At 42.3% G+C, this 57671-nt stretch carries 53 protein-coding genes and 1 tRNA gene (2 of these 54 running past the window's edge); 25 read left to right on the top strand and 29 right to left on the bottom strand.

Going from position 1 to position 57671, the window contains the following annotated elements; genetic code table 11:
- The 4 genes in view from Q7J63_RS07755 to Q7J63_RS07770 are tightly spaced (at most 7 nt apart) and all read right to left on the bottom strand, a layout consistent with a single transcriptional unit that may run on beyond the window.
- Window positions 1-1195: the 5' portion of a penicillin-binding protein 2 gene (locus Q7J63_RS07755; protein WP_019596225.1), read on the bottom strand. Its footprint begins 605 nt before the window's first position; only the first 1195 of its 1800 coding nucleotides appear in the window; it begins with the start codon at window positions 1193-1195; the stop codon falls past the left edge of the window.
- Window positions 1195-1716 carry a rod shape-determining protein MreD gene (locus Q7J63_RS07760; protein WP_304885184.1) on the bottom strand — a complete coding sequence of 174 codons (522 nt, stop codon included), beginning with the start codon at window positions 1714-1716 and terminating at the stop codon, window positions 1195-1197. The genes Q7J63_RS07755 and Q7J63_RS07760 overlap by 1 nt, the downstream gene beginning before the upstream one ends.
- Entirely contained in the window at window positions 1706-2542 is an 837-nt protein-coding gene (mreC, locus tag Q7J63_RS07765; RefSeq protein ID WP_019596223.1) for a rod shape-determining protein MreC, read from the bottom strand. Before mreC ends, Q7J63_RS07760 begins: the two co-directional genes overlap by 11 nt.
- 7 nt (window positions 2543-2549) lie before the next feature.
- Entirely contained in the window at window positions 2550-3578 is a 1029-nt protein-coding gene (locus tag Q7J63_RS07770) for a rod shape-determining protein (protein ID WP_026333451.1), read from the bottom strand.
- A 427-nt stretch (window positions 3579-4005) separates the two neighbouring features.
- Between Q7J63_RS07770 and rimP the strand changes: the two genes are divergently transcribed.
- The 9 genes from rimP to Q7J63_RS07815 all read left to right on the top strand — a co-directional run bounded on the left by rimP (window position 4006) and on the right by Q7J63_RS07815 (window position 15283).
- Window positions 4006-4476: a ribosome maturation factor RimP gene (rimP, locus tag Q7J63_RS07775; RefSeq protein WP_019596221.1), complete on the top strand. Its 471-nt coding sequence runs from the start codon at window positions 4006-4008 to the stop codon at window positions 4474-4476.
- 5 nt (window positions 4477-4481) lie between these two features.
- Entirely contained in the window at window positions 4482-5729 is a 1248-nt protein-coding gene (nusA, locus tag Q7J63_RS07780; protein WP_019596220.1) for a transcription termination factor NusA, read from the top strand.
- Between the two features lie 67 nt (window positions 5730-5796).
- Window positions 5797-8901 (top strand): translation initiation factor IF-2, encoded by a 3105-nt coding sequence (gene infB / locus Q7J63_RS07785; RefSeq protein ID WP_304885188.1) that lies wholly within the window; start codon window positions 5797-5799, stop codon window positions 8899-8901.
- Window positions 8902-9163: 262 nt separating this feature from the next.
- Entirely contained in the window at window positions 9164-9421 is a 258-nt protein-coding gene (locus Q7J63_RS07790) for a hypothetical protein (protein WP_304885190.1), read from the top strand.
- A gap of 291 nt (window positions 9422-9712) precedes the next feature.
- Window positions 9713-10282, top strand: coding sequence for a hypothetical protein (locus Q7J63_RS07795; protein ID WP_304885192.1), 570 nt, complete (start codon window positions 9713-9715; stop codon window positions 10280-10282).
- 247 nt (window positions 10283-10529) lie between these two features.
- Window positions 10530-11450, top strand: coding sequence for a transporter (locus Q7J63_RS07800; RefSeq protein WP_304885194.1), 921 nt, complete (start codon window positions 10530-10532; stop codon window positions 11448-11450).
- Window positions 11451-11465: 15 nt separating this feature from the next.
- On the top strand, window positions 11466-13007 hold the full coding sequence (locus Q7J63_RS07805; RefSeq protein WP_304885196.1) for a phosphatase PAP2 family protein: 1542 nt from the start codon (window positions 11466-11468) through the stop codon (window positions 13005-13007).
- On the top strand, window positions 13008-14174 hold the full coding sequence (locus tag Q7J63_RS07810) for a DUF3179 domain-containing (seleno)protein (protein ID WP_304885198.1): 1167 nt from the start codon (window positions 13008-13010) through the stop codon (window positions 14172-14174).
- Window positions 14171-15283, top strand: coding sequence for a hypothetical protein (locus tag Q7J63_RS07815; RefSeq protein WP_304885200.1), 1113 nt, complete (start codon window positions 14171-14173; stop codon window positions 15281-15283). Before Q7J63_RS07810 ends, Q7J63_RS07815 begins: the two co-directional genes overlap by 4 nt.
- A 41-nt stretch (window positions 15284-15324) precedes the next feature.
- Here the strand turns inward: Q7J63_RS07815 and Q7J63_RS07820 are convergent, their stop codons facing one another.
- A complete protein-coding gene (locus Q7J63_RS07820) occupies window positions 15325-16959 on the bottom strand; it encodes a carbon starvation protein A (RefSeq protein WP_304885202.1) in 1635 nt (544 codons plus the stop codon).
- Window positions 16960-17254: 295 nt separating this feature from the next.
- Between Q7J63_RS07820 and accD the strand changes: the two genes are divergently transcribed.
- From accD to Q7J63_RS07855, 7 genes are all read left to right on the top strand, one after another.
- A complete protein-coding gene (gene accD, locus Q7J63_RS07825; protein ID WP_026333447.1) occupies window positions 17255-18097 on the top strand; it encodes an acetyl-CoA carboxylase, carboxyltransferase subunit beta in 843 nt (280 codons plus the stop codon).
- A gap of 142 nt (window positions 18098-18239) precedes the next feature.
- Window positions 18240-19544 (top strand): NADH:ubiquinone reductase (Na(+)-transporting) subunit F, encoded by a 1305-nt coding sequence (gene nqrF, locus Q7J63_RS07830; RefSeq protein ID WP_304885204.1) that lies wholly within the window; start codon window positions 18240-18242, stop codon window positions 19542-19544.
- Between the two features lie 88 nt (window positions 19545-19632).
- Window positions 19633-20784 carry a formimidoylglutamase gene (locus Q7J63_RS07835; protein ID WP_019596209.1) on the top strand — a complete coding sequence of 384 codons (1152 nt, stop codon included), beginning with the start codon at window positions 19633-19635 and terminating at the stop codon, window positions 20782-20784.
- Window positions 20785-21015, top strand: coding sequence for a cytochrome b5 domain-containing protein (locus Q7J63_RS07840; RefSeq protein WP_019596208.1), 231 nt, complete (start codon window positions 20785-20787; stop codon window positions 21013-21015). It begins immediately after the preceding gene.
- A gap of 1 nt (window position 21016) precedes the next feature.
- The gene (locus Q7J63_RS07845; RefSeq protein ID WP_019596207.1) at window positions 21017-21859 is read left to right on the top strand and encodes an N-acetylglucosamine kinase-like protein; all 843 of its coding nucleotides are present in this window, start codon (window positions 21017-21019) and stop codon (window positions 21857-21859) included.
- Window positions 21856-22662: an N-acetylmuramic acid 6-phosphate etherase gene (murQ, locus tag Q7J63_RS07850; RefSeq protein ID WP_304885207.1), complete on the top strand. Its 807-nt coding sequence runs from the start codon at window positions 21856-21858 to the stop codon at window positions 22660-22662. The genes Q7J63_RS07845 and murQ overlap by 4 nt, the downstream gene beginning before the upstream one ends.
- A gap of 865 nt (window positions 22663-23527) precedes the next feature.
- Entirely contained in the window at window positions 23528-24778 is a 1251-nt protein-coding gene (locus Q7J63_RS07855) for a pseudouridine synthase (RefSeq protein WP_370691884.1), read from the top strand.
- Window positions 24779-25018: 240 nt separating this feature from the next.
- On the opposite strand, the gene Q7J63_RS07860 is transcribed toward Q7J63_RS07855, so the two are convergent.
- The 6 genes from Q7J63_RS07860 to Q7J63_RS07885 all read right to left on the bottom strand — a co-directional run bounded on the left by Q7J63_RS07860 (window position 25019) and on the right by Q7J63_RS07885 (window position 28527).
- Complete coding sequence (locus tag Q7J63_RS07860) at window positions 25019-25609, bottom strand: hypothetical protein (RefSeq protein ID WP_304885211.1); 591 nt, start codon at window positions 25607-25609, stop codon at window positions 25019-25021.
- Between the two features lie 433 nt (window positions 25610-26042).
- Window positions 26043-26525, bottom strand: coding sequence for a DUF4252 domain-containing protein (locus tag Q7J63_RS07865; RefSeq protein ID WP_304885212.1), 483 nt, complete (start codon window positions 26523-26525; stop codon window positions 26043-26045).
- Window positions 26526-26563: 38 nt separating this feature from the next.
- Window positions 26564-27097 carry a DUF4252 domain-containing protein gene (locus Q7J63_RS07870; protein WP_304885214.1) on the bottom strand — a complete coding sequence of 178 codons (534 nt, stop codon included), beginning with the start codon at window positions 27095-27097 and terminating at the stop codon, window positions 26564-26566.
- 2 nt (window positions 27098-27099) lie between these two features.
- Complete coding sequence (locus tag Q7J63_RS07875; RefSeq protein ID WP_304885215.1) at window positions 27100-27531, bottom strand: hypothetical protein; 432 nt, start codon at window positions 27529-27531, stop codon at window positions 27100-27102.
- Window positions 27521-28009 carry an RNA polymerase sigma factor gene (locus Q7J63_RS07880; protein ID WP_304885217.1) on the bottom strand — a complete coding sequence of 163 codons (489 nt, stop codon included), beginning with the start codon at window positions 28007-28009 and terminating at the stop codon, window positions 27521-27523. Before Q7J63_RS07880 ends, Q7J63_RS07875 begins: the two co-directional genes overlap by 11 nt.
- Window positions 28010-28454: 445 nt before the next feature.
- A tRNA-Phe gene (locus Q7J63_RS07885) sits at window positions 28455-28527 on the bottom strand.
- 102 nt (window positions 28528-28629) lie between these two features.
- Between Q7J63_RS07885 and Q7J63_RS07890 the strand changes: the two genes are divergently transcribed.
- From Q7J63_RS07890 to Q7J63_RS07905, 4 genes are all read left to right on the top strand, one after another.
- Window positions 28630-29964 (top strand): 4Fe-4S dicluster domain-containing protein, encoded by a 1335-nt coding sequence (locus tag Q7J63_RS07890; RefSeq protein ID WP_304885219.1) that lies wholly within the window; start codon window positions 28630-28632, stop codon window positions 29962-29964.
- Between the two features lie 79 nt (window positions 29965-30043).
- On the top strand, window positions 30044-30838 hold the full coding sequence (locus tag Q7J63_RS07895) for a (Fe-S)-binding protein (protein ID WP_019596198.1): 795 nt from the start codon (window positions 30044-30046) through the stop codon (window positions 30836-30838).
- Window positions 30839-31030: 192 nt separating this feature from the next.
- Entirely contained in the window at window positions 31031-31525 is a 495-nt protein-coding gene (locus tag Q7J63_RS07900) for a hypothetical protein (RefSeq protein WP_304885222.1), read from the top strand.
- An 81-nt stretch (window positions 31526-31606) separates the two neighbouring features.
- On the top strand, window positions 31607-33502 hold the full coding sequence (locus tag Q7J63_RS07905; protein ID WP_370691876.1) for an OmpA family protein: 1896 nt from the start codon (window positions 31607-31609) through the stop codon (window positions 33500-33502).
- A 443-nt stretch (window positions 33503-33945) separates the two neighbouring features.
- Here Q7J63_RS07905 and Q7J63_RS07910 read toward each other — a convergent pair whose 3' ends face one another.
- From Q7J63_RS07910 to Q7J63_RS07930, 5 genes are all read right to left on the bottom strand, one after another.
- Window positions 33946-34548 carry a DUF2179 domain-containing protein gene (locus Q7J63_RS07910; RefSeq protein WP_019596194.1) on the bottom strand — a complete coding sequence of 201 codons (603 nt, stop codon included), beginning with the start codon at window positions 34546-34548 and terminating at the stop codon, window positions 33946-33948.
- A 145-nt stretch (window positions 34549-34693) separates the two neighbouring features.
- Window positions 34694-35896: an MFS transporter gene (locus tag Q7J63_RS07915; RefSeq protein ID WP_019596193.1), complete on the bottom strand. Its 1203-nt coding sequence runs from the start codon at window positions 35894-35896 to the stop codon at window positions 34694-34696.
- A gap of 219 nt (window positions 35897-36115) precedes the next feature.
- Entirely contained in the window at window positions 36116-37150 is a 1035-nt protein-coding gene (gene hemH / locus Q7J63_RS07920; RefSeq protein WP_019596192.1) for a ferrochelatase, read from the bottom strand.
- Between the two features lie 119 nt (window positions 37151-37269).
- Complete coding sequence (locus Q7J63_RS07925) at window positions 37270-38511, bottom strand: cation:proton antiporter (RefSeq protein ID WP_022582387.1); 1242 nt, start codon at window positions 38509-38511, stop codon at window positions 37270-37272.
- Window positions 38512-39351 (bottom strand): universal stress protein, encoded by an 840-nt coding sequence (locus Q7J63_RS07930; RefSeq protein WP_304885230.1) that lies wholly within the window; start codon window positions 39349-39351, stop codon window positions 38512-38514. It abuts the gene before it with no gap.
- A 251-nt stretch (window positions 39352-39602) separates the two neighbouring features.
- Here Q7J63_RS07930 and Q7J63_RS07935 point away from each other — a divergent pair, with 251 nt between their 5' ends.
- Together Q7J63_RS07935 and Q7J63_RS07940 are read left to right on the top strand one after the other, a co-directional pair.
- Entirely contained in the window at window positions 39603-41219 is a 1617-nt protein-coding gene (locus tag Q7J63_RS07935) for a M14 family metallopeptidase (protein WP_304885232.1), read from the top strand.
- 12 nt (window positions 41220-41231) lie between these two features.
- A complete protein-coding gene (locus Q7J63_RS07940; RefSeq protein ID WP_304885234.1) occupies window positions 41232-42971 on the top strand; it encodes a M14 family metallopeptidase in 1740 nt (579 codons plus the stop codon).
- Between the two features lie 633 nt (window positions 42972-43604).
- Here the strand turns inward: Q7J63_RS07940 and trxA are convergent.
- From trxA to Q7J63_RS07995, 11 genes are all read right to left on the bottom strand, one after another.
- Window positions 43605-43910: a thioredoxin gene (gene trxA, locus Q7J63_RS07945; protein ID WP_019596186.1), complete on the bottom strand. Its 306-nt coding sequence runs from the start codon at window positions 43908-43910 to the stop codon at window positions 43605-43607.
- A gap of 289 nt (window positions 43911-44199) precedes the next feature.
- Window positions 44200-44742 (bottom strand): OmpH family outer membrane protein, encoded by a 543-nt coding sequence (locus Q7J63_RS07950; protein WP_304885237.1) that lies wholly within the window; start codon window positions 44740-44742, stop codon window positions 44200-44202.
- Between the two features lie 17 nt (window positions 44743-44759).
- Entirely contained in the window at window positions 44760-45296 is a 537-nt protein-coding gene (locus Q7J63_RS07955) for an OmpH family outer membrane protein (protein ID WP_019596184.1), read from the bottom strand.
- Complete coding sequence (locus Q7J63_RS07960; RefSeq protein ID WP_304885239.1) at window positions 45296-47995, bottom strand: outer membrane protein assembly factor; 2700 nt, start codon at window positions 47993-47995, stop codon at window positions 45296-45298. Before Q7J63_RS07960 ends, Q7J63_RS07955 begins: the two co-directional genes overlap by 1 nt.
- A 1-nt stretch (window position 47996) precedes the next feature.
- Window positions 47997-48734 carry an isoprenyl transferase gene (locus Q7J63_RS07965; RefSeq protein WP_019596182.1) on the bottom strand — a complete coding sequence of 246 codons (738 nt, stop codon included), beginning with the start codon at window positions 48732-48734 and terminating at the stop codon, window positions 47997-47999.
- A gap of 84 nt (window positions 48735-48818) precedes the next feature.
- Window positions 48819-49571 carry a DUF6089 family protein gene (locus tag Q7J63_RS07970; RefSeq protein WP_304885242.1) on the bottom strand — a complete coding sequence of 251 codons (753 nt, stop codon included), beginning with the start codon at window positions 49569-49571 and terminating at the stop codon, window positions 48819-48821.
- Between the two features lie 177 nt (window positions 49572-49748).
- Window positions 49749-50624, bottom strand: a complete 876-nt coding sequence (locus Q7J63_RS07975; protein ID WP_304885244.1) for an NAD kinase — start codon at window positions 50622-50624, stop codon at window positions 49749-49751.
- 11 nt (window positions 50625-50635) lie between these two features.
- The gene (locus tag Q7J63_RS07980) at window positions 50636-51301 is read right to left on the bottom strand and encodes a CBS domain-containing protein (protein WP_304885246.1); all 666 of its coding nucleotides are present in this window, start codon (window positions 51299-51301) and stop codon (window positions 50636-50638) included.
- Window positions 51302-51684: 383 nt separating this feature from the next.
- Window positions 51685-52269, bottom strand: a complete 585-nt coding sequence (locus Q7J63_RS07985; protein ID WP_304885248.1) for an aminodeoxychorismate/anthranilate synthase component II — start codon at window positions 52267-52269, stop codon at window positions 51685-51687.
- Window positions 52253-52798 carry a CvpA family protein gene (locus tag Q7J63_RS07990; protein ID WP_304885250.1) on the bottom strand — a complete coding sequence of 182 codons (546 nt, stop codon included), beginning with the start codon at window positions 52796-52798 and terminating at the stop codon, window positions 52253-52255. The genes Q7J63_RS07985 and Q7J63_RS07990 overlap by 17 nt, the downstream gene beginning before the upstream one ends.
- A 9-nt stretch (window positions 52799-52807) precedes the next feature.
- Window positions 52808-53257 carry a GatB/YqeY domain-containing protein gene (locus Q7J63_RS07995; protein ID WP_019596176.1) on the bottom strand — a complete coding sequence of 150 codons (450 nt, stop codon included), beginning with the start codon at window positions 53255-53257 and terminating at the stop codon, window positions 52808-52810.
- A gap of 61 nt (window positions 53258-53318) precedes the next feature.
- Here Q7J63_RS07995 and Q7J63_RS08000 point away from each other — a divergent pair, with 61 nt between their 5' ends.
- From Q7J63_RS08000 to Q7J63_RS08010, 3 genes are all read left to right on the top strand, one after another.
- On the top strand, window positions 53319-54032 hold the full coding sequence (locus Q7J63_RS08000; protein WP_304885252.1) for a pyridoxine 5'-phosphate synthase: 714 nt from the start codon (window positions 53319-53321) through the stop codon (window positions 54030-54032).
- Window positions 54033-54201: 169 nt separating this feature from the next.
- Complete coding sequence (locus Q7J63_RS08005) at window positions 54202-54963, top strand: alpha/beta fold hydrolase (protein ID WP_304885254.1); 762 nt, start codon at window positions 54202-54204, stop codon at window positions 54961-54963.
- Between the two features lie 158 nt (window positions 54964-55121).
- Window positions 55122-55847, top strand: coding sequence for an SAM-dependent methyltransferase (locus Q7J63_RS08010; protein WP_019596173.1), 726 nt, complete (start codon window positions 55122-55124; stop codon window positions 55845-55847).
- A gap of 79 nt (window positions 55848-55926) precedes the next feature.
- Here Q7J63_RS08010 and Q7J63_RS08015 read toward each other — a convergent pair whose 3' ends face one another.
- On the bottom strand, window positions 55927-57324 hold the full coding sequence (locus tag Q7J63_RS08015; RefSeq protein WP_304885256.1) for a transporter substrate-binding domain-containing protein: 1398 nt from the start codon (window positions 57322-57324) through the stop codon (window positions 55927-55929).
- Between the two features lie 159 nt (window positions 57325-57483).
- Window positions 57484-57671 carry the 3' portion of a TolC family protein gene (locus Q7J63_RS08020; RefSeq protein ID WP_019596171.1) on the bottom strand. It continues 1156 nt past the right edge of the window, so the window shows 188 of its 1344 coding nt (coding positions 1157-1344); its start codon lies off the right edge, out of view — the gene reads right to left on this strand; its stop codon occupies window positions 57484-57486.

Raw genomic sequence — 57671 nt, forward strand, 5'->3', positions numbered from 1 at the left:
ATCCAAATTTCATCACGGATTCCCTCCATTCATTCAGGCCAATTTCAGTGTCCTTGAAAGTGTTGCTTGACACTTCCCTGTTGATGATTGCCCTAAATGCTTGGTGATAATAGGGATTGCAGGAATTCCGAATAGCCCCAAAAAGATCCACTGGACTTGGATGGTTGTGACAGGCTACAAGCGATCTGTTGCATGCGAAAGTAGTATTGACATTCAAAATCCCGGATTGAAGTCCGACAAGCGACTGTACAATCTTGAAGATCGATCCCGGAGGATACATGGCCATGATCGGTCTATTGAAAAGGGGCCTCGTATCGTCTTTGTTGAGCAACATGTAATTGGTACTAAACTGCGCACCCGTCAGCACGTTTGGATCATAACTTGGAGCAGAGATCATGGAAAGGATTTCGCCAGTCTTCGGCTCTATCGCAACCACTGAACCCCTTTTTCCAGCCATTAGCATTTCGCCGTATTGTTGGAGAAGAAGGTCAATGGAAGAAGTCACGTTTTTCCCCGCAACGGAAGCAGTATCGTATTCCCCGTTTTTAAAGGGGCCTTTGTCCACACCCCGAACATTCACCATTTTGTATTTGACACCCTTTACACCACGGAGTTCCTTTTCATAAAAGCCCTCCATACCACTCAACCCCACATAATCACCCTGTCGATAATACTTTACAGTATCTCGCCCCAATTGATTCCCACTGATTTCTCCAATATAACCCAGTGTATTGGCCGAACTCGCCTGTGGATACGACCTCACTGATCGGGACATGACAAAGAGTCCTGGATAGTCAATCAAATAATCTTGGATCCTCGCAAAATCCGTGGTGGAAATCTGCTTGATGAGTGTAGAAGGTTTTACCGAGGAGTATTTTCTGGCAGCTGTATAGGTTTCAATCAAATGCTCTTTGCTGACCCTAAAAATCTCGCAAAACCTCGCAGTATCGCGTACCTGAAATTCCTTCGGAATGATCATCAGGTCAAAAATCGGATTGTTATAGACCATAATCTTGCCCGTTCTATCATAGACAAGTCCACGATAGGGATGATCAACGACTCTTTGAATGGCATTTCTTTCAGCCCTTTTCAAAAAACTGTCATCGGCGACTTGAATTAAAAATAGTTTGGTCAATAATACCAATCCAACCAGTACTACTACTACGATGATGGTTAACGGCCTTTGGTCATTCATTAAATTCCTCTCCTTCTTCTGTAGAACAACAGCTGAACAATAATACTCATTATAAACACAAAAATAGCACTTGCAACTATTTTTTGAACAACAAACAGGAACAAACCAGTTCCTAAATTATCAATATAAAAAAAGAAAATGTGGTGCAGCAAAACCAACGGAATACTGTACGTAAAGAACCATCCGAAGCCCATATTCAGTACCGATGGCTGTAAATCGTCATCGTATCCTCCCCTTGGCGTGATCATTTTGATCCAGCGTCTCCTGACAAAAGCAACGGCAAGGATGCTTGCTGTATGAACGCCCAAAGTGTCATAAAAAAGGTCGATTCCCATCCCCAGCACAAAAGCAATGATCAAGGTAGGAACGGTCTTGATCTCTATTGGGAGCAGCAGGATGTACAGCACATAAAGGAAACAAAATGCGGTCCCAAAAAGCACAAGGTTCTTCAACACCAGTATCTGCAACAACAGAAAAACAATGAAGCTTACAATCAATAAAAAAATCCTGCTATTGTTCATTTTTTATTCCGGTAGTTTGATAAAGGGAATCCAACTCAACCACTTTATAATTGTCAACTAGATAAACATAAGAAATGCGGGTGAAATCAGTAGTCAGCTCAATCGTGATGTCAAGATAATTCGTGTCTGTACCCTGTTTGACTTCCAAAACGGTCCCTATGGAAATCCCCTCTGGAAATACCGCATTGTACCCAGAGGTCACGACTTGATCCCCAACTTTGATGTCTACGTGTCTGGGAATATAGAGCAATTTGGCTTTTTTAGAATCCAAACCGTCCCACTTCGTGGACCCAAACACCTCGGTCGACTTAATTTTTGAGGAAATCAATAAATCCGTGTGCAAAAGAGAAATGACAGTCGCAAAATTTTCGGAAACCCCTTTCACCCTGCCCACGACACCTTCCTCATTGAACACTCCCATTCCCTCTTTCAATCCCTGGAGTGCACCTTTGTTCAGTGTAATGAAATTTTGGGAAAGCCTGATGGAATTGTTGATCACTTTTGCTCCCTTAAACTGGATGTCCCCGAATAAGGCGGAATCAAGGGGAATGAAAACACTGTCCGGTGGATTTTTGAACTTTTGCAATTCTGCGAGCAATTCGGCATTTTTTTCCATCAGATTCCTGTTTACGGAAGTCAATGCAAAATAATCCATCACACCACTTCTATATCCAAGAATTGTCCCGCTCAGCTGATTAGAGCTATTAAAAAACACCGACCCTTGCTGGGAATTAAAAGAGACGATTAACCAAATGGCAACCGCCTCCAAAAATATAAATAAAAGAAGGGCTCTTATGCTATAAAGAAATAGTAAAATGCGCTGCATTTAATCATTAGGTCATCAAAACGGTTCTGAAATTGGCAATGTTCTTCAAGGCTGTGCCTGTACCCCTTACCACTGCCCTTAACGGATCTTCAGCGATATGGATTGGAAGTTTGGTTTTTTGGTGAAGCCTTTTGTCAAGACCTTTCAACAAAGCGCCTCCACCTGTAAGGTGAATTCCATTGTCATAAATATCAGCAGACAATTCTGGTGGTGCGATCTCCAAAGCCTTTAGAACAGCTTCCTCAATTTTGGAAACAGATTTGTCCAAGGCAAAGGCAATTTCTGAATAAGAGACCTTGATGACTTTAGGAATACCGGTCATGAGATCACGACCTCTTATTTCATAATCATCCGGAGCATCGTCCAATTCCGTCAATGCCGACCCGATCGCAATCTTAACTTTCTCTGCAGAACGCTCGCCGATCAACAAATTGTGCTGTCTTCTCATGTAATCCAGGATATCTTTGGTAAAGGTATCACCAGCCACCCTAATGGATTGATCTGCCACGATTCCCGAAAGTGCAATCAGCGCAATTTCAGTAGTTCCTCCTCCGATATCCACAATCATGGATCCCATTGGTTTTTCAATATCTATCCCGATACCGATGGCTGCGGCGATAGGTTCGTATATCATGTACACCTCTTTGGCTCCTGCATGTTCTGCAGAATCCCTTACGGCTCTTTTCTCAACTTCGGTAATTCCCGATGGAATACAGATCACCATTCTATGTGATTGTGGAAACATCCCTTTTTTATGACCTGGGATCATTTTGATGAGGCCACGGATCATTTGTTCCGCTGCAAAGAAATCCGCAATCACCCCATCCTTCAAAGGACGAATGGTTTTGATGTTTTCATGCGTTTTTTCGTGCATATTCATCGCATCCCTTCCCACCGCAAGCACCCTATTGGTGGTCCTGTCGATAGCAATGATAGAAGGCTCATCTACCACTATTTTATCTTTATGTATAATCAGCGTATTCGCTGTGCCTAAGTCGATAGCAATGTCACTGGAGAAAAAATCGAATAATCCCATTATGTTTTTTGATTGATTTGATTTTTGAAGACCGTTCAAAGTTCGCATACCCTATGCAGAACATGAAACGCGGGTTGGCAAAATTATTACCTTAATCCCGATTTATAATAAGAAAGCGTTTTTTTTTTAAAAGTATCTTTTCAATTGGCGTGAAAGCTCAAAATGGCACTGTTTTCGGAAATATTTTCCAAGTCCGTTAATGGTGTTTTTTTTGACCATAACAAATGTAACAATCCCTGTACCAAATGCTAAGCCCTCTTTAAAAAGTAGCTTATAGGTAGATAACAGCTTTATTTAAAAGCGCTTAAAATCAAAGGATTCCCAAGGTTGTTTTTTTTATGGAAAATATTTTATTAAATTTGCAAAGTATTAACCGAGTAAATAGAGGGGACATCAAGTCCCCTCTTTCATTATGGAAATTTGAAAAATGAGCTTGAAACAGACTATTGAGGAAATTGTAGAAAAGCACCTGCCGGATGAAACACATTTCGTTGTAGATGTTCAAGTGATAGAAAAGGGCCCGAAACCACAGGTTAAAATCCTAATTGATGCCGATGGTGGTTTGAATATTGACACTTGTGCGCTGCTTAGCCGCCATGTTGGGGAAGAAATCGAAGCAAAGGAATTGCTTTCGGATGCATACATTCTGGAAGTTTCCTCACCGGGACTAGACTTTCCGTTGAGTTCCAAAAGGCAATACATGAAAAATATTGGCCGAAACCTAAAAATATCATTGCTAGACGGCACTGAAGTAGAGGGTGAATTAATAAGTGTGGATCAGTCTGCGATTCAGATAGGAGTAAAGAAAAAACCAAAAGGTGAAAAAGCCAAAGAGGAAGAAGTCTCCATCGCACTGGACCAAATCAAGAAATCAATCATATTAGTCTCTTTTAAGTAAAAAAAATGGATGCTAAAATTCTTATAGAATCATTTGCAGAGTTTGCAAGATCAAAAAATGTAGATCGTCCAACCATGATCCGCATTCTGGAAGATGTCTTCAGAGCGATGATTCGCAAAAAATTCGAGACCGATGAAAACTTTGATGTTACCATCAATGCCGACAAAGGAGATCTTGAAATTTTGAGGATCCGTGAAATTGTCGACGACAATTCCGAGGATATTTGGGATTTTGACAAAATAAGCATCAGCGATGCCCGTAAAATCGAGCCCGATTTTGAAGTTGGTGAAGAAGTCTACGAAAAAATAGAATTGGAAGAATTTGGAAGAAGAGCTGTTACGATGGCGCGACAAACCCTGATTCAGAAAATCAAAGATCTTGAAAAGGATCTCCTTTTCAACCAATACGAAGAGCTGGTTGGTGAAATAATCTCTGCCGAAGTCTATCAGATTTTGGGTAGGGAAGTACTCTTGATGGATTCTGAAGGAAATGAATTGATCCTTCCAAAGACGGAACAGATCCCGAAAGATCGTTTTAGAAAAGGGGATTCTGCCCGGGCCATTGTCCACAAAGTGGAGATGCTCAATGGGAATCCAAGGATCATCTTGTCCAGAACTTCCCCAATGTTTTTGGAAAGACTCTTTGAAAATGAAGTACCTGAAGTGTATGATGGACTCATCACCATCAAAAAAATCGTAAGAGAACCAGGGGAGCGTGCAAAAGTAGCTGTCGAATCTTATGATGACAGGATAGACCCTGTAGGGGCTTGTGTCGGAATGAAGGGGAGCAGAATCCATGCAGTGGTTCGCGAATTACAAAATGAGAACATCGATGTCATCAATTACACCGATAACCTTGATCTTTATGTAAGCAGGGCTTTGAGTCCAGCAAAGATCAGCTCCATTCAGGTCAACAAGGACGAGAAAAGGCTTTCTGTTTTTCTGAAACCTGATCAAGTTTCCATGGCCATCGGCAAGGGAGGATTCAATATCAGACTGGCCAGCAGATTGGTTGGTTATGAAATAGATGTATTTAGAGAGTTAAGTGACTATGAAGAAGAAGAGGATGTAGATCTGAACGAATTCGTAGATGAAATTGAAGGCTGGGTCCTTAAAGAACTGAAAAAGACTGGTTTGGACACAGCTAAAAGTGTGTTGTCCCTTACCAAAGAAGATCTTTTGAGAAGAACCGAACTTGAAGAGGAAACGATTGAGGAAGTCTTTAAAATATTAAAACAGGAATTTGAACAGTAAATAAAGGCCGAATTAGACAATAATAGGCCTTATATTTGCAAAAGTATTTAGAAAGAGGTTTTAGCGTATGTCAGAAGAAAAAACGATGCGATTGGGCCAAGTAGCCAGAAAACTTAACGTAGGGATATCTACGATAGTTGAATCTATGGCAAAAAAGGGCTTTGAAGTAGAAAATAATCCAAACTCCAAAATTAATACGGAGCAATACAACCTGTTGGCAAAGGAGTTCAGGTCCTCGGCACAGGAAAAAGAAGAGGCTTCTCACCTTTCCATCGGGAAACGACACCATGAGTCGTTCACAATAGAAGCTGAATCAGACACGCGTGAAGAAAAAAAACCTGCACCTCCAGTTGAAACAAAACCGGAACCTGCAAAACCTCTTCCTCCTGTATCTGTAGAACAAAAAATCACTCCAGTCCCAGAAGAAAAGAAAATTGTCCCGGAAGCTCCGAAACTTCAAGGCATAACCGTTCTCGGGAAAATTGATTTGAATCCGAAAAAAGCGCAACCAAAAAAGGAAGAAGAAAAACTACCTCCAGCTGAAAAAGCAGTCGCACCAATCGTTGAAAAACCAAAAGAGGAGAAAGTCATCGCTGAACCTCAAGCTGTGAAAACTCCTGAGCCTTTTCCCGAAAAAGCAATAGAAGCCAAACCTGAAAAGACTCCTGAGCCGCAAGCCCAGAAAAAGGAAGAACCAAAACAAGAAAAACCACCTGTAGCACCAAAGGCTTCGGTGACTCCACCATCAGAAAAGGCTGTAAAACCTGAACACGTTACACCTAAGCCTGAACCAAGGAGAGAATACACGCCGAAACCTCAAGTCGCAGCTGCCAAACCAGCACCTATCGTTTCTAAACCTATCGAAAAACCAGTTCTCTCCACACCCCCAATAGTAGAAACACCTGCTCCCACACAGGTTATTTCTGCAAGGGCTGAATCCTTAAAAGGGCTCACCGTTTTGGGGAAAATTGAATTGCCTGATGACAAGAGCAAGAAGAAAGGGAAGCCGGTAGCCTCTTCTGACGAAAAAGGCAAAGACAAAAAGAAAAGACTTCGCAAAAGAATTGATAAAAATGTGCCCGGAGAAGCTGGAAAACCAGCAACACCAGGCACCCCTTCTGCAGGTCAGCCGCCAAGAAGAACCCCTGGCAGCCCTCCACCAAAACCAGGAGGACCACCAAGAGAACGCAGACCTGCTCAAGCTCGTCCTCCAGGACAGGCTGGCGCTCGTCCAGGTGCTCCATATGGTGGTGCAGGTAGATTCCAAAAAGCTGAACCTACACCAAAAGAAATCCAAGACCAAATCAAACAAACCCTTGCAAGATTGCAAGGAGGCGGAAAATCTGGTGGTGGAAAATCCAAAAACAGACGTGACAAACGTTCTGAAAGAACCCGTGATGTAGAGGAAGGAACAGAGGATACTAAGATCTTAAGAGTAACTGAGTTTATTTCGGCAAATGATCTTTCCTCCTTGATGGACGTTTCTGTCAATGATGTGATTTCAGCTTGTTTGTCCTTGGGAATGTTCGTTTCCATCAACCAAAGGTTGGATGCAGAAGCGATCACTATCATTGCCGACGAATTTGGCTTTGAAGTGGAGTTCACCAAATCCGATGAGGAAGAAAATGAAACCATTCAGCTCGATACTCCTGAAGAATTAATTCCTAGAGCACCGATTGTCACCATTATGGGTCACGTCGATCACGGAAAAACTTCTTTGCTGGATTATATCCGTACCGCAAAAGTAACAGCCGATGAGGCAGGTGGAATCACCCAGCACATCGGGGCTTACGATGTAATGACCAAAGACGGAAACAAAATCGCATTCTTGGATACTCCAGGTCACGAAGCCTTTACCGCAATGCGGGCAAGGGGTGCCAAAATCACCGACGTGGCGATCATTGTAATTGCGGCGGATGACAATGTCATGCCACAAACCAAGGAAGCCATCAACCACGCGCAAGTGGCTGGCGTCCCAATGATATTCGCGATAAACAAAATCGATAGACCAAATTCCAATCCAAACAAAATCAAGGAGGAATTGGCCAATATGAATCTCTTGGTAGAAGAATGGGGTGGAAAATACCAGTCCCAAGATATCTCTGCCAAAACCGGACAAGGTATTGATGACCTTCTCGAAAAGGTATTGTTGGAAGCTGAAATTCTTGAATTGAAAGCCAATCCAAACAAAAATGCCCAAGGAACAGTCGTTGAAGCCGCTTTGGACAAAGGTCGCGGATATGTATCCACGGTAATGGTCCAAGCTGGAACATTGAAAGTTGGTGACATCATGCTTGCTGGTCAGCACTATGGCCGTGTCAAGGCTATGTTTGACCATACGGGCAAAAAAGTAAAGCAAGCGGGACCATCCACTCCTGTCCAAGTACTTGGATTGAGCGGTGCTCCACAGGCCGGTGATATCATCAAAGTTTACGACACAGAAAGAGAAGCAAGAGAAATCGCCAATTCCAGAGAGCAGATTCAAAGGGAGCAGAGCATGCGAACCAAGAAACACATCACACTGGATGAAATTGGTAGAAGACTTGCCATCGGTAACTTCAAAGAACTTAACATCATCATCAAAGGTGATGTGGATGGATCAGTCGAAGCACTTTCTGATTCCTTGTTGAAACTTTCCAAAGATGAGGTGAGTGTCAATATCATCCATAAAGGTGTGGGTCAGATCTCCGAATCGGACGTTCTACTTGCCTCTGCATCTGATGCCATTATTATTGGCTTCCAGGTAAGGCCTTCCACCAATGCAAAAAGGCTGGCCGAACAGGAAGAAATCGAAATCAGACATTATTCCATCATCTACGATGCGATCAATCAAATCAAGGATGCCATCGAAGGAATGTTGGAACCTGAATTTGAAGAAATAATCACCGGTAACATCGTCGTGAGAGAGGTTTTCAAAATCACGAAAATCGGAACTGTTGCAGGATCTTATGTTACGGATGGTTTTATTACCAGAAAGAACAAAATCCGCGTAATCAGAGACGGTATTGTCATCTTCGATGGCCATATCGATCAATTGAAGCGATTCAAAGATGATGTAGCTGAAGTGAAAGCGGGTTACGAATGTGGTATTTCCATCAAGAACTTCAACGACATCGAGATCGGAGATACAATTGAAGGTTATTTCATGAAAGAAGTAAAACGAAAAAAATAACTTGAATTTCAAATATCAATAAACAAAAGGAATGGCCACAAGCTGTTCCTTTTGTCTTATAATTCATTATGTATTCGGCATTGATTCTATTTCTAAAAATTGGAGTGCTATTGTCTTTGGGCTCCCTGGTCATGGGTCTGATCCGACCGGTTTTTGTACTTTGGTTTTTTGATCGTTTCAACCGACTCAAAGTTATCCGCATCTACGGAACAATTTTTCTTTTCCTTTTTGTTTTACTTTTGTTGGTCCAATGAATCATTCCATGAAAGGTAAAAGAAAATATATCCCCATCAATTGTGGCTATTACGACCGAATGGAAGCATGGGCCACCACAAAAAAAACCTGCGCCATCACCTATAAAAATGGCGATTCCACCGAATTGGTTTCTACCAAAATCTTAGATCTTAAACTGCTGGATGGGATTGAATATCTCTTTGGTGAAAATGGGTTTCTACTGAGATTGGATGATTTGGTTTCCATCGATGGGATACCCTTAGAAATGGGGAATTGTACGTTTTAACCCGAATTCTAAGAAAGCGGAAAAGTAACGCAAAGCAGCTAACTTGAAGTAAGTTAGGTGGAAGATGCGTTTGTCTTCCCAATAAGACTGTAACTACACGAAAATCAGACTATTTACATCATCATGAATAGCTCAAGGGTGAAGTTTAAAAAAGTAAACAACCGACTGATTATTACCCAATTTCAGGCCGGAATAGAATTGATATTGCATAAAAAGGGTTTTAATCAAAAGACCTGTAAGTGTTTTAAAATAATATTTTTTACTATATTTATTTTTTGAAATTATACGCTGTTGAAAAAAGGAATTGCCATCTTACTTCTATGCTGTTTTGCATCCTACCACTTTGGGTATTATGTATTCTATTTTTCTTTTAGGATGCAAATGGAATCCAGTTGGTCAGAAAGAATATTTAGCCAAGACCAAGAAGGGATTGAACACTACCTTATGGAAATTCCGCTTTCCATTCCCTACATGGCAAATCAAGAAGATTTTCAGGCAACAAATACCTCCTTCGAAAAAGCTGGGCAGCATTATAGGGTCATCAAGCAGCGATACACCAACGATACCTTGCAGGTCATCTATGTTTCTGATACTGCCAAAAGGACTTTGGACAATACCATCAAACAATGGATCAGTTCATTGATCGCTGATGATGGAACTGAAAATGGTCATAACACACTTTTTGCCAAGAATTTTGTCAAGGACTATACAAAACCTATTCACACATATTCCTTAGGCATCCTTCCCTTTTTTGAGAAAATGCCTATTGGATTCATTTTTTTGCCATACCAAGATTATTCCTTCAAACTGAATACACCCCCCCCCAGAGTTGGGTTGATTTTTCAGCCGGTCATCTTTTGATATTTTCTTAGCGGAATTCAACCAATACTGAACAGATATACAATCTAAAACCATTGTTTTCAATGGGTTTGTTGGATTGGACTTATTTTCTGTGTCTGTGTTCTCATGGTGTTTCTATAAAAGAATTTTTTATGAATTCTATCCAACTCCTTTAATACAAGGGGCTTGTCTGGTTGGACGTTAATTCATAGCTGACTGGTTTTTTTGAAATTCAATCAATTTTAAATCTTCTACACTTAGAAATCGAATGAAAAAACCACTTACAATAATCTTGGGGTTGATGGTATATGGAACTACCCTTTTTAATGCCTATGGCCAGACTCCATGGGATGAAGTAATGATGCAAAAAGGGGAAATTTGTGCAGCCTTCATGTTTGAGCATTCTTCCTGGAATCAATACTGGGAAGGAAGCAACCTCCGGAAAAATGCCAATATCGGTACTTTCACAAGACAAATGGGGATGCCCATGGTAGCCATGGGACTAACCCAAAAAGTAAACATCATCACTTCTCTTCCATATGTGAGTACCAATGCATCGGGAGGCACTCAGGTAGGTCAGTCAGGATTCCAGGATTTGAGTATTTCAGTAAAAGTGGACTGGATCCAAAAAAAAGTGGGCAATGGCAGACTCTTTTTCCTAACCAATACCCACTTCAGCAGCCCAATTGGCTCTTATCTCTCGGATTACATGCCATTTAGTATTGGAGTTGGCACTCCGGAACTTGGTATTCGAGGAATTGGTGGATATAAAATGGATAATGGGTTGGTTTTTAGAGGAGGCCTAGCCTATCTCTGGAGAGGCCAATCAGAAATTGAACGGGACTATTATTATGAAAATGGAAGTGTTTATTCCTCTTTTATGAACGTCCCCAATGCCATAAATCTTCATGGTGCCATTGGGTATTGGACATTGGACAATAGGTTAAGGATGGAAGCCACATTCATGAGCCTCAGTTGCCTCACTGGTGATGATATAAGGGCTTACAATAGGCCACAACCCACCAACAAGACGGAAGTAAGCCAAGTTGGAGGCTGGGTTCAATATTATATCAATGCGGACAGAGGACTAGGTGCATTGGCTTATTTCAATCAAACGTTGAGTGGCAGAAACATGGGAAAAGCTACTACAATTGGTGTTGGTCTTACTTATCAATTTAAAGTCTATTAATATATCTTACAGACTATGAAAAATTTCAAAATATCATATTTGGGCCTTTTTGTCCTCTTCTTCACTACAATTTCCTGTCTGGAAGAAACTCCCAACCAACTGAATTTCAATGATTATGAATTCGGAAACTTGGATGAAAATGGGGGAACATGGAAAACCATTCTTGTATCCAGCATAGACCAAATCAATATTGTACAGCCTGAACCAACAAATTCACCGGCTTATCAAGCAGAACTTTCGGAACTCAAATTACAAATGTCAGGGCTGAACCCTGCCCAAAAGAAGGCCGTCCAGTACTGGACCAGTAACCCCATTTTAAGGTGGAATGAAATAGCTCTTGAAATGGCTGCAAAATATAATCTGATACCTGGCCCAAATGCTGATGGCACTTATACGTTGCCCAACTCTGCCAACCCAAGCGGACCTCCATCTTTTCCATTTGCCCATCCTCCCTATACCAGTAGAATGTTGGCTTATTTAAGTGTGGCTCAATTTGACGGGTTGGTAATTGCCTGGCATTACAAATATCAGTTTAATCGTCCAAGTCCGTATATAGTGGATGAAAATATAAAACCGGCTTATCTTCCCAGCACATTACCCTCCTATCCTTCTGATGGAGCTACGGTAGCTAAAGTTTCCAAAGAAATTCTATCTGCCATGTTCCCATTGGAAGCATCATTTCTTGAAAATAAATACCAAGAACATATTGCCAGTCTAGTGCACGCCGGTATCAACACCCAAAGTGACATCGAAGCAGGCATCAGTATTGGTTCAGAGGTAGTCATACTGGCCAAGAAGCGGGCTTCAACAGACGGAATGTCCCGGGCTCAAACACCAAAACCTGTGTCTGATTCCATAGCAAATGCTGCTTTTGAAAGGTTTGGATGGAAATGGAAAAATACCGAAACACCTCAAAGACCGGTAGGCTTGACTCCACTTTTTGGTCAGGTAAAGATGTGGCATGTACCTACCGTGGAAGAAGTTCGGGCTCCCCCACCACCTGCACCTGGTTCCCCTCAATTTGAATCCGATGTCGCTGAGTTGAAGAAATTTGCCTCACACATGACGCTTAATCAAAGAAGAATTGCCAATTGGTGGGAGGATGGTATTGGCTCATACACACCACCTGGACATTGGAATAGATTTGCAAAAGATGCAATTGTGAAAAACAAATTAAATCCATTAAGAACTGCAAGGGTATTTGCCTATATGAATACTGCAATTATGGATGCCGGAGTGGCTTGTTGGGATACTAAATATTATTACCATTACCCCAGGCCTGTGGAGACTATTTCAGGATTTAGGACTATCCTTGGCACTCCCAACTTCCCTGCCTATACTTCCGGTCACAGTACTTTCTCTGCAGCGGGAGCTGAAGTCTTGGCTCATTTCTTTCCCGCAGATGCCGCACAATTCAGGGAATGGGCAGAAGAAGCAGCGATCTCCAGACTTTATGGAGGTATTCACTATAGATTCGATGCTGAAGTAGGAGTCGCCCAAGGAAAAAACGTGGGCACCTATGCGGTAAACCGCGCCAAAACTGACGGGGCTCAATAGATGAAAAAGCTGTTTTTCATTGGTTTGATAGGCTTGGGCTATTTTGAGATATTGAAAATATATTTCATTATGCCCATGCCAGGTAGCCAGCAATGGGCCTTTTTAGAGTTTGCCTATTTCCTCCATTCTTACCGTTGGGTTTTGAGAGCCTTTTTCTTGGGGTTGATCCTTCTTGGATCCAAAAATGCATTTTCAACCTCACCCAATTGGGTACCGGTTTTGGGCATTGCTGCGGTTTTGGCCATTTGCCTCTTCTTTAATTACAAAATGATTGCAGAGAGGATGTTTTTGGAACCTAAAAACCTCAGCTTTTCAACAGGCAATTCCGCAGCATTGGCTGACAGCAGTTTGGTGATAGTAGTGGAACATGCAGGAGAAGCAAAAGCTTACCCCATTCGATATATTGCTTACCATCATCAGGTGAGGGATGTTCTTGGAGGCAAGGAAATCATGGTCACTTATTGTAGTGTCTGTAGGACAGGTAGGGTTTTCGAACCCATGGTAAAAGGCCAACCTGAATCCTTCAGGTTGGTTGGAATGGATCATTTCAACGCCATGTTTGAAGACCAAACCACAGGTACTTGGTGGCAACAAGCTAATGGGGAAGGAATAATAGGACCACTTAAAGGGGAAACCCTGCCCGAACTGGAGTCCTCCCAGTTGACCTTAGGCAAGTTTTTAAGCCTTTATCCCAACGGGAAAGTCATGGACCCAGATCCTGACTTTCTTCATAAATACGACAGTTTGGGAAAATATGAATTTGGTCTGATCAAAAGTAAACTCACAGGAACCGACATTCTTTCATGGAAAGAAAAATCCTGGATAGTGGGAATTAGTATCAATGGACAAGCAAAAGCTTATGATTGGAACCTACTAAAGACCAATAAAATTATTCACGATCAAATGGACATTCTTCCCGTACTCTTGATACTTTCACAGGATGGGCAAAGTTTTGCCGCATTTAAGAGAACCCATAAGGACCAGGTTTTCCATCTGAAAAACGACACACTTTTTACTGATCAAGCAACATTTGACTTCACAGGTAAATCCCTCAACCACAATTCAAAGGATTTGGAAAAACTTCCGGCATATCAGGAATTCTGGCACAGCTGGAGGACTTTCCATCCATTTACTGAAACCCATAACTTAATTGAACCTTTATTATGAAAAAACATATACTTATTTCTAGCATCTTGGTTGCTATTCTTATTCGCTCATCCACTGATACCTTTGCCCAAGGCTGTGTCGCCATTAGACAATTCTCAGGAATTGGCAATGCCGTCGGTCAAGGCAATGCGATTGAAAAAGGAGAATGGAACATCAGTACCAATTATCGCTATTTCAAATCCTTTCGGCATTTTCGCGGATCCCATGAAGAGCCGGACAGAATAACCAACAACACAGAGGTGATCAACTGGTCACACGGTGTGGACTTCAATGTCAGCTACGCATTTTCAGAAAGAGTCTATGGAATCCTATCTTTGCCCTTTGCCTACAATGAGAGGAGCTCCTTATATGAACATGGAAGGACCGAAAGGCATATGACCTATTCAAGCGGTCTCGCGGACATGAGAATCGGTGCGGGATATTGGCTGTTTTCGGGTGAAAAAGCCAGAAAAGGAAATACTGCCATTGGTTTTGGACTAAAATTGCCAACGGGTGATTACAACGCAAAAAGCACATTTTACAATGTCGGGCCGGGTGGAAGTCCGGAGGAGAGGCCAGTGGATCAATCCATCCAATTGGGAGATGGCGGTTTGGGACTGATCATCGATGCCCAAGGGGTATGGAATTTTCCGAAAAATTTCTTCTTGTATTATGATGGTTTTTATATGTTCAATCCAAGGAATACAAATGGTACTCTCACCAACAGAAGGCCAAGCGAAGCAATCATGAGCGTGCCCGATCAATTTGCATTCAGAACAGGGGTCTTCAAGCCTATTTCTGCTGTCCATGGATTGGGCTTGTCTTTAGGTGGAAGGCTCGAAGGCATTCCTGTGAAGGATCTTGTAGGAGACAGCGATGGATTCAGAAGACCAGGCTATGTGGTTTCAGTGGATCCAGGTCTCAGTTATATGTTAGGAAATTTCACGACAAGAATTAATATCCCCATCGCATTGGTCAGAAACAGAACCAGAAGCTTGACGGATATTGCAGATTCCACTCCAGAAAATTTCAGACACGGAGATGCTGCTTTTGCCGACTATTTAGTCAATGTCAGCTTGGCTTGGAGGATCATCAAGAAGGATAAAGGAGTATTCAATTCATTGGATTGATAGCCAGATTTCCTCCTTCTCAGATAAATAAAAAACGGAGATCAATGGACCATTTCTGGTTTATTGATCTCCGTTTTCAAACTTTTGGCAGCCAGCACGATCAAGGAAATCGAAAGCACAAATAAAAGTGCGGCAATGATTGCCAAAACAAAAATCTCATCTTGAAAATTTTTCCAAGCAAACAGGCCCAAAGAGGTGAGTGTGACGGTGAACATGAAAAACATGGGAATCATCACAAATGTCGCGTTGATTTTTTGCTTTATCAGCCAAACCGCAATCGTCAACAATGCCAATGCCGCCAAAAGTTGATTGGCAGACCCAAAAATCGGCCAGAGCGTGGTAAAACCTCCCGAGGCCAAAAGCATGACAGAAAGGATGACCACCACGGTGGTGGATAAGTATCTGTTTTGGGAAATCTTGGCAGCCACGGGATTTTTTACATCTTCAAAATATTCCTGCAAGGTAAACCTTGCCAATCTCGTGCAAGTATCCAAAGTAGTCAAGGCAAAAGCGGAAACTGTCAGAGCCACAAAGCCAATGGCAAAATCCACAGGAATTCCCATGGAAGAAATCATGTTGCCCAATCCATTGGCAAATAACGGGACGGGGCCATCGGTGACCATTCCACTTAAATAATCCGCCCTGTTCATCACAATCACCGCCCCTACCGCGATGATCGCCAGGAAAGACTCGATCAACATTCCCCCAAAACCAACGATTTTCGCATCGCTTTCCTTATCCAGCTGCTTGGAGGTGGTTCCGGAAGCAACCAGTGAATGAAAACCACTGATGGCTCCGCAGGCAATGGTCACAAAAAGAACGGGGAAAATATACCCTAGATTTTCGGAACTCAGATGAACTTCATTGTCCATCACAATTTCCGGATTGGCGATAAATACCCCGACCACCGCAGAAAGAATCAAACCATAAAGCAAAAAGCTGTTCAGATAATCCCTAGGCTGAAGCAACGTGGAAATGGGCGTGACGGAAGCAAAGAAAGCATAGATCAATAGCAGATAAACCCAAGTTTGATAATCCAATGCAAAGGGAATCTGCATCCCCAGATAAACAAAATAATACATCAGAACGATCCCTATGATTGAAATAACCACAAAAGCCAATTTCCTATCTCCCACCAATCTATTTACAAGCCCAAAAGCCAATGCCAAAAGAATGAACAGAATAGAAGCAGAGGCCACACCGGGATTGCTCACAAAGGTTTTGGCGATGATATCTGCAAAAACCCCAATAATGAGGATTAGGGTAGAGAAGCTGAAAATGATAAAAAGTTGCTTTCCTTTATAGCCAATGTTGTTTTGGATAATCACGCCAATGGATTTCCCTTGGTTTCTGAGCGATGCTGCCATACTCCCAAGATCATGCACTGCACCAAAAAAAATACCGCCCACCAAAATCCAGATCACTGCAGGTATCCACCCAAAAGTGACGGCAATGATCGGCCCAACTATTGGTCCCGCTCCCGCAATGGAGGCGAAATGGTGGCCCAATACCACAATGGGTTTGCTGGGGATATAATCAATCCCGTCCCGATGTGTATGTGAGGGTGCCTTTCGGGTATCGGTAAGTTTGAATTTATTGTAAACATATTTTCCGTAAATAAAATATGCGGAAACCAAAATGACTCCCGACAAAATCAAAAGGGTGAGTAAGGTCATGTATTTACTTTTGTTTCACGAATTTACTCTTGAATATCCCCTTGTTCCAAATTAATACAAATGGTTTTCAGAACTTTGGTAAAAAAATTTGCGAGGAGTCTTCTCTGCAGCCGATGTCTTGATATCTTGGAATACACAGATTAGGAGACCATTTTGGAAGGATATAAACCACTCAGCGTCTCCTAAAACGCAAACCTATTCCCCAACTTATGCAGTTGGGTTTTATTTAATGGATAATACCTATAAATTTGTAATCCCTGAAGCCATCCTTCAGGGTTCAATAAGAATGAAACATATGGCTTGGTTTAAAAGAACAGATAAAGGAATCAAAACTTCCACCGAGGAAAAAAAAGACACCCCTGATGGATTATGGTTCAAGACCCCAAAAGGGAATATCGTCCATACCCGAGAATTGAAAAACAATTCATTTGTTTGCCCTGACGATGATTACCATGTAAAGATTGGTTCCAAGGAATATTTCGAGATCTTATTCGACAACAATCAGTTCACCGAAATGGATGCAGGGATGAAATCCGCAGATCCATTGAAATTTGTGGACACAAAACCTTATAGTTCACGTGTGGAAGCCACGATCGAAAAAACCGAGCTCAACGATGCCGTCCGTACCGCTGTAGGTAAAATCAATGGATTGGACCTTGTAGTAGGTTGTATGGATTTTGCTTTTATCGGTGGTTCCATGGGTGCCGTTGTTGGAGAAAAGATTGCAAGAGCTATCGATTATTCCTTAAAAAATAAGGTCCCTTTCCTGATGATTTCCAAATCCGGAGGGGCGAGAATGATGGAAGCAGGATTCAGTTTGATGCAAATGGCTAAAACCTCAGCAAAACTGGCCCTTCTGAACAAAGCGGGCATCCCGTATATTTCACTTTTGACCGATCCAACAACAGGCGGCGTCACTGCCTCCTATGCCATGCTTGGGGATTTTAACATTGCAGAGCCAGGTGCATTGATCGGATTTGCCGGTCCAAGGGTAATTCGGGAAACAATAGGGAAGGATTTACCCAAAGGATTTCAAAGTGCAGAATTTGTTTTGGAACATGGATTTCTTGATTTCATCATCGATAGAAGGCAGTTGAAAAACAGATTGACAACTTTGTTAAACCTCTTGAACAATTAATTGGTTAAACTTTTGTAACAAATCCTAAAGATAAAGTCAAAATTCAACCGCATTTTGGCCAGTTATACTGATTATTAAATATATTTGTGTTCCCAAGTTTGGGGCTTAATACTGAAAAAATTAAAGTAAAAAACAACATTAAATGGGTTCAGTAATTATTACTTCAATTGTAGCATTTACAATAATCATTTTGCTACTTGTTTTCATCCTCCTTTTTGCACAGTCCAAATTGGTATCTTCGGGTGATGTCAGGATCATCGTCAATGGCGACGAAAGCAATCCTATCATCGCTTCTGCAGGATCAACTTTGTTGAGCACGCTTGGAAACAAAAAAATATTCCTTCCTTCCGCTTGTGGCGGTGGCGGAACTTGCGCGATGTGCAAGTGCGTAGTCGAAGAAGGTGGTGGAGAAGTGCTTCCTACAGAAGTGGGTCACCTCAGCCGTGCCGAAAAGCAAGGACATGTCAGACTTTCCTGTCAAGTAAAGGTGAAACAAGACATGAAAATCAGAATTCCGGAAGAGATCTTTGGAATCAAGAAATGGGAATGCGAAGTTATCTCCAATTACAACGTTTCCACATTCATCAAGGAATTCAAAGTGAAGCTCCCAGAGGGAGAAACGATGGATTTTGAATCCGGAGGATATATCCAGATAGATGTCCCTATAATCACTGTGAATTTCAAAGGGATTGACATTACGCCACATCCTGATCTTGGCCATCCAAAGGATGTATACCAAAGCGATTGGGATAAATTCGGCCTTTGGGATTTGGTCATGAAAAATGACGAGGAGCTTTTCAGAGCCTACTCCATGGCCAACCATCCAGCAGAAGGAAATATCATCATGCTGACCATCCGTATCGCCACCCCACCTTGGGACAGGGCAAATAACAAATGGATGGATGTGAATCCTGGAGTTTGTTCTTCATATGTGTTTTCACGCATGCCAGGTGACAAAGTCACCATCTCTGGCCCTTATGGTGAATTCCACATCAATCCAACTGGCAGGGAAATGATTTATATCGGCGGTGGCGCAGGAATGGCTCCGTTGAGATCCCATATTTTCCACCTTTTCCACACCGAAAAAACCAGCCGAAAAGTTTCGTATTGGTACGGAGGAAGATCCAAAAAAGAATTGTTTTACACAGATCAATTCAGAGAAATTGAAAAAGACTTTCCGAATTTCAAGTTCTATGTAGGACTTTCAGAACCGCTTCCGGAAGACAATTGGAAAGTGAACAAATCACTTAACGACACCGAAGGGGATGGTTATGTTGGATTTATACATCAAGTGATGTATGACAACTATGTGAAGAATCATCCTGAACCAGATGAAATAGAATTTTACCTTTGTGGTCCTCCTTTGATGAACGCAGCGGTATTGAAACTCTTGGAAGATTTAGGAATTCCTCAGGAAAACATCAGATTCGATGATTTCGGAGGTTAATAAAAGAAAATTGAGTCCCGCCTTTGCGGGACTTTTTTTTTGCCCTGCCATTAATTTGCTTATTTTTGATTCTTTCTAAGCCAATATTATGAACCTTGATTTATTCTTTGAACCCATTGCTGAGGAGATTACGCAACAAAAATTTGCGCAAAATTCCTTTTACAATTTCATTCATGTCCATAGTGAGACCTTCCCTGATCTCAAAGGGATCCAGATCGCTCTGATCGGATTGAAGGAAAAAAGGGGGATGAAGAATTCCGATAGTGTAGAACGTTCGGCAACAGAAATAAGAGAAAAACTTTACCATCTGAAAAAAGGCCAATCCCATTATAAAATCGCCGACTTAGGGGACTTGATGGTAGGCGATACATTGGAGGAGTCCATAAAAATCCTTCAGAATGTCGGGGAATATTTGATGAAAAAACAGATTCTTCCTGTTTACATGGGGGGATCACATGATTTGGATCTTGGGCAATACCTTTCTTATCAAGGGCTCAAAAAGATGGTCAGCATGGTCACCGTGGATGCAAAGATAGACATGGAAGATGAGGGATTGCCTCACGAAATTCACTCGCAGGACATTATTCTTCACCAACCCAACTTCCTTTTCAACTACAGTCACTTGGGATACCAGAGTTTTTTGGCGGATCCCGAGCTGATCAATGCCTTGGAGAAACTGTATTTTGACCATGTCAGGTTGGGAAATCTCCGGGGGAATTTCAAGGAAATCGAGCCTTTGATTAGAAATGCCGATTTGCTGAGCTTTGACATCTGTGCCATCCACTCCGCGGATGCTCCCGGTGCCGTGGACGCCCAACCCTTTGGGATGACTGGCGAGGAAGCTTGCCAGATTTGCAGATTTGCGGGAATGAATGAAAAACTAAGTTCCATCGGTATCTATGGCTATCAGCCTTACTACGATGACAACAGGAACAAAACCGCAGCCGTCATCGCAACCATGGTTTGGTACTTTATCGAGGGCTTTTACGACCGGAAAGACAGCCTCTCCTTCAAAAGCAATGATTATATCAAATATACCGTATCCTTGGATTCCAATCCTTCAACCATCATCTTTTTCAAAAGCAAACTCAGTGAAAAATGGTGGATGGAAATCCCACAAACCACGCAGGGTAAATTTGAAAGGGTCAGCATCATTCCATGCAGTTACAAAGATTATCAGATGGCGCAATCCGGAGAAATCCCCGAACGATGGATCAATGCCCAACTTAAGCTTTTCTAAATGAAGTTGTTCACCAAGCAACAACTTGCCCTCAGAAATGGACAAGACAAACCAGAAATTTGGGTGGCTTACAAAGGGATAATATATGACGTGACCGATTCCAAGATGTGGAAAAACGGCAAACATTATGAACATTGGGCAGGTCAGGACCTTACCGATGAGATTGCGGATGCCCCGCATACAGAAAACGTTTTTAAGAAATTCATGTCTGTAGGACAACTTAAGGAATAATATGATATTGATTGCGGATAGTGGCGCGAGCAAAACAGACTGGCGGGTAATTGCCAAAAACGGCCAGATTGGCCAATTCAGGGGTATTGGCTTCAATCCAAATTACCAAACCTCCGAGGAAATGGCCAACGATCTCAGACAGGATTTCCTGCTGGACTTGAGAGACGAGGTCGAAACAATCTATTACTATGGAGCCGGCTGCTCCTCTCCAAAAAACAGAAAACACGTGGAAAGTGCACTCAGGAGCATTTTCAAACATGCCGAGATCAACGTGGATCATGACATGATGGCGGCTGCAAGAGCAACTTGCTCAGATCAGCCTGGTATCGCCTGCATCTTGGGGACCGGTTCAAACAGTTGTGATTATGATGGAGAATTCATCATTGCCAACCGACCAGCTCCAGGGTATATTTTGGGTGATGAGGGAGGAGGGGCTTACATCGGCCGTCAATTTCTCCAAGATTTTATCCATGACGAAATGCCTGGGAAATTAAAAGAAAAGGTCATTGATCATTTTCAACTGGATTACCAAACCATCCTTGAAAATGTGTACCAAAGACCATTTCCGGGGAGATACATGGCCAGTTTCTGCCGGTTCATTTCGGAAAACAAAGCAGATCCTTATTGCTACATGCTTTATTACAACTCCTTTCAGGATTTTTTCAAAAAATACGTTGCCAAATACGAGGGTTACAAAGACAAACCCGTCAGTTTCGTGGGTTCCGTTGCCTATTACAACAGTGAAATCCTAAGAAGTGCCGCTTTTGATGCGGGAATAAAAGTCAATATCATCATTGAAGGCCCCATTGCTGGACTCACACTCTTTCATCAGAAAATGCTATGAATACTACCGAAAGCTCTTCCCTATACGACAACCTTGAACAAATGGACGTCGCAACAATCCTACAAAACATCAATGAGGAAGACAAAAAAGTGGCGCATGCTGTCGCAAAGGCTCTTCCGTCCATTGGATCCTTGGTGGAAGGAATCATTCCAAGAATGCAAAAGGGAGGTCGGTTGATTTATATTGGGGCAGGAACAAGCGGAAGACTGGGCATTCTCGATGCATCGGAATGTCCTCCCACCTATGGGGTCCCGCATGACTTGGTTTTGGGGATTATCGCGGGAGGTGACACCGCCATCAGGAAAGCAGTGGAACATGCCGAGGACGATTTTGAGCAGGCCTGGCAAGACATTCAACAGCACGGATTCAATGCTCAGGACACGGTGATCGGCATCGCCGCTTCCGGAACTACTCCTTATGCGATCGGAGGTGTTAAGGCCGCAAAAGCCGCGGGACTCTTGACTGCTTGCATCACCTGCAATTCCGATAGCCCCTTGGCTGCGGCTGTAGATTTTCCCGTGGAGGTGGTTGTCGGACCGGAATTTGTCACGGGCAGCACGAGGATGAAAGCGGGCACAGCCCAGAAGCTTGTCCTGAATATGATTTCTACCTCCGTGATGATCAAACTGGGCAAGGTTAAGGGAAACAAAATGGTGGACATGCAATTGTCCAACAAAAAATTGGTGGAAAGGGGTGCCAGGATGATCATGGAGGCAACTGGGCTCGACAAAGAAAAATCAGAATCGATGCTTCATCAATATGGCTCCGTAAGAGCCGCAGTGGATGCTTTTCACCAAAAGTGAAGTAAGTGGGCCTTGGATTTCATATACTCCTCACAAAGAGTGCCCTGAATATCTTTTTCTTGACTTTTTTGAAACAATAGTGCGCACAAAAACGGCATAGGTATTTTGTGTGGAAGACCCAGAAGGAAAATTCGAATCGCGCGAACATGGGCCAATCCATGCCCTTATTTTTGGCCATTTTTAGAATTATGAAATAATGTGACAAGTATTTGTTATCTTTGCACCCCGTTAAAATTCAAGGACTTAAGGTTGAGCCTTGTACTTCGGGAAAAACAAATACAGCAGCGATGTTGCATACATTATGAAAAAAGACAACAGTAGAAATCGAGTCGGAAAGGGTCCAAGCACCCCAAGACCCGCAGGCAATCCCAAAAAGGGAAGAAGTACCGGAAAATCTGATTATTCTTCAGAATCCAGTTTCGGTAGTAGAAAGCCAAAAAGCAATGATGGTTACGAAAAAAAGGCTTACCCCAAAGCGGGAAGATCCGACCAAGGACCACGAAAGAATGACGCGGGCGACAAAAAACCCTACAACCCATTCACAAAAGAAAGTATCGGAAAGAAATTTGGTTCCACTTCCGAATCGAGATTTGACAACAAAAAGTCAAAAAGCAATGATGCCTTCGAAAGAAAGCCCTATCCAAAAGCCGGAAGATCCGACCAGGGACCTAGGAAACATGATATCGGAGCAAAGAAGGCTTTCAACAAAGAGAATCTTGGAAGAAATTCTGGTTCTGATTCTAGATTTGACAACAGAAATTCCAAAGACAATGAGGGTTTTGAGAGAAAATCAAAGCCTCAATTTGGCCGTAGTGACCAAGGTCAAAAGCGATACGATTCTGGTGACAAAAAACCTTTCAACCCACTGAACAAAGACAGGGGCGGTAGGAATACTGGAAACAACTCAGATTCCTGGTCTGAAAACAGAAAGCCAAAAAGGGACGGTGATTTTGACAGAAATTCAAAACCCCAATCCGGACGTTCTGACCAAGGACAAAAAAGATACGATTCGGGAGATAAAAAGCCTTTCGGTCCGCTAAGCAAAGACAGAGGAGGAAAGAGGGATTACAACAGCGATTCAAGGTCTGAAAACAGAAGTCCTAAAGGTGACGAAGGCTTCGATAGAAATTCAAAATTCGATCGTGGCACAAAACCTGATCAAAACAGATCTGATTTTGGTGGAAAATCTTCCACTCCTGAGTCAAACCCGACCGAATTCACCACGGTTTACAAAGGCCGCGGAAGGGATGAGAAACCCTTGTTTGAGACCGTAAGAAAATCAGAATTAGAAAGCAAAGCAGCTCCTAAAAGGAGATTCAACAGACAACCGGATTTGGAAGATTCCATCCCTACGCCAAAGTACAACATGGAAAGGCTAGAGAAAAAAACCGGTCCCAACAAGGAAACCGATGTCTTCAGGCTCAACAAATACATTTCGAATTCAGGAATTTGCTCCAGACGGGATGCCGACAGCTTGATCGAAAGAGGCGATATCCGAGTGAATGGTGAAGTGGTTACGGAATTGGGTTTCAAGGTAGAGCGAAGAGACTTCATCACCTACAACGGAAAATCCATTAATCCCGAAAAACCGGTTTATATTCTGCTGAACAAACCAAAGGACTTTATCACCACTACGGATGATCCCATGGATCGAAGGACAGTGATGCAATTGATCTCCAATGCCTGCGAGGAAAGGGTTTTCCCTGTAGGCCGTTTGGATAGGAACACGACTGGACTTTTGTTGTTTACCAATGATGGGGAATTGGCCGCAAAGCTTTCCCATCCATCCAACGAAATCAAGAAAATCTACCAAGTAACCTTGGATAAGCCGATCACGGCGAATGATGAGGAAGCCATTTTGGCTGGAATTACGCTGGAAGACGGTGATGTAAAGGTGGATGACATGCAGGTTTTGTCCAAAGACAGAACCATTCTTGGCTTGGAAATCCACGTAGGAAAAAACAGGATCGTAAGAAGGATTTTCGCCCATTTTGGTTACGAAGTGGTTGGACTGGACAGGGTTACCTATGCCGGCTTGACCAAAAGAGACCTGACTAGGGGGAAATACAGATTCCTAACCGAAAAAGAAGTGATCAATCTTAAGTTTTTCAAATAAAAAACTAAAAACACAAAAGGCCCTCCGGAAATCGGAAGGCCTTTTTTTTATGCTATTGATTTTGTTTTAACTTATGTACTGCGATTCCAACTTCATTCCGGCTTGAATTTGCTTACTATTCAGTCTTCGTTTCCTGTTTTTGACTTCACCGTATCGGTACATCGCACTATTCTCGAAATCGTCTGACTTTTTTTGCAGCGTCAAGCCCCGTAAGGAGCCATCCTGCATTTTAGTGTCAAATTAACGTACTGCGATCATCTCGGAAAAACCATTGTCCGTCTTGACGAAGAATTCCAATTTAGAACCCACCTTTGTATTTTTGAATGAGTATAGTTTTTGAAATCCCGTGGAGTTTTCCAATTTTTCTTCATGAATCAGTTGATCACCTTCATAAATAAAGAGGGAAATGTTAGAAGCGAGCAGCGCATTGACTAGGACCTTGTATTTATTGCCTTCCATTTTCTCAATTTTGGAATAAACCACTGGGGCGTTTGCCTCTTTGGTAAGGTCCAAGTCCAAATGGTCAACTTCTCCGGAATTGTCATATACCGCTACTAGGTATTTACCGGGCTTGATATTGGAGAAATCATAATACTTGGAAAAGGCTACTTTGTTTAGAATTCTGTCCTTTTGAACAAGTGTTTTGGTTTCGTCAAAAATCTTGACCATCACCGTTCCATCAGGAACAGACCCGTACAGCAACTGTACTTTGTTGGCATCCACTTTTCTTAGGGATACTGTGGCTTTCGTAGATTCGTCTGAATCCTGTGTTTTTGCGATGACGCTTCCTGAAACGCCAAATGCAATGAGCAATGCAACGAATAGTTTCATAATGGTAATATTTAGTAGGTTTAAGAAATTCTGTTTTTGGAAGACCTCGATCGGGAGAATCCCGAATGTTTAAAAGGAGGCCGGTTACTTTGGGGGGATGAAGTAATCTTTTGGAAGACTTCGATACAAACATAAGACACTAAAAAATCAATTGCAAATAAATTAATAAAAATTAATATTTATTGCCATTTACGTAACATATCTACACATTCATTAATGATTCAATAATCGCATAAAATTTCTATGATAACGATTCCGAAAAGAATTAGAATAGCCAATTAAGGGTTTAGGGAAAATAATATTCTGTTTTCAATAATTATTACATCGTTAAAAAAATTTAATCCCCACATATCCACAAATATTAAAATAAAACAAAGGCATGGCTAAATTTGAGCCCTGCCTTTGTTAAAAATGATAAACACCGGTGTGTTTTTTATTTTTTTATGCCTTTTCCAGCCTCAGCGACGGTTTTGGAGTCAAAGTCGCCCTTGAGCTCGAATACCAGGAAATCCCCCTCTTTGTCTTTTAGCAAAACTACGATATCGTTGATTCTACTGCCTCCTTTGGTGTAGACCGTAAAATTGCTCTGCTTCTCACTCACCTCCATCATAAGCTCAAAACGCTCCCTTTCCAAGCCTTTTTGAAGGGCTAGGAAATCTGCCTTTGCGGTTACTGCATTGGTGGGAAGCTTGAAAAACTTGATCCTTTCCATGGAATTTGCCAAAGCCTCTTTGTGTCCATGGTCCATTTTGATTTTCATTCCTTCGGCAAAGCCCAAAAAACTTCCTCCAATATCCAGATGGAAGAATTCCTGATTGTTTTTATGTTTTTGAAAAAGTGTTTCCACACTTTTACTTTGGGCTTGGACAGCCATCACCAAGCCAACAAATGCCAGTAACAAAATGATCTTTTTCATGAGTTTTTTGATTTAAAATTAAACGTGCGAATTTCTTCTTACTTTTTTCCCTTTCCGTCCTTGTACTCTTTCATGCCCGGCATATTGGTTTTGTCTGCCAAAATATTCAAATCTTGATATGTGAAGTTGCCCAACATACTCAGCAGGGTGAAACTATCGGCCGAACCCGAAATCATCAGCAACTCCTTGACAAGCCCATTCTCTTCCCTCACCATAAATTTGGTATTGGAATCCTTGTTGGCCACATCCATCAAATCCTCATATTTATTTTTGGACAGGGTGCTTAAAGCCTCGGTGTATAGGGGCTTTCCATTCGTATTTTCAGCACTTAAAATCCTAATTCCTTTCACTTTGCTGATCAATACCCCGAGATCCTTTACATCTTTATCGGAGGATTGACCCTCCGACTTGAGAAAGCCACCTGCCATCTGCATCATTTTGGAACTGATGTAGACTCGGGAAAACCGGTCATCCTCCATGTATTTGGAAAAGAAATTTACGATGGCGTCGTCCTGTGCCTGTGCGCCGCTGAGCGTCAGGAAAAACAAGAACAAACCGATAATTTTTTTCATTTTCATTCCTTATGGTCTTTAATGTTGAATATTTCTTGGGTCGTGCTGAGGTGCTTAAAATCGCCCATCAATTCAAGGCTTTCAGTTCCTTTGCGCATGTTGGTTTGGATCAAGGCAAATGCCTGCATCACCTGTTCATACGCTTCTTTTTCTGCCCTTTGCATTTCCATTTTGTAAATCACCGTCGTGGAAATGAGGAAGAAAACCAATACTGCGGCAATTTTCATCCATTTCGAGAAAATTAGTGAACGGCTTCCCGGCATCGGAAATAGAATTGGCTCCTGCTCCGCTATCGCTTTTGTTCCGAGAAAGAACTCCTTTTCCTCCAAATGTCCGTCGGAAAGGGAAACCAGGTTTTTGAGCTCTTTCTCCTCTTCAAGAGAAGTTTCCCCCTCCCAGTATTTATCCAACAATTTCTCTAACCTATCTTTCATTTTTCTTTTGCATCAAAAATTCCCGTAATGTCTTTCTGGCTCGGTGAAGGTTGACTTTCACCTGCTCGAGGCTGATTTCCAAGTACTCTCCTATTTCTTCATACATCAAGCCCTCCACTTCCCTAAGTTGGAAAATCTCCCTTTGTTTCTCAGGCAAGGTTTCCAAGAATTGGAAGACCATTTTAACCTTCTCGTCGGTCTCCTGCACTTCCAAAACCTCTTCCTCCCGCTCCTCCTCATTCAAGGGTTCAAATCTCTTGGAAGCTTTGAAATGCTGGAGACATTCATTTTTCAGACTCCTTACCATCCAACCTGTCGGATTGTCCATTTTTTGAAGCGCCTCCCTTCTTTGCCAAGCCTTCTCGAAAACCGATTGCAGCAGATCGTTGGCGACTTCCTTTTCCTTTACCCAGAGATAAGCCATGCGATAGAGTTTACCCCTGAGTGTCCAGATATGCGCTTCAAAAAAAGTCTTCATTCAGGTAGGTGATGATCGGGAATTGAAAATGTTACAGTAATTTGAAAAATAAACAGCATTCCACCAAAATACACGCTCAAGTACTGTTGGAAGCAGGACAATGCCGAAAAAAATGGCCTTAGAGATTTATTTTTCGGAATCTCTTAACTTGATTTTCGAGTTGAAAATCAACGCATGACCAAAACGAGATGGAATATTTAGGTAAAAAATCACAATGCAGGAAACCCTCAGCCCTTCTTCCGGTTTCTATTTTGGGAATATGTGTATATTGGAAGACAAAACTTGATCAACTTAGAATTATTTTAAATTGTTGGTCAATTATAGTATGCATGCCTACTATTTATTACTTTGCAGTGTAAATTTGACCTCAAATGAAGACAAAGACCCAAATGAATCCCAAATTAAAAAGCATAAAAAAAGCCTTGAATTTCTTCAAGGCCTTTCGTGGTGATGAGTGGGCTCGAACCACCGACTCACGGATTTTCAGTCCGATGCTCTACCAACTGAGCTACATCACCCCGTTTTAAAGTGATGCAAAGGTAGATAATAGTTCTATTTCTGCAAATCATTTCTACAAAAAAATACATCAAAATCAACAATAAAATACTAATCCAATCAATATGAGCATTTTACCTCAACTGATTTTTTTCCTGATTTTTGCAGCGGCAGGGTTTGTCCTTTACAAAAGGATCACTTACCTCAGGAGAAATATTTTCCTTGGAAAAGCAGAGACCATTAACGATCAGCCAGATAAACGATGGAAAACCATGCTTCTTGTCGCCTTGGGACAAAAGAAGATGTTTAAGAGAATCATTCCCGCATTCCTTCACCTGCTGATCTATGTGGCCTTTATCGTCATCAATCTCGAGGTTTTGGAGTTTATCATAGATGGCATCACTAACTCCCACAGGATTTTTGCGCCACTTCTGGGATCCACATATACTGTGGCGATGAACATTTTCGAATTCTTGGCCATAGCCGTATTGGTTTCTTGCGTGACCTTTTTGATTCGAAGGAATGTAATGAAAGTTGGACGATTGACACAACCTGAGTTGAAAGGCTGGCCGGCATTGGATGCCAATCTCATCCTGATCATCGAAATCGTATTGATGCTTGCCATTTTGAGCATGAATGCCACTGACCAGATTCTTGCAGCCAGGGGCAATGACCATTATGTACTGTTGGAAGGATTATTCTTCAGCAGCCTGCTTCAGCCCCTTTTTGAGGGCATGTCAGACGGCAGCTTGGTTTTTATTGAGCGATTTGCCTGGTGGTTTCACATTATCGGCATCTTGGCATTCTCGGTTTACATTACCTATTCCAAGCATCTCCATATCTTTTTGGCATTCCCAAACACCTGGTACTCCAATTTGAAACCAAAAGGCGAAATGCAAAATATGCCTGAGGTCACCAATGAGGTAAACATGATGTTGGGCATCCCAACAGAAACCACACAGGATCCTCCAGCTGAAATCGGGAGATTTGGCGCCAAAGACATCAATGACTTGAGTTGGGTCAATGTCATGAATGCTTACAGCTGCACGGAATGTGGTCGCTGCACGTCTGAGTGCCCGGCCAATATCACGGGGAAGAAACTTTCTCCAAGAAAAATCATGATGGACGTTCGAGACCGGGCGGAAGAAGTCGGCAAAAACATCGATGCTGGCCTACCTGGCCTTGACGACGGAAAGTCCCTTTTGGGCGACTTTATCACCAAAGAGGAGATCAATGCTTGTACCTCCTGCAATGCCTGCGTGGAAGCCTGCCCAATCAATATCGATCCGCTTTCCATCATTCTTCAACTTAGAAGATATGTGGCCATGGAAGAATCCGGCACACCTGCGCAATGGAATGCCATGTTCCAAAATATGGAAACGAGTTTCTCTCCTTGGAAATTTGCCCCAACAGACCGCTTCAATTGGGCAGATAAGCTGAAAGAAGAGGAAATCAAATAAGCAGAAGCAAAAAAAGATATCTGACCAATGACCATGTCAGACGATCAATTCATCATTCGTTAAAAGAACAGTTCCAAAAATGTCAAATACATATAAAGTACCCACGATGGCCGAGAAGGCTGCAAACGGTGAAAGCCCAGAAATTTTATTTTGGGTAGGTTGCGCCGGATCTTTTGATGACCGATACAAGGCGGTGACACAGGCATTTGTCAAAATACTGAACAAAGTAGGGACAAGCTTTGCGGTACTTGGGCCCGAAGAAGGATGTACGGGAGATCCTGCAAGGCGTGCCGGAAATGAATTTCTTTTTCAGATGCAGGCAGTTTCCAACATCCAAGTCATGAATGGCTACAACATCAAACGCGTCGTGACCGCATGCCCGCACTGCTTCAACACCATCAAAAATGAATATCCTGCTTTGGGGGGAAATTATGAAGTGGTCCACCATTCCCAATTTCTCCAGGAATTGATCAATGCGGGGAAAATAGTGTTGAAAGGAGGCGGTGAATTCAAGGGAAAGAAAATCACCTTCCATGACAGTTGCTATCTTGGCCGGGCCAACGACGTATACGAAGCCCCGAGAGAGGTCTTGAAGGCATTGGACGTAGAACTAGTCGAAATGAAAAGATGCCGCACAAAAGGGCTTTGCTGTGGCGCTGGCGGTGCGCAGATGTTCAAAGAACCTGAGCCAGGAAATAAGGATATCAACATTGAAAGAACGGAAGAAGCACTGGCAACAGGGGCATCGGCCATTGCTGTTGGCTGTCCATTTTGCCTGACCATGATGACCGACGGGGTAAAAAACAAAAACAAGGAGCATGAAGTACAGGTTTATGACCTGTCGGAGTTGATTGCAAAGGATATGGGGATTTAATTCCGATTTTGAGCCCCATGTCTTGGTTCTTGGAAATGGATTCGTACCATCCACCGCCAGTCTCCAATCTTCCCATGCATTTATTGGGAGAATTCTTTCAAAAACATATCCTAACAATCCCTTCTTTCGTTATGGAAACAGGATATATTCAGTTTATATCTTCTTAGATTTGAAAAAAGAAATCCTTCGCAAATGTATATCAGTTTTGATCAAATGTCTGAAAACTCCAGAATCTGGGTGTATCAGGCCAACAGAAAACTCACCTCAGCAGAACAACAATGGATCAGCGATAAACTCAAGGTTTTTTGTGAACAGTGGAATACCCATGGCGCATTGATGCCGACATCTTTTGCTATCCGATTTGATCAGGTCATTTTAATGGCTGTGGATGAAAGCCAACTGGGAGCCAGCGGATGCTCTATTGATAGCTCTGTGAGAACATTAAAGGAAATAGAAAAGCAGTTGCAAATCAATTTATTGGATCAGGGAAAGGTTTCCTTTTTATCTGCTGAAAATGATTTTGAAATGACATCTGTCTTAGGTGTGAAGGCAATTTTGAAAGAGGGAAAAATCAAGCCTGACACGGTGATTTTGAACCCATTGATCGCCAAAAAGTCAGATTTGGATAAAAAATGGTTGATTCCGGCCAAGGAAAGTTGGTTAAATAAATACTTTGCCAATTCGTAATCATAAATATTCTATCTTTAGAATTAACCCTCAAATTGATTGATGATAACAATGAAGCAGCATTTTTTATTATTGATGTTTATGGTATTTCTACTGGGCGGATGCACCAGCCTCTATCAGAAAGGCCAAAATCAGTTTCTGTCTGGAGAATATCAGCTTGCCATCAATACATTTGCCAAGGTATTGGCAGAAGATCCTGAAAATAAAGAGGCAAACTTTTACGTAGCAGAAAGCTATAGACTCTCCAATAGGATTGAACAATCCGCTCCATACTATCAAAAAACCTTAGGCGAAGACGAAAATTACGAGCAATATTTTCGCTTGGGCCAAAGTTTAAAAAGCCAGGGGAAATTTGAGGAAGCTGAAGAAGCCTTTAAAAAAGCCAAGGAATTGACGTTGGATGACACATTCCAAGCGGAATTGGACAGAGAGATCTCCAATTTGAAAAAAGTCGAAGAAATCAAAGAGTATTGGCCCTACATCCAAATAGAGAACTACAAATTGCTCAACACCCCTGGCTTGGATTATGGCCCCATTCTCAGCGAGGATTTTCTGTATTTCACGAGTTCCAGACAAGCTTCAGGCATCTATCCCTCCACAGGTCAGGGCTACACCAAACTCTTCCGAACCAGAGCGGATGGCATCAAGGTAGACGTTCAGAACGTACAAGAGCTTCCCGAATTCAGAAATGAAGAGGGACTGAACCAAGCCGACATTGCCATTAGCCCTGATGGGAATACAATCATTTATGCGAGGGGAAACTCTACCTCCAGCAAAGATCTTCCCGACGTCGCATTATTCGCCTCCTACTTCAGAGGTGCCGCTTACACACAACCCATTTGGATGCCGGTAAATGAGGATGAATTCTACTGGAACAGCAATCCCGCATTCAGTCCAGATGGCAATGAACTTTATTTTTCGTCCAATCGCCCAGGGGGATATGGGGGAAATGACTTGTACAAAGCGACCAAGCTTGCCAATGGGGATTTTGGAAACCCTGTGAATATGGGGCCACAAATCAACACTCCAGGCAACGAAATGTATCCAAGACCTGCTCCTGACGGCAAGTTTTTCTTTTCATCAGATGGTCATCCGGGACTGGGGAAGTTGGACCTTTTTGTCGCTGAAAAAACCGATGCCGGATGGGAGGTCAAGAACCTTGGCCCCAATGTCAATTCGGTAGGAGACGATTTTGCCCTTTCCTTTACCAAGTATCCACTTGAGGGATTCCTTTCCTCCAACAGGGAAGGTGGTCAAGGCGGAGATGACATTTATTATTTCGAAGACAAGACTCCCAAAGCAAAAATCATCAATGTATTCCTGACCGTAACTACCAAAGAGAAAAAAGAGGACGGTTCAGAGCCCATTCTGCCCCAAACTAGGGTCGCACTTTATGATTCCCTCAACAAAATGACGGGAGGGGATTTCTCCAACCAAAATGGAACCATCAGGTTTACACTGACCCCAAATCAAAAATTTGCCTTGATTGCCTCCAAAAACGGCTATTTCTCGAAGAGCATCACTTACAATACGACAGGTAAAACACCAAAACCAGAGGATTTGATCCAAGATGTCACCAACGTGACTTTGGATACCACCATCGTTTTGGAACCCTTGATTTTGGAAAGATCCATTGTGCTTGACAATATCTATTATGATTTGAACATGGCAGACATCAGACCTGATGCAGCTTTGGAACTCGATAAATTAGTCCAAATCCTAAAAGACAATCCAAGTATCCGCATTGAATTGAGTTCACATACAGATGCCCGCGCCAGTGATGCCTATAACGATGCCCTTTCCCAAAGAAGAGCTGAATCCGCCGTGGCCTATTTGGTTTCAAAAGGAATTGTCGCTACCCGATTGATCGCAAAAGGATATGGAAAACGACAATTGATCATCCAAAATGCACAGACCGAAGAAGAACATCAGGTCAATAGAAGGACTGAATTTAAAGTCATTGAGATCACAAATTGAACCATAAATAAGCCTAAGGTTTTCTAGTGGGTGTTGAAACTCAAGAAAGTCAGACCATTTGGAAAAAAACGAATTTAACCGATATCGTGTAACTAAAAACTGAAAATACTTGACTGATTATAAAGTAATTGTGATGGAATTGAATCGGTAATGCATAACACGGGTTAAAAAGCTCCATTCACAAAAAAAGGACCTCGCCAAATGAAATGGGCAAGGTCCTTTTTTTTTGTCAGGCCTGGGCTTTGCAAAACATGCCCACAGGCATTTGAACCCGAAATATGCATTAGGTTTCCAAATGAGATCGAAACTGCAAGAAAATCAGACTATGGTCAGACTAATTCCTAACACCAATAGGATGAAGTCAAAAACAATCAACAACTAATTGGACATCGGTTAGTTATACTATTGAATTGAGTTCGTAATCCATAAAACGGGTTGACGCTTTATTTTCTCATTCTGCTCCAAACCTTATTGGTAAAACTTGGTCGATCCTCCATTACATTCAATTCGTCCTCACTGACCCTTTTCACGCTTTCGATGGTATAAAAGGCCTTGTCATTGAAGGATTTCACTTTTTGGATATATTCCGGAAGAGCTTCCCTTTTCATCACCGTAAAAAGCAAGTTGACTTTTCCAAACCTTCCCTCTGCTCCAACACTTGTAAACCGAAAATCTTTGTTTTTCATATATTCTATCAATTCCGGCATGGGTGTCGGAGTAATCACCCTGACCAATACTCTTCCAAGCGCCAGTTTTTCCTCAATGGTCATCCCCACGAAAGTTCCCATCGCAAATCCACCAGCATAGGCCAAGTAGGACATGGGATTGTCGATATTTTGAAAAATCTGACCAATGGCCAAAAGCCAAATCATTGCTTCGAAAAACCCCAGAATTGGTGCGATTTTCTTCTTCCCGTTCAGCATAAACATGATCCTGAGGGTATTGATGGACACGTCACAGACCCTTGCGGAAAAGATCAACAAAGGCATGAGTACATAATTGAACACTTCTTTGGATATTCCCAAGGAGATAAAATAGTCTTGCATGGCTGGTCTTGAATTTTTTTGCAAAGGTAACAGCTTACCTCGGATCAAACAGGAAAAACCTGGGATAAAAAATATTGGTGGATAGCGGACTTCCAAAACACTGAAAAATTGTCTCTGCTTTAATTCGAATCCTTTTTAATTTGACTTAATTTTTTTTTGAGAGGACTTCAAATCCAATCACCCTTGCCCTTCCGGATTTTACCCCAAAAAACACAAATAGGAGTGTGCAAAACAGCATAAGATAGATCAACAAATCCCAGTTTCCAAACATGTCAAAAGCGAGACCGAAAAGAAGCGGACCCAGTGCAGCAAGATAATAACCCGTGGATTGCGCCATTCCCGAAAGGGATGCAGTCGTTTTTTCGGATTGTGTCCTCAGGCCAATGATCATATACGCAAAGGAAAGACTGGCACCGGTAGCGATCCCAACCAAAGAAAGTCCGATGTAATTGACCAAAAGCGTTTGTGAAAAGAGACTTGAGAAGCCGACAAAATACAAACCTCCCAAGCTCCAGGCCAAAGGGACTTGATCCTTGAATTTCACGCCCACAATCGGCGCCAAAAAAGATGCGGACAATCCGATGATCTGCATCAGTGATAGGACCAAGCCCGCCTCCACCTCAGACAATCCGCGAGAGATCAACATGTCTGGCAGCCATGCGATAAGGGTGAAAAACATCAGTGATTGGACGCCCATGAAGGTACTAATCTGCCAAGCCAAACGGGATTTCCAAACATTGATGGCTTTGTCTTCCTGAATCAACTGCACCTTAACCTTATGATTTCGGATCTGAGGAATCCAAAATAAAATTCCTAAAATAATCAATCCCGTCCAGCTGAACAACGAGCCTTTCCAGCCCCAACCAAAATCCAGAGCCATCGGCGCACTGATTCCGGAAGCAATCGCGGCAAAGAGGATCATCCCTGAGGTAAATGCCCCGGTTGCAATTCCGATTTTATCAGGAAGCCTATTTTTAATGAAGGGAATCAAAAGCACATTACAGATGACAATACCAATCCCTGTCAGCCCTGTACCAAAAAACAACAGCCAAGTCCCACCCATTATTCTGATGATGGTTCCCAAAAGAAGAATAAGCAAGGCAAAGAAAATGGCTCTTGCGATACCCAGCCGCTTTCCTATTGCTGCCGAAAAAAGAGAAAAGGTCGCAAATGTCAACAAAGGCAATGTGGTCAGAAACCCTGCCCAAGCATTGGACAGTCCCAATTCGTCGCGAATCATCGGGATCAAAGGTCCAACTGCAGTAATGGAAGGCCTTAGGTTAAAAGAAAGCAACAATATGCCTAAAAATAAAAACCAGGGGCTTGAAAGGAAATTGATTTTTTTCATTCGGTGGGAATAAGCGACAAAAGTGGCAAAAAGATCACATTATATCTTCTTTTATGCCCTAAAGAAAAGAGACTGGAACAAAAAAAACCAAGGAATCGAGTATAATTCAAAAGAACTATGCTCGATTCCTTGGCAAATCTAGGATTTTGGACACTCCGGAAATTTGTGAAATTCTGTCTCAGCAATATTTAAGATGGGGAAAATCCACCCCTAATCCTTTCAGGTATTGGATTCTACCAAATCGGCAACGCAATCCACCCAGGTGTCATTGGAATTCAAACTCGGGACAAGCTCCCATTCTTCGCCCCCCAGTTCTTCGAATTTTTCCTTGTATTCTTCACCCACTTCCACAATCGTCTCCAGACAATCCGCCACAAATGCAGGGGAAAAAACGAGTACTTTTTTTATCCCTTTTGCTGCCAATTCCTTGATGACATCTTCTGTGTAAGGTTTGATCCAAGGATCATTTCCCAAACGGGATTGGAAACAGGTCATCACCTTGTCTGCTGGTAGCTGCATTTTTTCGACCAAAAGCCTAGTGGTATGGAAACACTGTCCTCGATAGCAGAATTGATTTTTCTTGGTGTAATTGCCACAGCATTTGTCACTGAGTTGGCAATAACCCTCTACAGAACCTTTTCGAATTTGTCTTTCCGGCAAGCCGTGATAAGAAAACAGAAACATGTCATATTCTGCCTTGTCCATCATTTCCTTGCCGACCTCAGCCCAAGCCTGGAGAAAAAGTGGATGCTCTACAAAGTTGTTGACAAAAGAAATACTGGGGACTATTTGCCATTCTTTAGCGATTTCCATCACCTTGTCCGCTACCGAACCATTGGTTGCGGAAGCGTACTGGGGAAACAAAGGGAGGACAATGATTTTCTTTACATTGGCTTTGTTCAGGTTTTTTAAGCCATTCTCAATGCTTGGAGTTTGGTAGCGCATGGCCATTTCCACCACATATTTTTCCGGATCCAGTTTTTTTACCAGTTTGTCCCGCAGATCTTCCGTGTGAAAAAGAAGTGGAGATCCCCTTTCAGTCCAAAGTTTACGGTATTCCTTTGCGGATTTGGGCGCCCTGAAAGGAGCAATAATCAAGTTGACCAACATCCATCTGGGGATAAATGGGAAGTCAATGACTCTCCAATCCATCAAAAACTCCCTCAAATATTTTCTCACATCACCGGTGGCCGTACTGTCGGGCGTACCCAAATTGACAAGAAGGACACCTGTTTTTGCTTTATTTTTGCTCATCGAATTTTTAAAATGTAAAACATCATTATGAATAACCAAAATTAAGCCCTTTGGTTAGAAATTATCAAGGGGCATTTCCGGATATTCCCACGCATTTTTTTCTTATACAAAACCCGCGATTAAGCCAACTTATTTTTATTCATTGCCCACTTCATCAAAGGCCCACTCGTCATACTCGTCACCAAGGCCATTACTACCAAGGCAACGAAAAGTTTCTCGCTTATCAGCCCTGCTTCTAAGGCGATAAGGCCCAAAATAATCTCCATCGCACCCCGGGCATTCATGCCAAATCCAATGGCAAAAGATTCCCATTTACTCATGCCCCCTTGTAATGCACCAAAACCACAACCGATCACTTTTCCTACATAAGCGACAACGATGACTACGAACACTAATAACGGGTCAAAATTCGTGAAAAAATTAACCTTTAATCCAATGGAAACAAAAAATACGGGTGCAAAGATATTGTTCACAAATTGGTGAATAATTTCCTTTGCTCTTTCTGTCATATGTTTGGAATCACCGATAGCTACTCCCAAAATAAAGGCACCAAAAATGGCATGAATACCGATGAATTCTGTAAAAGCTGCCGCAAGAAAACAAGCTGCAAGAGATAATGAAATCAAACCACCAGGCCAGGCCAACCTTTTATTTATCCAAGGCAGAACTTTATTGATAAGAGACTTTCCAATGGTTATCATAAAAACAGCAAAACCTACCGTCAATAAAATGGTATAACCAATACCTAGTGTGTTCGCTTCTTTCCCCATAAAACTCAAGATGATTGAGAAAATCATCCATCCAATGATATCATCCACCATCGCAGCGGAAACTATCATCATTCCCATTTTACTTTTAAACAAATCCAGATCCATCAAGGTCCTCACAATTACCGGAAGTGCACTTATCGCCATTGCGGTACCCATAAATAATGAAAATAATAGCCGGTTTCCTTCTACAAATCCAAAAAATTCAGCAAAGAAAAAGGGTGCTATAAATCCAAAAGCAAAAGGAATGACCAACCCAAAAAAACTAATGCTTAGCGCTTTTTTCCCTTGTGAAAGAACAATATTCAATTCCACCTCCAATCCAGCAATAAACAATAGCAGTACCACTGCTATCTGAACATATCCATCCAAAGCAATATTACTCATTTGATTTGAATTGAATAAGAATTCAAACATTCCGGGAAACAAACTTCCCAAAATGGTGGGACCCAAAAGGATCCCCGCAAGAATTTCTCCCACAACTGCTGGTTGTTTGAGTTTCCTTGCTATTTCGGCAAAAACTCTTGCCAAAATTAACATGGATGCCAGTTGCAGTAAAAGATTAACTACTTCACTATGGGAAAGTTTTTCCATTTAGACACTATATTTCTTTATGATTAAGAGGTTGCACGGTAAATCACCTAATATATCTTCCAGGTCGTGCGAAAAAATCCTATCAAAAATCCCTAAATTTCCTTCATCACCTACAATCAACAAATCAGCTTTAATATCTTCTGAGAATCTCACCAATTCAGCAGCCCATTTGCCACAGGTTATTTTGATATTGACTTTTAAATCCCCTTTATCTAAATGTTTTAGTATGTTTTCCACATAAATCACTTCTTCTGCTACCAGTTTCTTTCGGGTAGCAGAAACTTCATCGCCACCACCCTCTCCTGCTGTCGCCATCTGGAAACCATACATTTTGATTTCATTCACGATAAAAACTTTCTTGGTTTGCTCCAATTTACACCATTCCAAGCCCTTTGCGATGACATACGGAGTCTGTTCCTGCTGGGTACCATTGATCACTACCTTTTGAAATGGATTGGGATCAAATGATGGTTCTATCAAGGTAAGTACAGAACATTTGGATTTTCGAATGATTTTTCGCGCAATCGACCCCAAATAGTATTTGAAGAAACCTTCATTTTTTAAAGCTCCTGCGACAAGAAGGTCCACACCCTCTTTTTCGCAAATCTCGATGATCTTTTTAACGGGTTTGCCTGTCTCCCAAACCACCTTGGTTTTGGCTAGATCGATATTGTGTTTTTCAAGGATGGTTTTCAGATTTCCCTCCTCTAACTGTGACTTTTCTCCTATATGGATCAAGAGCAATTCGGAATTAAAAAGATCTTTCAATCGCTTTGACTCACAGATCAAAGCCTCCATCCTGGGAGAAAAGGCAATCGCGAGTGCTATTTTATGAAACATAATGGCAAATTTTTTTTACTTGCAAAGTAATTAAATTTTTGCCTTTTAATGCACATAAAGGCCCTTGATTTTAAGAATACTTTTCCCTTCCCCACTTATCCTATTGTACCGCCATTCAAAAACGCCTCATTCTTTGTACCCAAAGCCCGTTTATTTATCCATGTATTTTTTGTAACATAGATGCGCCAAGCTGTATCCAAGATTGTATTCTCAGGTCGTTGAAGGCTATAAATCCAAACCAAATTTGCTTTATGAAAAAAATTTATCTTTCTCTGGTTATGGGGGCAGGAATCCTGTTTTCTCCCCACATTTCCAGTTTTGCCCAAGGGGATTATCCCACATTGAGCCAAATCGACCAGCGGCTTAAGGCCATTTCTGGAAGCGGTAGTCCCGCAAAACTCATCTCACTCGTCAAAACCGAAGGAGGAAAGGACATCTGGGCCCTAAAAGTAGGAACCGGCGACATGGACAACAAACCTGCCCTGGCTTTGGTCGGCGGAGTCGAAGGTTTTCATGTCTTGGGTGTGGAAATGTCCCTTCGATTTGCTGAAAACCTAGTAAAAGAAAATGCTTCGGCACTTGAAAAAAACACATTTTACATTTTCCCCAACATGTCACCGGATGCCTATGCGCAATACCATGCATCCCTGAAATATGAAAGAAGAGGCAACGCCGCCAAAGTGGACCAAGACCGTGATGGCAGGGTCAATGAGGATGGATATGAAGACCTGAATAAAGATGGTTTCATCACCATGATGCGGGTGGAAAGCCCTGTGGGGGAATATGCCGCTTCCGAAGACGATGATCGGATAATGGTCAAAGCCGACCGATCAAAAGGTCAGAAGGGAAAATACATGCTTTTCCCTGAAAGCCGCGACAATGACAAAGACGGTAAGTTTGGGGAAGACCTATTGGAAGGTGTTGCATTCAACAAGAGTTTGCCCTATAAATTCCCTGCATTCCAGCCGTTGGCAGGCGAATTTGCCGTTTCCCAACCAGAAGGAAGGGCGCTTTTGGACTATTTGTTTGACCAATGGAACATTTTTGCCTTTGTCACTTTCAGTCCAGCCAACAATCTCTCCAGCCCAATGAAACACAATTCGGCTGATGCCAAGAAAAGGATCGTGACTTCCATGCTTGAAAATGATGTGGCACTCAACGCGATGGTCTCTGGCCTCTACAATGACGGAGTGACCCAGAAAGCCTTCAACCAAACCAACCAAGGAACAGACGGTGATTTCTTCCAGTGGGCATATTTCCATTTCGGGAGATTGAGCTTCTCTACACCGGGATGGTGGATTCCAGAAGTCAAAAACGAAGAAGGTAAATCCAATGCCAACATGGATGTGAATTTCATGACCTGGGCCACAGCCGAGGGGCAAAGTGATGTTTTTGTCCCGTGGACAGCCATACAGCATCCGGATTTCCCCAATCAAAAAGTGGAAATCGGAGGAATTAAACCCTTCGTACGAGTGAATCCGCCCTTTGCAAAAGTGGATGAAATTGCCGCAGAACACAATGCATTCATCCTCAAATTGGCGGAAATGAGACCAAATTTGGAGTTTCACAATGTGCAGACTGAGAAATTGGCGGGGAATCTTACCCGAATTTCAGTTGATTTGGTCAACAATTCGACACTACCCTCACATTCCGAAATGGGGTTAAAATCAAGATGGTTGAGAAAAATAAGGGTCGACATCAATAAAGATGCGAAAGACCTGGTGGCAGGAGACAAAATGAAGTTGATCGAAAAGCTGGAGTCCTACGAAAAAACCACTCTGACTTGGATAGTCAAAGGCTCCGGAAATGTCGACATCAAGGCAGGAGCGCCACATGTCGGATTCGCCAGCTTGAATGTCAAACTCTAAATCAGCAACACCATGAAATTTATAAACTGCATCTATACCGCTGCTTTAGGAGCAGCCCTCACCCTGGCGGCAACGCCGGAATCCAATGCGCAGGATAAATATTTCCGCGCCATTGGGACGCCCCATACCCCCAAAGTACAGGTTTCCTGGAACAGGTACCACACCAATCTCGCCTTGGAGGAAATCATGCGGGATATGGCAAAGAAACACCCCAACTTGGTCAAGATGGAAAGCATCGGGAAATCATTTTTGGGAAATGACATTTGGGTGCTCACCGTCACCGATTTCAAAACTGGAAAACCGGAGGACAAACCCGCCATGTGGATCGATGGGAACATTCACTCCAATGAAATCCAAGGAACGGAATTCACGCTGTACACCGCATGGTACCTCAGCGAAATGTTTGGAGATCTAGACTTCATTACTGAACTCCTTCAGGACAAGGTTTTCTACATTGCCCCTACCATCAACCCTGATGCACACGATTATTTTATCAAAGAGCCAAACAACCAAAATTCGCCAAGGTCAGGCATGATGATTTTTGACAATGACGGAGATGGGGAATATGGAGAGGATCCTTTTGACGATTTGGACAACAATGGGCACATCACCATGATGATCCGGAAATCACCAACCGGACGCTATGTCAAGGATCCGATGGATCCAAGAAAATTGACGATGGTAGCACCTGAGCAAAAAGGAGAATATGAAATGCTCGGGTATGAAGGATTGGACCGAGATGGAGATGGCGTGGTCAATGACGACGGGATTGGCTTTTATGATCCCAACAGGGATTGGGGCTGGAACTGGCAGCCAGATTATGTACAAAGAGGAGCCCTCAGGTATCCTTTCAGCGTCCCTGAAAACCGTGCCGTCATGGAATTTGTCATGAAGCATCCCAACATTGCGGGTGCCCAAAGCTACCACAACTATGGAGGGATGATATTGAGAGGTCCAGGTGCACAGGAAGATATCGACACCTATAATGCAAGTGATGTCCGCATCTATGATGCCATCGCCAAGAAAGGGGAAGAATTCATGCCCGGTTACCGCTATTTGGTGGTGTACAAAGACCTCTATTCTGTCTTTGGAGGCCAATTGGATTGGTTCTATGGTGGAAGAGGCATCTTCACCTATTCCAACGAATTGATGACTTCCTATCTTTATTTCCACAAAGAAGCTGGGAGATACAACCAAGACGAACAACTAAAAGTGGATTCCTACCTGACTTTTGGAGATGCTTTCGTGAATTGGAAGGAATTTGACCATCCACAATTCGGCAAAATCGAAATCGGTGGTTTCAAAAAGAATTTCGGACGCCTTCATCCCGGATTCTTGATGGAGCAGGATGCACATAGAAATTCTGCTTTTACGATCTACCATGCCTACCATACTCCAAAACTGAGCGTGATGGATGTCAAAGAAGTGGATTTGGGAAGTGGTTTGAAAGAAGTGACCGCCACCATCTACAATGAAAGATTGATGCCCACCCATTCCAGTCAGGATCTGAAGTACAAAATCGAAAAACCTGATTATATCAGCATTGTCGGTGCCAAGGTGGTGACGGGATTTGTAGTGGAAAACCAAGATTTCAACAAGGTTACGGAACAAAAAGTCAATCCGGAAAAAATCGCAATAGACAACATCCCAGGAATGGACGCGGTAAAAGTACGCTGGATAGTATCCGGAAACAGCAATTACAGCATCCATGTGGAATCCGCCAAAGGAGGTAAAGCGAGTTGGAAAAAATAAGACTCAGAGACAAAATCCTAAGTCAATGAAAAGGCCATCGGAAGCAAAAGTTGCTCCGATGGTTTTTTTATGCTTGAATTGTGGGAAGAATATATTGGCTCCAAGATTGGCTATACCCTCGAAAGAGATGGGACAGATGAATCAATTTAACCCGAATTCTAAGACATTGAAAAAGTAAGGTAAAGCAGCTAACTTGACGTAAGTAAGATGGAAACAAGCAAAAGGTTTCCAAATGGGATTGAAACTGAAAGAAAATCAGCCTTTTAGGAGAATAATTCCTGACACCAATAAGGTGAAATCAAGAATAGTCAGCATCCAATTGATTGTCAATCAATTACAATATTGCGTTGAGTCCGTAATGCATAAAACGGGTTTCACAGGGTCGGTTGGATGTATTTCCAATTGAAAAAACGATTCTCCTTAGAACATACAACACAGAAACATTTCGTAAGCATCCCAACCAAAAAAAAAGTCTAAGGCCTGTTCAAACTCCAATCCTCACCATTCATTGTGGGGAAACCGGGCAACAATCCCCGTAAAAAGTGCCGGGGATAAGACAGAATTTATTTTCTAAAATCCTTGGTAGAAAAAGAATGAAGTCCTACATCCATGGGTAATTCACTTCCATTGTGATCAAACAAACCCCTTAAGCGCCTTTAACAGATCCCGTTTTGTCATCACGCCTCCTTTTCTCCAAAGAATCTTGCCTCTCTTGAACAATATAAAATGGGGAATAGACCTGACCCCAAACTGAAGCGATGCTTGCGGACTTTTGTCTACATTCAATTTGATGATTTTGATCTTTCCGTCCAGTTCGTTGGAGACCTCCTCCAGTATGGGAGACATGGTTTGGCAAGGTCCACACCAATCCGCATAGAAGTCCACTAGAACGGCTTCATCAGAATGCTGAATGATGTCTTTGAATTTCTTTTTTGGCATATTTTCCTATTCAATTATTCCCAAAAGTTACACTTTTCAAAAAGCAAAAGCATCATTTTATCCCGTGTTCTGCATCACCCACTCCATTCCATCTTGAAACTGCTTATTTATGGGCCGCTCATTTTCGGTTTTTGGCTTCACCATAACGTCACTAAGCCAAATTTTCTGAATAGTCTGGTTTTCTTGCAGTTTCAGCCCTCATTAGGATATTGTAGATTTCGGATTTAAATTAAAAAAGCCCGCTCCTGTGAGGAGCGGGCCAATCAAATGCTATCGAGAAATCAATTAATTATTGCCCTGGAGCTTTTGGAATTTCAACACCCAATTTGGTCAAAACCAACTCAGTAAATTTGTCTTCGTCTTTGGTGTAAAGCAATATTGGTGATTGTCCCGCAGTTTCAGAGAAGATGTGCGTGTAGTTGTTTTCAGCAGCTACAGCATTGATCGCATTGAAAACTTTTGCTTGGATCGGCTCCAAAAGTTCCTGTAGTTTCTTCTGGTAAGAAGTCTGAGCATCTTGCTCATATTTCTGAAGATCTTGTTGGATTTTTTGAAGTGAGGCCTCTTTTGTTCCTCTGGCCTCTTCGGTCATGGTCGCAGCAGATTGCTGATAAGCCTGTACCTGTTTTTGGAAATCCTGTGCTTTGGTTTGGATATTGGTTTGCAGTTGTGCCTGATAATCCTGGATGTCCGCTCCGATTTGTTCCATCTCTGGCATCAGATCCATTATGAGTTCCACATTGGTATAGCCGATCTTCAGATCTTGAGCATTCGCCGCAAATCCTACGCAAAACAAAGCGATTGCGGAAAGGATAATTTTAATTTTCATCATTTTCGTGTTTATTTATTTTACTTGTTTTCAATTCCTAGTTCTTCAAGCACAAATTCGGAATAATCATGCCTTGGATCTGTATAAATCATCAGGGGACCTGATGCCTTATCAAACAGAACCGCCAACCCATTCCGTTTACAAACCCTATCTATTGCATCGAAAATTTTCGATTGCAAGGGCTGTAACAATTCTGCCTGCTTTTGATAATACTGACCATTCATTCCAAATACCCTGTTGTTGAATGTCACAGATTCTTTTTCTTTGACCTTGATGACTGCCAATCTCTCCTGATACATTTCCTCTGTCAAAAGGACTTCTTCGGCTTTAAGACTGACATACAACTCTTTTATTTGGTTATCCAAATTTTGTGCCTCTTTTTTCCATTCATTACTTAAGGCTGACAACTCATTTTGAATGACCTTATAATCAGGATGTTTATTCAGTAAAAATTCGGAGTCAATGTACCCGAATTTTTGTGCTGCTGCCTTTTGGGCAGGAATTGCCAAACCGATCAGGACTGACAAAAACAACAACCTGATTAGCTTATCCCTCATTATCTGAATTGTTGCCCGATGGTAAAGTGGAATTGTGCGCCACTTGGCGTGCTCTGCCCTGGAGCTGGATCAAATCCATATCCCCAATCAATTCCCAACAATCCAAAGGCTGGCATAAATATCCTTGCACCAACACCTGCTGATTTTTTAAGGTTATACGGATTAAACTCAGCATAAGATCCCCAGTTGTTTCCTGCCTCTGCAAATCCCAGAAGGAAGATTGTAGCCGAAGGATTTGGGGAAACCAAGAACCTCAGTTCCATTACGTGTTTGTTATAAACGATACCACCGTAGCCGTCAGTTGAATTAGGGTCGCCTCTTGTCAATGCCCCAGGAGTAAGTACCTGATTTTCGTAACCTCTCAATCCTACGATTTCCTGTCCGAGCGCAAAGTTATTGAAGGTCATTCCATCACCACCCATCACGAATCTTTCCAAAGGAATCATACCGATCCGGTCTCCATAAGAGCCCAGGAAGCCCATGTGTGTTCTGGCACTGACAACCCATTTGGAGGAGCCAAATACTGGGGTATAGAACGTGGCGTCAAACATCCACTTGTGATATTCCAGCCATTTGAAACGTTCTTGATCGGGAGATTCCCGATTGATGTTTTTATTCAAGGAGGAATACGGAGGAGTAAACGAAGTTGTCAAATTGATATTTGATCCCATCCTTGGATAGATTGGGTTATCCACATTGTTTCTCGCAATGGTTGTGTTTAGGGCCAAACTATTTGATTTTCCTGTTCCGTAGCTCAATCCGAATTGGCGACCAAACTCGTTGAAATCATAAATTTGGAAAGCCAGTGCATTGCTAAACATGAAGTAATCATCCGGCCATGTCACCCTTTTGGATAAGCCAACTGTTGCTCCAGTAATCTTGAAAAAGCCAAGATCCTGGGCTTGATTGCCTTGACTAAAGTAATCCACTTGTCTCTGAACCGAGTGGTTGAAACTGAAACTTAAAGCATTTGGCTTCTTCCCACCAAACCAAGGTTCGGTCAGTGAAACACTGTAGTTTTGAAAAGCCTTTCCATTTGCCTGAACCCTGAGGGACAGTTTTTGACCATCACCTACCGGAAGCGGTCTCCATTTTTCAAAGTTGCGAATATTTTTGATGGAGAAGTTATTGAAGGTCAAACCGACCGTTCCTACAAATCCAAAGAAGCCTCCCCAACCACCGGACAATTCAATCTGGTCATTTGGTCTTTCTTCCAAGATAAACGTAATGTCCACCGTGGCATCCTCAAAGTTTGGACGCATGTCCGGCTCGATTTTCTCAGGGTCAAAATATCCCAATGTGGACAATTCCCTAATGGTCCTGACCAATAAGCTTCTGTTGAATTTCTGGCCCGGAAGGATTCGGATTTCCCGCATCACCACATGGTCGGAGGTTCTTTCGTTTCCTTGGATGGAAACTGAATTCACCGTCACTTGTGGTCCTTCGAATATTCTCAACTCAATGTCTATGGAATCTCCCTGAACATTGACTTCCACGGGATCAATACTGAAGAACAAATAACCATCATCTTGATAAAGTGAACTTACATCATCTCCCTTTTGTGGATCGTAATTCAATCTTTTGTCAAGCTTCTCCTTGTTGTAGACATCACCCTTGGCTATTCCCAGTTTGGATAGCAAAATTGGGTTTTCGTAGATATAATTTCCGGTAAAGGTGATATTCCTGTAATAGTACTTGTTTCCCTCTTCGATGTTAAGGTCGATATTGATGGTGTTGTCAGTATAGGCATAAACCGAATCCCTCAAAATCACGGCATCTCTGAAACCCCTCGAATTGTAAAAATCGATTACTTTTTCCTTGTCTTCCCTGAAGTCTTTGGTGACGAATTTCGAAGCATTGAAAAAATTAAGTTTGAAATTCTTGTTGATGTAATTTTTTACTTCCTCATCGGAAACTGGATTTCTGTAAACGATCGCTTCTTTGGCTGATTTAGCGTCGGTATTGGTAAACCTGGAAATCAGATCCCTAAAAATGTGAAGCCTTGCGTGCTCTTTGGTGTTCTTAAGTTTTCCCTTTACTTTTTTATCGGAAATGTCATCATTGCCAGCGATTTTGATTTCATTGATCTTCACCTTGGATTTGGTATCCACATCAAATTTGATTTTCACACTGTTTGGCAACGTGGTATCTCGTTCTTGCGAAACCTTGACCTCAGCATTCAAAAATCCCTTGTCCACAAAATATTGTCTGATATTCCTTTGGGAAGTATTCAAAACATCATCCCGAACTACTCGTCCACGAATCTTGACTTTATCTTTCAATTCTCCTTCTTGGGTTTTGTTGACCCCTGAGAATTCGACGCGACTGAATCTTGGTCTTTCTGTAAGATCCAGGAGCAGATAGATATCGTCGCCTTCCACTTTGGTCACCAATATTTTCACGTCTCCAATGATTCCTTGGGCCCATAACTTTTTCAGGGCATAAGAAATCGCATCTCCTGGAACACTGATGACATCATCCACCTTCAATCCCGAAAGGGAAATAATGGCGACTTCATCCAAAGTCGCCAAACCGACGGCCTTTATTTCAGCTATCCTAAACTTTTGAGGTTTTGAATAATTCAATTCCATGATATCCACCGGCTTAAGGGAGGTATAGCGGCTCTGTCCCAAACGGATTTGAGCCTGGAGAGAACCCACAGACAAGAACAAGAATAGGATAATTATACTTCTTTTCATATTACGATTTAATCTGTGCACCCGTCTTGCCAAACCTTCTTTCTCTGTTTTGAAAGTCAAGAATGGCTGTGTACAAGTGTTCTTTTCTAAAGTCCGGCCAAAGCACATCGGTAAAATGTAGCTCTGTATAGGCCATTTGCCAGAGCAGGAAATTACTGATTCTAATCTCCCCGCTGGTCCTGATCAACAATTCCGGATCAGGAATATTTTTGGTATCCATATGGGCAGAAATCAATTCCTGCGTGATGTCCTCTATTTTAAACTGTCCTTCAACTACTTTTTTGGCAATGTCCTTTATGGCTGTCTGTATTTCCCATCTTCCACTGTAGCTCAATGCCAAGATAACCACCAGACCAGTATTGTTGGAAGTGAGGTTTTTGGCCTCTTCCAATTTATCCTGACAGCCTTTTGGAAGGCTTTTGATGTCCCCGATGGAAGAAAGCTTGATGTTGTTTTTCATCATGGTGGGCACCTCATCTGCAATGGTATTGACCAAGATTTCCATCAATGCATTGACTTCATCCGTCGGCCTAGACCAATTTTCGGTGGAGAATGCATACAATGTGAGATACCCCACGCCCAATTCCGCCGATCCTTCAATCGTTTCCCTGACCGCGGCAATGGCATTCCTGTGCCCAAAAATCCTCAGAGCACCCTTCTTTTGGGCCCATCGGCCGTTACCGTCCATGATTACCGCTATGTGTTGGGGGATCTTTGTACTGTCTATTAATTCCTTCATTCCTTATAAATCCGAATGCACTTCTTTTTTAGAGGTACAAAAATGCTATTTCTTTTTCAATATTCTACCCTTACGGTCAATTAATTAATAGGAGTAGCATTGGACAGAATTGAAGGAATAACTTAGGGTCAACCCTAAAAAATAATACCAATCCTTGTCTCCGTAACTTCCATAATTTATTCCATAAGGGACATTCTGATTGCTTGGATCGGGAAACCTGGGAATATTTGCGTTTTTACTGTCTATTTTATCAAAAAGGTCAGAAAATGTCGCTCTAAACCCCAATTCCATCGCCAAGGTCCATCGGTCGTTTAGCTTGTACTTGATGCCAAGTCCGAAGGGAATGATGGGCGTACCCAAGGAATAATCTCCAGCATTTGGATCGCCTTGATAAGTCTGCCCCTCTCCACTGAAAAAGGAATATCCAAGTCCAAAGAAACCATAGGGAGAATACCTGTATTGGGATTGTGGATGGGTAAAATCCAAGAAATGGTATTCCATTACAGCAGTAGCCTCGAAGACCGACCCCTTAAACCCGGCATTTCGGTAAGCCGCTGCCGCATCTATCGGATTGATACTGTCCGCAGCATTCAATCGTGCGAAAGAAATACCAGCCCTCAAGGACCATACATTGTCAAAATTTCGTCTGCCAAACAACGTTCCTTGAATCCCCAATTGTGATGGGTCCACCTTGCGGATAATATCGCCTGTGTAGGTTGCCCCACCCAAACCAAATCCCAATTCATTTCTTTGCGCTAATAAATCTTCTGATGTAAGCAAACCAATGAGGAGCAGACAGTATGAAGTAGAGAAAATCCTAATTCCGGCTTTTTTCAAGACATTGCAATTTATGAAGTACCAAACGATATAAAAACCCCCCTGGGGATTTGTAGGGTTAATTTTTGTTAAGGAAAGAACTGGTCATTTTAGCCCCTTTTCCATTCTCAACGAACAAAGATCAATAAAATATATGGAATCGTCGACTTGTGGCGTAAACCAGTACAAAAAAGCCTGTTAATTCCTCATGTCAAATCCCCAATTGAGTTTTTGCCTTAGGGTATCGAAGAAATTATAGTCTTCAAATTTTACCAGCTTGGCAGAAAATTCAGCTTTTTTAACATGCAACTTGACGGTCGCATCTATGGGTGTGGACCTCGAGTCCAAAGATATCAGGAACTTTTCGCTTCTTCCCTCGATCCGAAAACTCATTTCGCTTTCATCGGAAACGATAATGGGCCTTACATTCAGGTTGTGTGGGCTTACCGGGGTAATCACAAAATTTCTCGCATTGGGGGAAATCAAAGGGCCGCCGCAACTTAAGGAATATCCGGTGGAACCGGTGGGTGTGGCCACGATCAATCCATCTGCCCAATAACTGTTCAGGTATTTCCCGTCGATATAGGTATGCACGGTAATCATCGAGGAAGTATCCCTTTTGTGAATGGTAAATTCATTTAATCCGAAATTGAGGCCATTGAAAAGTGGGATGTCTGAGCTCACGCTGACCAAAGACCTTGAATCTATGGTGTAAGCGCCATCAAAGAGTTTTTTCATGGCACACTCAATCTCGTTTCTGGCAATGGTGGCCAAAAACCCCAACCTGCCTGTATTGATTCCAACAATGGGAACTTCGATATCCCCAACAAAACACACCGTATCCAGAAGTGTACCATCACCACCTATGGAAATGATGAAATCCATTTCACGAAGTAGTGATTTTGAATGTAGGATTTCACAATCCTCCACCTTTATCGCCAACTTTTTGAGGGAATTCGAAAAATTTTCGGTAAAAAAAATGCGGACTTTCCGCGATTTCAAAATGGCAATCAATTGCTCTATATGGGGGATAAATTCCTTTTGGAAATCTATCCCATGAATGATAATGTTCATTAAAACGCTTGTTAAATATCCAAAAATCGAAGAAGATTCCCTATCCTTTCCTGTTCCCCACTGGTTTCGATTTCTTCATCATAATGATCGATCAATCGATACCCAAAGCGTTCCAAAGTGGCTTTGATGTGTCGCAATTCTGTTTTGTCCAATTTAAGTGTCAATTTGATTTTATGGATATCCAAGGGGTCACTGGAGATAAAACTGCTCAATATCTTGGCGTTTTCTCCTTCTATGATCCTGGAAATTTCGAACATACTGTAGTCCGTCATGTTCATCGACAATACCAACACGGATCCTTGGGACTGAATGGATAGACTATCCGCAAAAGCACTGATGGCATCCTCCAAAGTCACCACCCCCAGATAATGGAGTTCCCGGTCGACGACGGCCACCATATTGGTGTGGTATTCTGAGGCTACCCGCATGACATCATAGATGTGTTTGTCTTGGTAAACAAAGCATCCCAATCCTTCTGGCTCAATTTCGGCAATTCCCATTTCTGGGTTATTGAGGGTGTAGATCAATTCGTCAGTGATCAATCCCTTGAATTGGCCCTGATCTACTACAGGCAAAACGTTTGTCCTGATTTCCTCCATCCATGACAAAGCCATCTTGGCCTTGTCTGTGAATTTCAAGGGAGGGATCAAATTGTTGATAAATTCGTAAGCCTGCATGATTTAAATATATTAAATAGATTCCGTAATATGAAACGGCAAACGGGTAATGGTAGTTTAAAAGATATCCAATCTCACAAAAACAGGAATTGTCCGTACAAAACCAACTTGGACTTCGGGGATTAATTGACCCTTAAAAGGCTTTAACCCGTTTTATGCATAAGGACTCAACGCAATATTGTAATTGACTGACAATCAATTGGACATTGACTGTTTTTGATTTCACCCTATTGGTGTCAGGGATTATTCTCCCAATAGGCTGATTTTCTTTCCGTTTCAATCCCATTTGGAAACCTATTGCATATTTCGGGTTTAATGGACAGCCAATGAGAAAGCTAGTTCAAATCCTGACTTGCTATTTTGTATTGTTTTCAACCCTAGGGTCAAACTTCAAAATAGATTCGATTCTTTACCACTGCCAACCAATTCCCTATAATCTCCCTCCCAAATTGGGTAAGATACGCTTCTGGGTGGAATTGGATCCCAAAAATGGGCAGAGTTCTATGCGATATTGCCATCACTGCCCCACTGTCCGTTTCCAGGAGAATTTCCAATGTGTCGGGAAGATCCTTCAACTCCAGTGAATGGTAGCGCGTCACATCGAATCTTTCGGGAAGATTTTTTAAAAGTACATTTTGGGTTACAATATTCACAGAATGGACTTTGCCATGGACAGGTTCTGATGATTTCACCAAAGAAGCTCCAAAAAACTCCCCTATGGCCTGATGCCCGAGACAAACTCCAAGAACAGGAATCTTAGAGTGGAAATGTTCCAGAATCTGCATGAGATTTCCTGCTTTTGTTGGAGTCTCAGGGCCCGGGGACAATATTAGGCCTTCATAGGATTGGTCAATCAACTCTGAAATTGGAACATCGTTCCTAATAATTTTCAATTCCACACCCATCTGGAGAAAATAGTCTGCCAGAATATGTGAAAACGAATCATAATTATCAATTAACAAGAGCATTGGAAGCGGTATTGACCAGTTCCTGAATCGAGGAAATGGTCTGTTTCACAATTGGGGTATACCCATCCACAAAATTGATGGTCACAGGGGCGAGGGGTTGGATATAGGCATAAAAAATGGACTCCTTGACCCAGGGTTGTGACAATTTGAATTCAAAAGAATTGGCAACCCAAAGAATCAAGCTCAAAGTAAAGCCAGTCTTCAACAAACCCAAAATGGCCCCCCCCACACTGTCCAAGGAACCGAGGATTGTCAAATCCAAGGTTTTCTTGACAACATAAGCCAGGCCTCTGATTGACAGGATCACGGCCAAAAAAATGATCAGGAAGGCTACAAAAGGAAGCATAAAAGTGAGGTTTTCCACCTTTTTTGCCAAAAGTTCAGTCCCCCAATCCATCAGGTGAAAGGCCAAAATGATGGCCACAAAAAAGGCGACAATGGAAATGATACCAACGAAAAGCCCACGCCTATATCCACTATAAGCGCCAATGGCCAAAATCGCCAATATGATATAATCCAGTGTCCCCATCGCTAAATTTTAGCCCAATAATTCTTTCACTTTTTGAGAGATCGCTTTGCCATCGGCCCTACCTGCAAGTGTTTTGCTGGCAAGTCCCATTACTTTCCCCATATCCTTCGGCCCTTGAGCACCCGATTCAGCGATGATCTGCTTCAATTCGGATTCCAATTCTTCTTCAGTCAATTGCTTCGGTAAAAATTCACTGATGATTTCCAGTTCAACCATCTCTACGGAATAGAGATCTTCCCTGTTTTGTTGCTTATAAATATCGGCGGAGTCCCTTCTTTGCTTGGCCGCCTTGGTCAACAATTTCAGCTCGTCTTCTTCAGAAATGGCTTGACTGGCACCTGATTTTGTCTCCTCCAATAAGATAAGCGACTTGATGGAACGAAGCGTCTGTAGTCTTGCCTTGTCTTTGGCCAGCATCGCTTTTTTTATTTCACTTTCTATCGTAAGCTTTAAACTCATTGCCTTGTTGTTTGTATTATAGGTGTAAATTTGTTACAAAATTACCCTTTAATTTAGGAAAATGACTAAGCTGAGTGTAAATATTAACAAGATTGCCACCTTGCGAAATGCACGGGGAGGCAACAATCCCGATGTGGTCAAAGTTGCTTTGGATGCTGAAAGGTTCGGTGCACAGGGCATCACGGTCCATCCAAGACCAGATGAAAGACATATTCGGTACCAGGATGTATTGGATTTGAGTCCTGTACTGACCACAGAGTTCAACATTGAAGGTTATCCCGACAAGCGATTTATGGAAATGATCCGTTCGATAAAACCTGCACAAGCTACCTTGGTCCCTGACCCGCCACATGTGCTGACCTCCAACAATGGCTGGGATACCATCGCCCATCAAAGCATGTTGAGGGACATCGTGGCCGAGCTTCACGAAAGCGGAACGAGGGTCTCTATATTCATCAACCCAGAACCGAAATATTTTGAACCGGCTAAGACCACGGGAACGGACCGCGTGGAATTGTACACGGAACCCTATGCTACCGGATTCCCAATAGACAAACACGCTGCCGTAAAACCCTATATTGAGGTTGCACTTCTGGCGCAGTCGCTCGGTCTTGGCCTGAACGCCGGCCATGATTTGGACCTACACAATCTCAAATTTCTGAAAGAAAGTATCCCCTTTTTGGATGAAGTTTCGATTGGTCACGCATTGATCTGTGACGCGCTTTACTATGGCCTGGAGAATACAATCCAAATGTACCGAAGACAATTAGAATAGGTGTTTGACGGATGGAAGATGTGGAAGAATCCAATTTTAAGCGTTCTCTTCTTTGAGAAAATCCAATCCATTACAACAAGCATCAGAAATTTCAAAAACTTGAAAAATAATGCCGGGCACACAATGATCGACATCTTGGAGATCGGGAAGCCCAAAACAGACATAAAACATGAAACTTAATTTTAAGAAAACAGGAGAGGGAGAACCCTTGATCATTTTACATGGACTTTTTGGATCGGCAGACAATTGGTTTAGCATTGCCCGCGACTTGGGAAAAAGCTACACCCTATACTTGGTGGATCAAAGGAACCATGGAGATTCCCCGCAAAGTGAGGATTGGGATTATGAGGTGATGGCAGAAGACATTGCGGAGTTGATGAAAGATGAGGGATTGGCATCCGCCTACTTGATGGGCCATTCCATGGGAGGAAAAACAGCCATGTTCTTTGCATTGAAATATCCGGAAAAAGTCAGGAAATTGATCGTTGCCGATATTGCCCCACGCCAATACCCTGTTCATCACCAAACCATTTTGGAAGGCTTGAACGCCATCAAATTGGAAGACCTAAAATCGAGGAAAGAAGCAGACGACCTATTGTCCAAATACATTTCCGACTCAGGTATCCGACAATTTCTCCTGAAGAGTTTGGGTCGCGATCAGGACGGGAATTTCATCTGGAAAATCAATCTACCCGTGATCACGGCTAAAATCGAAAATGTCGGAGAAGCCCTTGACTTTGATGGCACCTTTGTTAAATCAACCCTATTTATGGGCGGAGCCAACTCGAATTATATCAACGAGGGAGATAAAGCAGACATTGACCACTTTTTCCCGGATCATAAAATCATTCACCTTAAAAATGCCGGCCATTGGCTACATGCCGAACAACCGGAAGCCGTAATCCAAACCGTAAAGGCATTTCTGGGTTGATGGGAGATTTGCTCCGCTGGACAGGCAATCCCACTGGTTTTAGACGCATGGCCTTGGCTATTATTCTGAATAATCGGCTAATTTTGCACCTGACAAACAATGGCCATAATCTTTTTGGCTTTCAGGAAAACTCAAATCGCTTATGGCGCTCAAAATAGATGTACCGAATGGAGAATAAAGGAAAATTGTATCTCATCCCAAGTATCCTTGCGGAAAATACGTCCGACAAAGTGATCAGTCCACAGATCAAGGAAATTGTCAAAAATACCCATTCCTATCTGGTGGAAGATCTCCGCACGGCCCGCCGCTATATCAGTAGTCTGAAAATGGGTTTGACGATCGAAAATCTTCAGATGGAAATCCTGAACAAAAAAACCAGACCTGGTGAATTGCCTTTGTTGATGAAACCACTCTTTGAAGGGATGGACATGGGGATCATTTCGGAGGCAGGTTGCCCGGGAATCGCGGATCCTGGATCCATAGCCGTGGCCTATGCACATGAAAAGGGAATTCAGGTGGTGCCGCTTTCAGGACCAAGCTCGATGTTTTTGGCTTTGATGGGCTCAGGGTTCAATGGCCAGTCTTTTTCATTTCATGGCTACTTGCCGATCGATAAAAAAGACAAGGTAGCTGCAATCAAAAGACTGGAGGCAGAATCCAGCCAGCATAATCGGACCCAGATTTTCATGGAAACTCCATTCCGAAACAATCCACTTTTGGAGGATCTCAAAAACACCCTTCATCCGGAAACAAAACTCTGCATAGCCAAAAACCTTACCGGAAGCGACGAACTGATCCAAACCAAAAAAATATCCGAGTGGAAGAAAACCAATTTGGACCTCCACAAGATTCCTACTGTATTTGTGATCTATTCAGGGAATTAGATTTATCCGGAAGAATCACCATTCAAACAGATACAGCTCAAAAGGCAAAGTGGGTGTTGTCTTTCGAAAAAAAACAAACTTAGGGGTTGACCAAAACCCGATAAGAATCATAGGTGATCATGACGTCCGTGACATAAGAAACGGCAATATGCCCTTTGGCAAATCCACTTCGGACAATCGGGTCCCTGTAGAACTTCGGGTCGGATTTCAGGCTGAGGTAATGGGCTACGTTGTTCCACGTCTGTGTGTTTTTCCCATATTTCCGGGTCAATTTCCACGCATCTTCCACATGGCCATGCCCTATATTGTAAGAGGCAAGTATAAATTTGATCCGCTCGTTTGTTTCCGGGACCCGTTCTCTCCAGAATTTATCCAGATATCTCAAAAAGTTGACACCACCCATCAGACTTTCCATCGGATCATTCGGATTTTCCACGCCGAAGCGCTCCAAGGTAACTGGCATCAATTGGAGCAATCCAACAGCCCCGGCATAGGAGGTCGCCGTGGTGTCAAACCTGGATTCCTTGTACACCAATGAGGCCAGCAATCTCCAATCCCAGCCCAATGTTTCGGCCCCTTTTTTGATCAGATCATCATATTCGGAGATCTTGTTTCCTGCCAAGGAAGAGAAGGGACTGTTGTTTCGGAAATAACTGTTTTTTGAATTCAGAAAATATTTCTGGTACAGGATATCAAAGTTGGAAGACTTGTTGTTTTGATCGATCCATTCATTTATTGCCCTTTCCAGCTCAGGCGAATTTTTCCTAATGGCCCAGGCCACTTCGGAAGCTTCACTGATTTCGAGGCTTACATCCAGTTCATCATGGTAGGTTGCATTGACGAGTGCCACATTTTTGTCCACAACGGTAAAATCAATTTCATTTTGGAGAACCTTATCAATCAATGACTCCTCGTCTTCCGAAGCCTCAATGATCGAGAATGAAAGTGCATTTGGATTTTCCAGCGCACAAAGTTGAGATTTATAAACCGATCCTTTCTGAACATGAATGACCCTCTCAGCCAAATCCTCAATCCTATCGATTTTATTTTTACGTCTATTTTGTACCAAAACCGTACTCATCTCACCAAGTCCCTTGGTGAATTTCATAAGTTTGAGTCTCTCCTCCGTTTTTTCAAGGTTCATGGCAATGATGTCCGCTTTCCCTTCATTGAGAGAAATGAAAGCCTCTTCGATATCCGATTTGACAATGAGGTGCAGGCGAACGCCCAATTCCTTGGCCAGATTCCGAAGCATCTCAAACTCATAGCCCATTCTTCTGCCCCTGTAGATATAATAACTCGTGGATGAATTGTCCACAATCGCCCGAATAAACCCTCTCTTTTTGATGGCATCCAAATCCAAGAGAACCGAATTTTCAACGGGATCCTTTTTCGCTTCCCTTTCAAAAAAAGTACATTGAACCCCAAAAATGGCGAAAATCAAAAAAATTGTTATGACTGTTACTGGTTTTTTCATTCGATAAAAGCCTTATTTGACAGGCATGGTGGACATAAAAACGCATTTTAGCAAAAAATATACCAAAATTAAATTTGTAAAAAAATAAAATCCAAGGAAAAAAATTCAAAACGAATCTCTTTCCTTGGATTTCACCAAATTTAATTCTTTTACAGCTGTTTAATTGGAAGGATTGTATTCCTCGTAACTGTCCTGAAAATAAATTTTTCCAGAAAGGCGCATGAGTTCGATTTCCTGTTCCTTGATATTGAAAATGGAGGTGATCAATCTGTTTTCAGCGGTAAGAAGGTTGACCTGTGCATCCCTGAATTCAAGGTAATTGGCAATCCCCAGCCTGAACCTTTCCA

Source organism: Rhodonellum sp., from assembly GCF_030656585.1.
GTDB lineage: Bacteria > Bacteroidota > Bacteroidia > Cytophagales > Cyclobacteriaceae > Rhodonellum > Rhodonellum psychrophilum.

Coding starts and splice junctions, on each gene's coding strand:
- Q7J63_RS07990 (WP_304885250.1), bottom strand. CDS start 52,798: ATGGGGACACTGGATTATATCATATTGGCGATTTTGGCCATTGGCGCT.
- hemH (WP_019596192.1), bottom strand. CDS start 37,150: ATGAGCAAAAATAAAGCAAAAACAGGTGTCCTTCTTGTCAATTTGGGT.
- Q7J63_RS07805 (WP_304885196.1), top strand. CDS start 11,466: ATGAAAAATTTCAAAATATCATATTTGGGCCTTTTTGTCCTCTTCTTC.
- Q7J63_RS07845 (WP_019596207.1), top strand. CDS start 21,017: ATGATATTGATTGCGGATAGTGGCGCGAGCAAAACAGACTGGCGGGTA.
- Q7J63_RS08010 (WP_019596173.1), top strand. CDS start 55,122: ATGTACCGAATGGAGAATAAAGGAAAATTGTATCTCATCCCAAGTATC.
- Q7J63_RS07810 (WP_304885198.1), top strand. CDS start 13,008: ATGAAAAAGCTGTTTTTCATTGGTTTGATAGGCTTGGGCTATTTTGAG.
- Q7J63_RS07950 (WP_304885237.1), bottom strand. CDS start 44,742: ATGATGAAAATTAAAATTATCCTTTCCGCAATCGCTTTGTTTTGCGTA.
- Q7J63_RS07925 (WP_022582387.1), bottom strand. CDS start 38,511: ATGGAAAAACTTTCCCATAGTGAAGTAGTTAATCTTTTACTGCAACTG.
- Q7J63_RS07955 (WP_019596184.1), bottom strand. CDS start 45,296: ATGAGGGATAAGCTAATCAGGTTGTTGTTTTTGTCAGTCCTGATCGGT.
- Q7J63_RS07940 (WP_304885234.1), top strand. CDS start 41,232: ATGAAATTTATAAACTGCATCTATACCGCTGCTTTAGGAGCAGCCCTC.
- Q7J63_RS07875 (WP_304885215.1), bottom strand. CDS start 27,531: ATGAAAGATAGGTTAGAGAAATTGTTGGATAAATACTGGGAGGGGGAA.
- infB (WP_304885188.1), top strand. CDS start 5,797: ATGTCAGAAGAAAAAACGATGCGATTGGGCCAAGTAGCCAGAAAACTT.
- Q7J63_RS07870 (WP_304885214.1), bottom strand. CDS start 27,097: ATGAAAAAAATTATCGGTTTGTTCTTGTTTTTCCTGACGCTCAGCGGC.
- nqrF (WP_304885204.1), top strand. CDS start 18,240: ATGGGTTCAGTAATTATTACTTCAATTGTAGCATTTACAATAATCATT.
- Q7J63_RS07760 (WP_304885184.1), bottom strand. CDS start 1,716: ATGAACAATAGCAGGATTTTTTTATTGATTGTAAGCTTCATTGTTTTT.
- Q7J63_RS07930 (WP_304885230.1), bottom strand. CDS start 39,351: ATGTTTCATAAAATAGCACTCGCGATTGCCTTTTCTCCCAGGATGGAG.
- Q7J63_RS07905 (WP_370691876.1), top strand. CDS start 31,607: ATGGTATTTCTACTGGGCGGATGCACCAGCCTCTATCAGAAAGGCCAA.
- trxA (WP_019596186.1), bottom strand. CDS start 43,910: ATGCCAAAAAAGAAATTCAAAGACATCATTCAGCATTCTGATGAAGCC.
- Q7J63_RS07985 (WP_304885248.1), bottom strand. CDS start 52,269: ATGCTCTTGTTAATTGATAATTATGATTCGTTTTCACATATTCTGGCA.
- accD (WP_026333447.1), top strand. CDS start 17,255: ATGGCTTGGTTTAAAAGAACAGATAAAGGAATCAAAACTTCCACCGAG.
- Q7J63_RS07965 (WP_019596182.1), bottom strand. CDS start 48,734: ATGAAGGAATTAATAGACAGTACAAAGATCCCCCAACACATAGCGGTA.
- nusA (WP_019596220.1), top strand. CDS start 4,482: ATGGATGCTAAAATTCTTATAGAATCATTTGCAGAGTTTGCAAGATCA.
- Q7J63_RS07915 (WP_019596193.1), bottom strand. CDS start 35,896: ATGAAAAAAATCAATTTCCTTTCAAGCCCCTGGTTTTTATTTTTAGGC.
- Q7J63_RS07900 (WP_304885222.1), top strand. CDS start 31,031: ATGTATATCAGTTTTGATCAAATGTCTGAAAACTCCAGAATCTGGGTG.
- Q7J63_RS07860 (WP_304885211.1), bottom strand. CDS start 25,609: ATGAAACTATTCGTTGCATTGCTCATTGCATTTGGCGTTTCAGGAAGC.
- Q7J63_RS08005 (WP_304885254.1), top strand. CDS start 54,202: ATGAAACTTAATTTTAAGAAAACAGGAGAGGGAGAACCCTTGATCATT.
- Q7J63_RS08000 (WP_304885252.1), top strand. CDS start 53,319: ATGACTAAGCTGAGTGTAAATATTAACAAGATTGCCACCTTGCGAAAT.
- Q7J63_RS07895 (WP_019596198.1), top strand. CDS start 30,044: ATGTCAAATACATATAAAGTACCCACGATGGCCGAGAAGGCTGCAAAC.
- Q7J63_RS07800 (WP_304885194.1), top strand. CDS start 10,530: ATGAAAAAACCACTTACAATAATCTTGGGGTTGATGGTATATGGAACT.
- Q7J63_RS07995 (WP_019596176.1), bottom strand. CDS start 53,257: ATGAGTTTAAAGCTTACGATAGAAAGTGAAATAAAAAAAGCGATGCTG.
- Q7J63_RS07975 (WP_304885244.1), bottom strand. CDS start 50,624: ATGAACATTATCATTCATGGGATAGATTTCCAAAAGGAATTTATCCCC.
- Q7J63_RS07890 (WP_304885219.1), top strand. CDS start 28,630: ATGAGCATTTTACCTCAACTGATTTTTTTCCTGATTTTTGCAGCGGCA.
- Q7J63_RS07820 (WP_304885202.1), bottom strand. CDS start 16,959: ATGACCTTACTCACCCTTTTGATTTTGTCGGGAGTCATTTTGGTTTCC.
- Q7J63_RS07790 (WP_304885190.1), top strand. CDS start 9,164: ATGAAAGGTAAAAGAAAATATATCCCCATCAATTGTGGCTATTACGAC.
- Q7J63_RS07910 (WP_019596194.1), bottom strand. CDS start 34,548: ATGCAAGACTATTTTATCTCCTTGGGAATATCCAAAGAAGTGTTCAAT.
- Q7J63_RS07840 (WP_019596208.1), top strand. CDS start 20,785: ATGAAGTTGTTCACCAAGCAACAACTTGCCCTCAGAAATGGACAAGAC.
- rimP (WP_019596221.1), top strand. CDS start 4,006: ATGAGCTTGAAACAGACTATTGAGGAAATTGTAGAAAAGCACCTGCCG.
- Q7J63_RS07960 (WP_304885239.1), bottom strand. CDS start 47,995: ATGAAAAGAAGTATAATTATCCTATTCTTGTTCTTGTCTGTGGGTTCT.
- Q7J63_RS07980 (WP_304885246.1), bottom strand. CDS start 51,301: ATGCAGGCTTACGAATTTATCAACAATTTGATCCCTCCCTTGAAATTC.
- murQ (WP_304885207.1), top strand. CDS start 21,856: ATGAATACTACCGAAAGCTCTTCCCTATACGACAACCTTGAACAAATG.
- Q7J63_RS08015 (WP_304885256.1), bottom strand. CDS start 57,324: ATGAAAAAACCAGTAACAGTCATAACAATTTTTTTGATTTTCGCCATT.
- Q7J63_RS07770 (WP_026333451.1), bottom strand. CDS start 3,578: ATGGGATTATTCGATTTTTTCTCCAGTGACATTGCTATCGACTTAGGC.
- Q7J63_RS07835 (WP_019596209.1), top strand. CDS start 19,633: ATGAACCTTGATTTATTCTTTGAACCCATTGCTGAGGAGATTACGCAA.
- Q7J63_RS07880 (WP_304885217.1), bottom strand. CDS start 28,009: ATGAAGACTTTTTTTGAAGCGCATATCTGGACACTCAGGGGTAAACTC.
- mreC (WP_019596223.1), bottom strand. CDS start 2,542: ATGCAGCGCATTTTACTATTTCTTTATAGCATAAGAGCCCTTCTTTTA.
- Q7J63_RS07815 (WP_304885200.1), top strand. CDS start 14,171: ATGAAAAAACATATACTTATTTCTAGCATCTTGGTTGCTATTCTTATT.
- Q7J63_RS07865 (WP_304885212.1), bottom strand. CDS start 26,525: ATGAAAAAGATCATTTTGTTACTGGCATTTGTTGGCTTGGTGATGGCT.
- Q7J63_RS07935 (WP_304885232.1), top strand. CDS start 39,603: ATGAAAAAAATTTATCTTTCTCTGGTTATGGGGGCAGGAATCCTGTTT.